Genomic DNA, 57027 nt, shown 5'->3' on the forward strand with positions numbered 1-57027 from the left:
ACCCATTACATCACATTTGTTGGTGCGCCCGATTGTGAGTACGGCGTCCCGCAGGAGGTGGAGGATTATATCAAAGAGCGGGCTCCCGATGTCCAGACCAACCGTATGATGGCCCGCACGGCGGAGGAATTGGCGGCTATCGCCAACGACCGGGCAGAACGTGGCAACCCTTACGCCTGAACTTATCGCTCAATGATGATGGTGACTGGCCCGTCGTTGTGGATTTCCACAAGCATGTGAGCCTGGAAGATCCCTGTTGCTACCTGGATGCCAGCGGCTTGCAGGAACTTCACAAACTCTTTGATCAAAGGATCGGCGACCTCTGGTGGAGCGGCCTGGCTGAAACTGGGGCGGCGACCCTTACGCGCGTCTCCATAAAGGGTGAATTGTGAGACCACGAGTGCCGCGCCGCCGATGTCTTGAAGTGAGCGATCGAAGTGACTTTTGCCCTGAGGGTCCGGGAAGATGCGCAGGTTGGCGATCTTATTGGCCATCCATAGGGCTGTGGCCGTATCATCCCCTGCTGCAATGCCGAGCAAGACGACGACGCCTCGACCGATAGCCCCAACAACGCGCCCATCCACTGTAACCTGGGCCTGGGTTACTCGCTGGACGACTGCCCGCATGCGCACCTCTTTGTCAGTTTGCTAATCGCGTTCAAAACATTATAATGGTATCGCGGTGGTGAAGTGCGAACCCGAGGTTGGGAGACGGCGGTGTTCAAACTACTGTTAACCTGGGATGTGAAACCCGGACAGGAACAAGAATACATTAAATTCCTGACGCAAGAACTAGCACCTAAAGTCATTGCACTGGGTCTGCAACTCACTGATGCCTGGTATAACATGTACGGTGATGGTCCGCAAGTAATGGCTGGTGGCATTACCGAAGATCTGGCCGCTATGCAGGAAATCCTCTCCAATCCGGAATGGGAAGAACTGGAAGCCAAACTTCTAACATTTGTGGACAATTACCGGCGCCGCGTGGTAGAAACTACCGGTGGTTTTCAGCTCTAACTAAAAGTACACTCCTCTCCTTAGTTTCGTGCAGGGAGAAGGGGGCAGCCTGCTACTCTGCTGCCCCCTTCTCGGGTTTAGTTGTTTCGCTTTCCGCAGGTGAATCCCCCTTTTCGCTGTCTGAGACCCCTTTGGGTTCGTGTCGGGTCGAGGAAAGTGAGGGGCTTTGGCGGTAGTCTGTGGTGTAAAACCCTGAACCTTTGAAAATGATGCCCACCGGCTGAATGAGACGATGTACTGGTCCGGCGCATTCTGGGCATGTTTTTAAGGGCTCCTCTTTTATACTTTGCCATCGTTCAAACCGGATACCGCAAGTCTCACATTGATACTCGTAAATCGGCATCGCACATCACCTCACATTGCACATCAGATTGGACATAAGAAGTGACATTCGCAGTGAGCGGATGTCACTTCGCAAAAATTTTAACACAATTCGTGTTAGTTGGCAAGTGAACTTGTTATGCGCGGTACGCTATTGTGGACGACTGTGCCTAACAGGGTCTCCGTTCGCCCTGCACCTCTTTACCAACGCCCGGCTTAGGCAGGCCCACTCGTCGAGGGATAAATCTTCAGCCCGATGGGTGGGGTTGATCCCACAATTGTTCAGGAGTTTCACCACCTGCTCCGTCGTTAGGCCGAGCCCCCGGGCCAGCGAGTTGCGCAGTTGCTTTCTTCGCTGGCCGAATCCTGCACGTACTATATCGAAAAAGATCCCAGGTTCAGGCACGTCATAAGGTGGGGTTTCGTAGAGATCCAGGCGTACTAAAGCCGAATCTACCTCTGGAGGCGGGTAAAAGGAATGTCGGGAGATGTGCGCTATGATTTTGGGTCGGGCGTAAAACTGCACGCTCACAGCCAATAGACTCATATCGCCAGGCTTGGCGATGATGCGCTCAGCCACCTCGCGTTGTAGCATCACCACCATGCGTGTCGGTTTCTGTTCTGATTCGAGAAAATGACGCAGGGTGGGTGAGGTAATGTAATAGGGGAGATTGGCAACCACTTTGTAGTAGGGTGGCGACTCTGGTGCCAGGAGGGCTACAGGGGAGATGCTCAGGACATCGGCGTGAACGAGTTTGACATTCGTTAAGTCGGAGAGGCGGTGTTCCAGAATGGGAATGAGCCTCCGATCCACTTCTACTGCCACTACGCGTCTCGCTCGTTCTGCCAGTGCTCGTGTGAGCACACCAAAACCAGCGCCTACCTCGATAATGGTATCGTCGGGCGAGATCTCCGCAGCAGCCAGAATCCGTGGCAAGAGCCTTTCATCGCGCAAGAAATTTTGGCCTAATGCCTTATCGGGTCTGAATCCGAATTCAGTGAACAGGGCTCGGAGGCTCTTGCTAAGACCTCCCACGCGCGCGCTCCTGTGGATAGTCTGGCAGAATGTACGGGATCTCGTTTGGTGGCGGGACAGGTTCCAATAGGTACACGTCTACCCAGCGATACCAGAGTTTGAGGTTTTGTTCATCATAACACAAGTCAATGCGCCTGCCTTTGATTGCACCACCAGTATCGGCTGCTGTGCCGAAGCCATAGCCCGGCACATACATTTTTGTGCGCAACCGGATGACTGTCGGATCTACGGCGATGACGCCCTGCCTAGCCTGCCAACCCAATCGCGTGATGCCATAGGCGGGGTGATCAGGGGACTTACCCGAAGTGGCGGCTGTGTACGAGGTTGCTAAGACGCGGAGATGTCGCCAGTAGCGTATAGTACCAGCCGGTGTTTGTAGATCGCGTAGGACAATTTTCGTGCCGTAAGCGATGATGCGCGGGGTTGGAGGCACCTCCACCCATTCTTCTTCCTGTACTCGTGCGGTTTCCACGCCGTCTGCGTAGGTGATGCGGATGCGGCGTTTCTTTACGCCCTCTGCTCCTGGCTGGTCCACCCGACGCTGATCGAGTTCTAGGTTAGGGTCTGGTTTCCATACCGTTTGGTAAGCGATAGGTTCCGCTTCCACGATCCAGTCTTCCATCACCCGCGTCACACGGATAGTCATGTCATTGGTTACTTCAGTGTCGAGACTGACATCGGTGTAATCCTTGCCTCTCAGGGTAACACCTTCTTCTTGCAGCACGTCACTGACAGTGCTGTCCAAGGTGCGGGTACGGATTTCTCGTCCATCCACGAGGATGGACACGGGCTTGGACCTTTTGATGTAAACGCGCAAATCCGCCGTGAGAGGTGTTTCTGGTCCCGGGTTGATTTGATCGCCCAAATAAAGGGGCACTTTCTGTTCAAGCAAGGCTTCGCCTACTGAGCGGGCTGTGCTGAGGACGGTCGTTGGCAAGCCCTCATCGATGATTGTGATGGGCACAGCGCGCTGTATGGCGATGCGCACTGGCGGCGGGCTGGTGGCTACGGGGGTGCCTCGCGAGCCACGAGTAGCAACAGTTCTCGTCGTCCGTGCGAGAGTCTCGTTGCCAAGCGCAGTGCTAAGTTCGGTGGCCTGACCATTGAGGAGAACCCGATCGCGAGAGTTCAGCGGTATGTCTAACTCTCTCAGTAACTCACCGACTGTTCGGCTATGCGTCCGGTGCTGGATGCAGTCGCCGTCGGTCTCTACTGTGACTGGCAAAGCCAGGCGAATGTGGATCGTGGCACCAGGGCGAACAGAGGCCCCCAAGGGAGGATACACCAAATCCACCGGCGCAACCTCAATCCCTATCTCGCGCAGGACGGCTCCTACAGTGGTCTGATGCGTCCGCACGGTGATAGGCTGCTCATCGAGGAAGATGGTAACCCGGTGGCTGCCCGCTACGTAGTTTCGTATCAGCGCCATGGATATTGCAAGGATGAGCAGCAAAGTTAGGAACCCTGAGTTTAACCGGGTCTTTTGGTAGATCGCACTGTTGTGTTGTCGGAGTGCCTGGGTATCGGTTACCAAATAGGCCTCTCGTTATTCATGTCGTTCTGATACATAATGTGCTGCTGCTTCGCCTGCCACATAGCCGGTCGAAAAGGCTGCCTGGAGATTATAGCCCCCGGTATCAGCGTCTATGTCTATCACCTCACCGCAGAAAAACAACCCTTCTACCAGGCGCGAAGCCATGGTACGTGGATCAATTTCCCTCGTGTCCACGCCCCCTGCTGTGACAATGGCTTCGGCGATGGGTCGGGTGCCCACCACTTTCAGGCGGAAATCCTTAAGCAGACGGTGCAATCGTGCGCGCTCTTCAGCAGTTATTTGGTTCCCCGGCTTGTCCTCGGGTATGCGCGTCAGATCAACGAAGATATCCACCATCTTGCCGGGCAGCAAATCCCGGAGGAGATTATGATATCGTCGTTTACCGTTACGTTCCAAGCCGCGTCGCAGTCGCTCGTCCAATTCTTCATCATCCAGCGCTGGTTTCAGGTCTATAGACAGTTCCGCTTTTCCCCGGCTTAAAGACTCATTTGCTCGCTTGCTCAGCGTCAAGATAATAGGGCCCGAAACGCCGAAATGGGTGAAAAGCATCTCGCCGAATTCGCTGGCCAACGGAGTGCCGTCCAGTAGCAAGGTAGCACGAACATGGCGCAGACTTAATCCCTGCAATTTCGGCGCAATATCGTCCTCAGTTTCCAGGGGCACCAACGCAGGGCGGATGGGTACAATGTGATGTCCGACCGACCCTGCCAGCCGATAACCATCACCCGTGGAGCCGGTCGCCGGATAAGAGGCGCCGCCAGTAGCGATAACGACCGCCTTCCCTCGGATACATTCACTCCTCGCCATCACGCCACAGAGTCGTCCGTCTTCGATGAGCAGCCGATCTACACGGCTTTTGTAACGAATTTGCACCCCGTTTTCCCGGACGTACTGCGCCAGCACATCGGCTACCTGGTGGGCATCGTTCGAGGCAGGGAAAACCCGCCCGCCACGTTCGGTAACGGTGGGCACGCCACGCCGTTCGAAAAAGGTAACCAAGTCACGAGGAGTGAACCGGGAAAGTGCACCGTACAGGAAACGGCCATTCGGGCCAAAATGAGAGACGAAGTTGTCAATGTCAGTATCGTTGGTCAGATTGCAGCGGCCTTTTCCAGTAAGGCGGAGCTTGTTCCCCAGACGAGCCATCTTTTCCAGGAGAACTGTGTCGGCACCACACTCTGCGGCTCGTCCAGCGGCTATCATTCCCGAGGCTCCGCCGCCAACAACGATCACTCGTCTCAAGTTTGTCCCCCACGCCAAGCAAAAAGACGCGAGTTGTGTATAGCCCACACCCCGCGTTTTGCCGTTCGATGGTCGTGCACCCCCTGTCGTTTCGGACCCACCGGCTTGCTCAGGTCAGCCTGCTCCAACCAGGCGCCCCTGCGGCACCCGAAGATGACCACTTACCGCTGCTTCCTCCCGGACCTGACGGGGTTTGTGGGTCTCCGCCGCGCAGGACCCAGTTTTCATCGCCACTTGACCCGAACAGTCCCAGCAAATCACGACCCTCGAGAGGGAATTCGACCCCGCTATAGCGGATTGCGGGTACAGGGCACCGCTAGCTCCCCGTCTAGCACGACCAGTGAAATGTTACCGGAGGAGGGAACTTTTGTCAAACCCACTCGGATTGCGCTGTGAAACGATCATCGGTGATAACGTCATTTAGGAACAGGCTACCGCCTCTTCAACGTGGTTGCTGTGGAGAGTCATCCGCCAGGGAATGGGCGTTCGCCGATTCGATCCACAGGAGCAAACATCTTGTGCGCTTTTGTAACAAACAGGTGAGTTTTGACAGAGCAAGGGCGATAACATATACTGTGGCCCCAGGAACAGAATACAAGTGGGCAAATGAACTATGCAAGGCTTCGAAGGAGACGTTATGGCTTTTCCAAGATCGAGTGGCATTTTGCTTCACCCAACCTCGCTCCCAGGACGGTTCGGCATAGGAGATTTGGGGCCTGAGGCTTATCGCTTTGTGGATTTCCTGGTCGAGGCCTATCAGCAATTGTGGCAGGTACTGCCCTTAGGTCCAACGGGGTACGGAGATTCACCCTATCAGTGCTTTTCCGCTTTCGCTGGTAATCCCCTACTCGTCAGCCCAGAGATGCTAGTCGAGGATGGCTTGCTCTCTCCATCTGATTTGGATGCTGCACCCTCGTTCCCCGAGGACGAAGTAGATTACGGCCTAGTTATCGAATTCAAGACGTCTCTTCTGAGGAAGTCTTTTGAGAAGTTCGAAACCCAAGCCCCTCAGGTTCTGAAGGAGGATTTCAGCACCTTTTGCCAGCAGAATAGTTTCTGGCTTGAGGACTTTACCCTCTTCATGTCTCTCAAGGATGCACATGGTGGGGCTGCTTGGGTCACTTGGGCTTCGGACATTGCTTCTCGCCAACCAGAGGCCGTGAGTCGCTGGACCCAACACCTTGCCGATTCTATCCGCGCTCACAAATACTTCCAGTGGCTGTTCTTCAGGCAGTGGTGGGCCCTCAAAAAGTACGCAAATGAACGCGGCGTCCGGATCATTGGTGATGTCCCGATCTTTGTGGCCCATGATAGTGCCGATGTTTGGGCGCATCCTGAATTGTTCTACTTGGACGAACAAGGCAACCCCACAGTAGTAGCCGGTGTTCCGCCAGATTATTTCAGTGCTACCGGGCAATTGTGGGGCAACCCACTCTATCGTTGGGATGTGATGGCCCAGGATGGATATGCCTGGTGGATCGAACGTGTGCGAGCCACGCTTTCCGTAGTGGATATCATCCGATTAGACCATTTCCGTGGCTTTGAGGCCTATTGGGAGGTGCCGGGCACGGAAGACACTGCTATTCATGGCCGCTGGGTGAAAGGGCCTGGGGCAGCGCTTTTTGAGGCAATCCAAAAGTCGCTTGGCCAGTTGCCAATCATCGCTGAGGATCTGGGCGTGATCACGCCGCCGGTGGTGGCCCTGCGAGAGAGATTTGGCTTCCCGGGGATGAAAATTCTCCAGTTCGCATTCGCTACGGGTGTGGCCAAAATGGATAAGCCTTACTCATACCCTCGCAACTGCGTGGTTTACACTGGCACACATGACAACGACACGGCAATAGGTTGGTTCACTGGTTCTAGTACTCCTGAGGAAAGAGAAAACGCCTTGAAATACCTGGGCACCGATGGTCGTGAATTCCATTGGGACCTCATTCGCCTGGCATTGAGTTCCGTCGCCGATGTGGCGATCATTCCGTTGCAGGATGTGCTGGGTCTGGGTACAGAGGCGCGAATGAACTACCCCAGCCGTGCTAGCGGTAACTGGCGGTGGCGTTTTCGCCACCAGATGCTGACAGATGAAATTAGGCACCGATTAAAGGAAATGACGGAGATATACGGTCGGGCGCCGGCTGCAGGAAAAGAATCCCTCCCAGCGCAAGGTATCAGCTGAGACCCCTCGTACCGTCTTCGTCTTGTTTGAGAAAGCATGCCCGATTTTTGTCCCAGGGCCAAGGCCCGATCCTTTGGCCCACTCTCTGGGTGATTACATATCGCTCCGCCCTGAAGATGCTGGCTCTCGTGGTCCAGGTGCAAGCGCCGGTCTTGTTTGACCATTGCCTTCTTCTCCGCTAAAATACTTCCACTATTTCAACTCAGATGTGAGTCTCATGTTCGATAATCTTTCACGCAGACTGCAAGATATTTTGCGCAATCTCTCCCGAAAGGGCCGATTAACCGAAGCCGATGTGGACGCGGTTCTTCGCGAGGTGCGGCTTGCCCTTTTGGAGGCCGACGTCAATTTCAGGGTGGTCAAAGAATTCGTCGCCCGTGTCCGCGAAAGAGCCATCGGTGCTGATATATTGCATAGTCTTACTCCCGCCCAACAGGTGGTCAAGATCGTCCATGAGGAGATGGTAAGCATGTTGGGTGCACCAGGCAGGCTCAACCTCTCCGGTCGACCGCCCCACGTGGTCATGCTTGTGGGTTTGCAGGGCTCGGGCAAGACTACCACTGCGGCCAAATTGGCTCTTGCCTTGCGTAAGTCGGGACAGCGACCGCTGCTTGTAGCTGCCGATCCACGTCGTCCTGCTGCGGTTACACAACTTCAAGTGTTAGGGCAGGTCCTTGATATCCCAGTGCATACAGAGAGTGTGGAGATAGACCCGGCCGAGACTTGTGCCAGGGCGGTAGAGCACGCCCGACAGTCAGCCCATAGCGTTGTCCTCTTGGACACTGGTGGGCGACTGCATATTGATGACGCGCTGATGGAAGAACTCGTGCGTATCAAGCAGCGCGTCTCGCCCGTGGAAGTAGTACTGGTTGCGGATGCCATGACTGGCCAAGATGCAGTGCGAGTAGCGGATGATTTCAACAAGCGTGTGGGCCTGACGGGCCTTATTCTCACGAAAGTGGATGGGGATGCCCGTGGTGGTGCGGCCCTCTCCATGCGCGCGGTCACCGGCGTGCCCATCAAATACTTAGGAGTGGGCGAGAAGACCGATGCGCTGGAACCTTTCCAACCTGACCGACTGGCCTCGCGCATCTTAGGCATGGGGGACATGCTTACACTCATTGAACGCGCCGAGGCTGCCTTCGATGAGGAACAGGCCCGCAGATTGCAGGAGAAACTCGCCACCGCCGATTTCGACTTGGAGGACTTCCGCGAGCAACTGCGCCAAGTCAAGCAGATGGGGCCGCTGCACCAAGTTTTGGAGATGATCCCAGGCTTTACCCAAATGAGCCGTGAGTTGCCCCAACATGTGACAGACCAGCAAATGAGACGCATCGAGGCCATCATCAACTCTATGACGCCAGAGGAGCGGAGAAATCCACGCATCATAGGAGGCAGTCGAAAGAAGCGCATTGCCCGGGGTAGTGGCACCACGATACAGGATGTAAACCAATTGCTGGGGCAGTTTCGCCAAATGCAACGCTTGATGAAGCAGATTCGCGACGGTCGCAGCCGCGGCTTTCTATCCCTATTCAGATGAGTTCAGTGAGTAATACATCCACCATCATGGTTTGCATTTACTACTCCATCTATTTTGAGGAGGTACGCTAACTTGTTAAAGATCCGTCTGAGAAGAACGGGACTCAAGAAACAGCCTAGTTACCGCATAGTTGTGGCAGATTCGCGGTCTCCACGTGATGGAAGATTCTTGGAGATCGTCGGCCATTACAATCCGCGTACTGAGCCACCGTCTTTCGACCTGGATGCCGAGCGCATCCGGTACTGGCTCTCTCAAGGGGCCCAACCCACCGATACAGTAGCCCGCCTTCTGGACAAGGAGGGACTACTGACTCGGAAGCAAAAGATGGCTGCTCCTAAAGCCGCAAAGGCCGATAACGTACCGACGGAGGGCGAGAAGGAGCCTTCGTGATGGAAGAGGATCGCATGAGGGCCCTCATCGAGTATATAGCCCGCTCTCTGGTTGACTACCCTGACGCCGTCCATGTGGAGCGGATATCCGGTACCCACACTACTATCTACGAACTGCGCGTTGCTCCGGAGGACATGGGCCGCGTGATTGGCAAGCAAGGCCGAGTGGTGAACGCCATGCGTACGCTGGTGCGTGTGGCTGGCTCGCGTGAAGGGAAGCGCGCGACGCTTGAAGTCGTCTAGGTTCGACGCTACAGGACTAGCATGATGTCGCATGGCGGGTCGGGTTGTTCCTGAATATTTGGTCATCGGCCGAGTAGTGGCTCCCTGGGGGAGGAGCGGCGAGATCAAAGTGGCCCTGGAGACCGACTTTCCTCACCGTTTTGCGCTGCTTCGCGAGGTGTTCGTTGGCCCAGACCGAACACCCCGGGCATTGCTTTCCAGCCGCCTACACCAAGGTCACGTCATTCTTCGATTGGCTGGCTGCGACGATCGCAATGCCGCAGAGGGATTGCGAGGTCTAGAGATACTGATCCCCATTTCGCAGGCCATGCCGTTGGAGGAGGGGCAATACTATCTGCACCAGATATTCGATTTGCATGTGTACGACGAATCTGAGTGCTATCTAGGCCAAGTTATGGAGATATTGGTGACCGGCAGCAACGACGTCTATGTGGTGCGAGATGGCGAGCGAGAACTCCTTATACCCGCCCTTGCTGACGTGATTCTCCGTGTGGATCTGGAACAAGGCCGCATGATTGTCCGTCTGCCGAAAGGGTTGGACGAACTGTGAACGAGAACACCCGCTACTGGGTGGGCTTCAATATCGTGCCTGGTATCGGCCCTGTCAAAGTCCGTGCTTTGGTAGAGCACTTCGGCAGCGTGAAAGCAGCCTGGCATGCTGATAGTGCTGCACTGCAGGGCAGCGGGCTTGACCGACGCGCTCTGGAAAACTTTCTTGCTGCCCGCTCTAGCATTTCATTAGACGAGGAAATGGAGCGCATCCGCGAGCAGGGGGTGACCATCATCACATGGGATGACCCAGATTATCCACGCCTTTTGCGCGAGATTTACGCCCCACCACCGGTGCTTTACGTGAAGGGCTCGCTGACCCCCGCCGACGAATACGCTGTCGCGATTGTCGGTACGCGGCGTGCCACGCACTACGGCCGAGAGGTCACATCTCGCCTGGCAGGCGGCTTGGCTGCCAACGGAGTTACTGTGGTTAGCGGTCTGGCGCGCGGGATCGATGCCATAGCCCACCGTGCCGCTCTGGACGCTGGTGGACGAACGATCGCCATCTTAGGTTGCGGGATAGACATCGTCTACCCACCCGAACACGCTCGCCTCGCACAGGAGATTATCGCCAACGGCGCACTGATTACTGATTACCCGTTGGGCACAAAGCCCGATGCAGGTAACTTTCCCGCTCGCAACCGCATTATCAGTGGACTATGTCTGGGCACCCTCGTCACTGAAGCGGATGAGCAAAGTGGAGCCCTGATTACTGCGCGCTACGCCTTAGAACAGGGACGCGAAGTCTTTGCCGTGCCGGGCAGCATCCTGACAAGAAGCAGTGCGGGCACCAACCGCCTGATACAGGCTGGCGAAGCCAAGTTGGTTCACGATGTACAGGATATCCTGGAAGAACTTAACCTCACTATGATCGTAGAGCAGACTGAAGTGCGTGAAATAGCGCCCAGCAGCGAAAAGGAAGCGCGTTTGCTCCAGCACCTTTCTGACGAGCCAGTCCACATCGATGATTTGGGTCGCGTTAGTGGGCTACCGATTGTGGAAGTGAGCAGCACCTTAGCATTGATGGAACTCAAAGGTCTGGTGCGCCGTGTCAGTGGGATGAACTATGTTCTGGCACGCGAAAGTCGCGTGGATTATGTGATTGATTGAGACGCTGGGGATTTTCAATGGTGCAGAACGAAAGTTTGTATGCTGCAGTCCTGGCGGGTGGCGGAGGCACTAGGCTATGGCCCCGTAGCCGGCAACGATTGCCGAAACATCTGCTTAGCCTGGTGGGTGAGATGCCTCTGTTGAATCAGACCCTCGAGCGCATCCGGCCGCTCGTTGCACCAGAACGCACGTTTGTAGTCACGGTAGCAGACCATGCGGATCTGGTGCGTGAGCAAGTCAGCACTCTACCATCCCAGAATATCATCGTTGAACCCGAAGGACACGGTACTGCGCCCTGCATTGGGTTGGCTGCGTTGCACATCCACCGCCGCAATCCAGAGGCAACGATGATCTCGCTCCATGCAGACCATACAATTGCCGACGCAGAGAATTTCCGCCGCATCCTAACGGCTACTATCCCCATCGCCCAACAAGGATATTTGGTTACCCTCGGCATCAAGCCCAGTTATCCAGAGACAGGCTACGGTTATATTCAGCAGGGGGAACACATCGCGAATGTAGATGGGCATCCGATTTACAGGGTAGAACGCTTTACTGAAAAGCCACGTCTGGAGATTGCCCGCGAATTCTTACGTCGAGGCAATTATTACTGGAATAGCGGCATCTTCGTCTGGAAAGTTTCGACCATTTTGGAACAGATGAGTCTTCTCTTACCCGATCTTTACGCGCAGTTAATGGAGATCCAGGCCGTGTTAGGCACTCCGCAAGAGGACGACGTCTTGCGCTCTACCTGGCAAAAAGTGCGCGATATGACTATTGACGTGGGAATTATGGAGCGGGCCGCGGATGTGGCTGTCATCCCTGCTGCCATTCAATGGAACGATGTAGGGAGTTGGTCGTCTTTAGCAGAACTCTTGCCAAACGACGCGCAGGGCAACGTCATTCAGGGTGAACATATCGGGTTGGACACTGAGAACTGCTTGATCTACGGCAGTGAGCGGTTAATTGCTACCATAGGTTTGCATAATCTGATCATCGTAGATGCCGGCGACGTCCTTCTCATCTGCCCGAAAGAGCGGGCGCAGGACGTAAAAAGGATTGTGGACCAGTTGAAGGCAACTGGGAAAGAGGAGTATCTCTGAATCATAGCCGGCAATCAGCGGCTCCAGACAAGTGTTTGTTGCTGGCCCGGTATCTTGGAGTTGATACGCTTGCGCGCTGAGATTCTCACGATTGGCACGGAATTACTACTTGGGGAAATTGTGGATACCAATGCCGCCTACATCGCGAAGCACCTGGCGGACATTGGCATAGATCATTACTACACTGTTACTGTAGGTGACAATGAGGATCGTATCAGCGCTGCTTTGTGCGATGCGCTGGCCCGCGCCGATGTGGTTATTGCTACCGGAGGCCTGGGCCCGACGGTAGATGACGTTACCCGCCAGGCTGTAGCCCGGGCCGTAAACCGTCCGTTAGTATTGCACCCCGAATTACTCACGCAGATTGAGGCCAGGTTTCGTTCCCTTGGCGTCACCATGACCGAGAACAATCGCCGCCAGGCCTATATTCCCCAAGGGGCCATCGTGATCGAAAATCCGGTGGGCACTGCCCCAGCCTTCATTGTCGAGCAGGATGAGAAGTCCATTGTTGTTCTCCCCGGCGTGCCTCATGAGATGCGCTATCTGCTGGAAACCCATGTGCTACCGCATCTGCAGGCGAAGATGGGTGAATCAATGGTCATTCTCACCCGCGTGTTACACACCGCTGGCCTTGGCGAAAGCCAAGTGGACATGCTCATCCAGGATCTCGAAGAGGGCACCAACCCTACTGTCGGTCTTTCCGCCCACCCCGGTCAGACGGATATACGTATTACGGCCAAGGCACCAGACCGAGCGGCGGCACAGGCACTCATAGCGCCAATAGAAGCACAAGTGCGAGAACGACTGGGCGTTGCAATTTATGGCGCGGATGGAGAGCGACTGGAAGACGTCATAATAAGGCTGCTTCAAAAGCAGCGGCAGACACTCGTAGTTGTGGAGAGTGTATCTGGCGGAATGGTAGCAAGCCGCCTTTCCTGTGTCGCGGGAGCGAAGGGATTTTTCCTCGGTGGGCTGGTAATGCCTGATCTGGCATCTGCCTTGCGCCAATTAGGGATTCCCAACTCCAGTGAGGGGGAATGCGGTGTGGCCGCACATCTGGTTGCGAGAGCGCGTGAGGCTTACAAAGCAGATTGGGCTCTTGCTGTGCTGGAAAATGGGGATGAGGGCAGTGTGTGTTTGGCATTGGCAACCGTCGTGGAAACCAGCCACCGCCTGCTGAGGCGTCGAGACGAGCCAGAGATTACAAAATTGTGGTTGGCCAACGTGGCACTGGACTTTCTTCGCCGGAGACTGTTAAAAGATCACCTGTAAGGATGCCCTTTCATCCACCCTCTCCCTGCTAAACAAATTACACATCGCGTGTATTCATTCGGTTGGCGGACGGGTTTTCAAACCCGCACCCGTCAATGGCAGGACGATGATCTTATCTTTATCAAGCAGTGAATTCAACTGCGATAGCGCAGCGAAGGGTGCCGCCGATGTAGGTTCGATGTACAAGCCCATGTGGGCCAATGCCCTTCGCGCCGCAAGGATGTGATCGTCGTCCACAGTGACAAACGTGCCACTCGTTTCACGTACGACGCGCAGGATTGCTGCCCCATGCACTGGTTGGACGATACGTATGCCCTCGGCTACGGTCTCGCCTGGCTGAATAGCGGGTGCCTCAGAGAGGCCATTATGGTAGGCCAGGTAAAGCGGGGCACATGCTGTGGCCTGAACACCGATGAATCGCGGTAATCGGTGAATTAGACCCGCCTCGCGCAAGGCGAGGAAGCCTTGGTACGTTCCTAGAAGCAGCGTTCCGTGGCCGACCGGAAAGACGATGCTATCCGGCACATTTCCCTCTAACTGTTCCCAGAGTTCGTAGGCGAAGGTGCGCATGCCGAAAAGCGCCAGCGGGTTATAATAGTGGCTAGCATAGTATGCGCCTTTTGCAGCCGCTTGTTGGGCAGCGCGAGCAGCATTCTCTCGTGGACCGGGCACGCGAACGAGCCTGGCCCCGTAAATCTCGATCTGCGCAGTCTTCGCTGGTGAGGTGTAGGCTGGGACGTAGATATGTGCCTCTATGCCAGCCCGGCCTGCGTAGGCAGCTAATGCCGCCCCGGCGTTACCAGACGAATCCTCGACTACAAGCCGAACTCCCATCGCGTTTAGCACTGTCACCAGCACTGATGCCCCGCGGTCTTTAAATGAGCCAGTGGGATTCACAAACTCTAGTTTGCAGTAGTACTCACGATTCCCCCAGGGAACCGTTATCAGCGGTGTGAGACCCTCGCCCAACGTCACCGGATTGGATCTGGGGGGCAGGGGCAATGAGGCTCGATAACGCCATAGCCCCCACGTTTCCCTTTCGATTTGGGCAGCGTCGAAGGCGGGAGCACCCTCGAGGTCAAAAAGGCCACCGCAGGTGCAGACCCACATGCGGGTGCAGAAGTCATATGTTTTGTGGCAACGAGTGCAACGGAAAGTGGTAGTCACTGGTGCATCTCCGATCCGATCTATCTGTTTCGACGTGCTGCCTGGTGTGTATCAACACGCTCCAGCCGAATCTGATGGCCGCCAGGTTCCCGTTGCTCGGCAGTGTAGCACAGGCATACTATGATGTCAACTCACCAATACGGTTACAGCGCCGTTTCGGCTGCGGCGTGATGAACATTCGATCGCCTTGCCCAGATCAGGATGGTGATGGAATCAGTCAGAGGGTTTGACAAATTCCAGTAGCAACTTATAATATTAACTAAAGTGAATAGAAACTTTTGGCTCTGGCGAATCCCCATTGGGGGAACGGGGGAACCGGTTTTGGTGGGGTGAACTCGCCTCGGCGAGCAGGAGCGTCTTCCCTTCGAACCCGTCAGCTAACCTCGTAGCCTGTGGAAGATAGGGCTGTACAAGCGGTCAACGACGTCTTTCAGAAAAGCACATGCTTTGTGGGCAGTCCAATGACCGTTTTTTCTTGCTTGAGGTACCATGCCGGGCCCAAAGGCCCGGTTTTCTATTTCTTTGGGAAGTGAAGTGCCCTCGAGCGGCAACTGGAGGCCATGATGAAGGGAGTTATTTTGGCTGCAGGTTTTGGCGCCCGATTGGATCCCTTAACACGAGATCGTCCTAAGCCCCTCGTTCCCCTATTGGAACGCCCTTTGATCGATTACACGATCGAGGCCTTTGTTCAATGCGGTTTTACTGAACTCGGGGTTATTCTGAGTCATAACGGGAGGGTGCTGCAACACTATCTGGGAGATGGCAGTCGATACGGCTTAGCGATCCACTGCCTGCACAACCATCTTTATCCCCGAGGCAATGCCACCTCTATTCTGGCTGCACGTGACTTCGTCGGTCAGGAACCCTTTGTCGTCTCTATGAGCGACCATTTAATCTCACCACAAATCTTATCAACGCTTCTTTCTCATATTCATATTGCTGACCACAGCGTATTATGCGTGGATTTCGAGGCCAAGGCCGCGCCGTTGCTCAACGACGCCACCAAAGTCTGGTTAGCCCGAGATGGTTACGTCGTGCGCATAGGTAAGGGGTTGAAACGCTGGCATGCTGTTGACGTGGGTGTATTTCTATTCCAGCCCCGTATCCTGGACCACATTGTTGAGATGCTACATCACTGCGACGGACCCTACACCATCACCCGTGCGGTGCGAAGGATGATCGCCCACGGCGATCGCCTGGGCACCTGCGATGTTTCAGGTCATTTCTGGTTAGATATAGATACGTGGGAAGATCTGATTTATGCCCGAAAGGTCCTGCGGATTGGATTGTCACGGCTGGATTTGCAGGCCTCGGAATTGAGCGAGGAAGGCATCTATGCAAACCGTTATTTTGGCCAATCGGCATAGCGATGAGGCCATCTTAGCCTTGCGGCCCGTGTGCGGTGTGCCGCTCATTCGTCGCCACCTCCAAGTCTTACGGACAACAGAGTGGCGGGATATCATGGTGGTCGTTTCCTCAGGAGACGAGGAGGCGATCAGAGAATCCATTGGCGATCCTGTGTCGCTGGGCGTGCGCGTGGTGTATCTCCAAGCACCACGAGGAGAACTCCCCACTCGACAACTCCTCGAGGGTACATGCGGTGACATCCTGATACTCGAAGGTCATTACGTGATCGAGGACATGTTGCTCACCGCACTGGTGACGAGTGGGGTCCCAGCCTTCCTCTGTGATAGCCAGCCCGAAGGATATGCTCCCCTAGTAGTGGGTGTGCAGAGGGGGAGGGCAGTGATGATCGGGGCTGCGTCTGATGTGCATGCTTGCGCCTATGTTGGTGCGGTTTTCCTGCCCAGGCCCTTCCTGCTAAAACTTGGTGCTATCGGCGAAAGCCTGGCCTGGCCAGCGGGACTATTAGGTCACGTTCCTCTCAGAGCCCTTGATGTCCGGCAGTTACACCTTTACAATGCGGAGGTTCGTAGGCATGCAGAGCCTATCTGGTGGGCAGTGGAGAGTGACGCTGACGCAACACAATGCAAGTATGCCCTAGTGATGGGAGCACAAAAGCACACGCTGGATGTGTTAGCGTGGTACTTAAATCGTCCACTGGAGAACTGGCTCATCATGCGCATCGCGAACTGGCCCATCACACCTAACCAGGTGACGGTATTAACAGACCTGCTCGCCTTCTTGGTCACGGCCCTCTTCCTGACGGGACAATTGTGGCTGGCCTCTCTACTCACCTTTGCGGTGAATATCTTAGATGGCGTGGATGGCAAACTGGCTCGGGTAAAGGCAATGGCTACGAAGTTAGGGCAACTGGAACACTCGTTCGACCTCCTTTATGAGCAATCCTGGTACATCGCTTTCACCTGGGCAGTGTTTAACCGCAGTCAACAGATCATCGTATTGGCAATTGGTTTTGTCATAGTCCTTTTCGATGCCTTTGCCCGTCATGTGTCCATGCAATTTCGCCAAGTGATGGGCATTCCTCTGGCAGACTACGCGCCCTTCGATCAACGTTTCCGCCGCTTCGACGGTCGCCGGAATATCTACACCATTTACATCCTGGTGGGGGTGATCCTCAATAGGCCCTTTTATGCTCTGCTGGCAATGGCCCTGCACGCATTCGTCACGGGTGTAGTTTACGTTTGGCGCGCCGTACTACATCTCCGGGCCGCAGATCGCGGTGTTGGTGGCAAGGCACCCTAGTCAGGCGAAATTTGCTAAACTACCGCCTCATAGACGGCCAGCGTCTCAGTGGCTGTCTTCGCCCAACTGAACTGTGCTGCCCGAGCCAGTGCTCTGACTGCCAGTTCTGCACGGAGTTGCGGGTTTGCACACAATGCGCCGAGAGCTTCGGCCAATTGGGCAGCCGATGTGGAATTCACCAAGAGACCTCCATCCCCGATGACCTCGGGCAGCGATGAGGAGTCCGATGCTATGACCGGCGTCCCGCAAGCCATTGCCTCTAATGGGGGGAGCCCAAAGCCCTCATAGAGGGAGGGGAAAACGAAGCACCACGCTGCTGTATAAAGGGCGGGCTTGTCTTCTTCTGACACCCACCCGATGAATCGCACCTGCCCATCGATCCCCAGGTCCTTGGCCAGCGGCCGGGGGTCGAGCGCCATGGCGCTCCCGCGTTCTGGCAATCGCCCGGCAATGACCAGGGGTGGGGCGTCGGCCAACTGTGAGTAGGATCGCAACAATATGTTCACGTTTTTGCGCGGATCGAAGCCGCCGAGGTAAAGGATGTACACATCTGGCAAGCCATAGCGAACACGGACATCCTCAAGGATCGCCTTATCCTTAACAGGACGGTAACGTTTACCTGCTGCCAGATAGACCACCCGCACTCTTTCAGAATCTATGCCCAAGGCACGCACGATGTCGCGCTTGGACGCCTCGGAGTCAGTGAGCACCATCTGTGCCTGGTGAGCAGCGGCAGAAACCAGGCGCATGTACATCCGAACCAGAGGTGAACCCCGGTACTCAGGCAAGATCAGAGGAATAACGTCGTGGATGGTGACCACGGTGGGTACAGTGGGCCGCAATGGTGGAGCAAAGTAGGGCACGTGGGCTACATCCACAGCCAGATGGCGGCATTCTCGAGGATAGGACACCTGCTCGAACCACACTTTCTCCAGGTTGCGGCCGCGACGTCCCTCTGGGGGTGATAGGCAAAGGTACCCGTGCTCAGATGAGATCTGCCGTAAGGCGCACAGGAGTTCGGCCGTATATTGTCCGCTGCCAGTGCCCTCTTGGCCTAGGAAGAAGGCATTGATTCCCACGCGCACCGTGGCTATGCTCCTGCTGCCCGCAGTTCAGCAGCCCATTGTTCTGGCAACTCGTCAGTGGAGAAAACCCCTGCGCCCGACTCTGAGGAGGCGCGATATTTCAATTTGTCCGCTGTGCGGTGTAGGGTGTAAAACTCAATGTGGAAGTGATAATATGGGTAGCGTTTGCCATCACTGGGACGCTGGTGCATTACCATCATATAAGGCAGCGGGAAGCCATACAGGGCATCGAAACGGCACACCGTATCTTTGAGGAGGGCAGCCAGGTCCCAGCACTCGTCATCTCCCAACTCCGCGATGGAGGTCCTGTGAACGCGAGAGACTATGTGCACCTCATGAGGGTAGCGGGCGAAAAAGGGCACAAAGGCGGTGAAGCCAACGTTCTCTCGCACTACGCGTGTTCCTTCCCTTCTCTCGGCCGCGAGGATATCACAGAGCAAGCAGTGCTTAGAGACCCGTTGATGCCGACGACAGGCAGCGAGTTCGCGTTCGAGTACCGGTGGGATGAAGGGGAAGGCGTAGATTTGGCCATGAGGGTGAGTCAAGGTCACGCCGATCTCTCGGCCTCGGTTTTCGAATATCTGAACATATTGGACGTAGGGCAGCGCTCCTAGTTCGAGCCAGCGATCGGCCCAAACAGCGATCAGTTTCCGGATGTGCTCGACAGGCAATTCACCCAGGCTACCTTCGTGTTGCGATGTGTACAGCACCACTTCGCACACACCTTGAGCCGGACGCACTGGACACAGTTCTGAACCCTCCACCGCAGGCTCCGGAGGGTGGCGTTGGAAAGTGGGGAACCGGTTTTCGAACACGGCGATCTCATAATCTCCCGCAGGGATTTCAGTTGCGGTACTCCCAGCCCGCGTCGGACATAGGGGGCAGTAATCCTGGGGAGGAAGGAAAGTGCGCTCCTGACGGTGAGTCGCCGTGACTACCCATTCCTCAAGCAGTGGATTCCATCGCAGTTCGGACATCAGTAACTCAAAGTTGCGTTTTGAAAAATTCAATGGTGCGCTGGAGACCAGTGGCCAGGTCTGTCTCAGGAACCCAGCCGAGGAGTTCTCTGGCGCGGTGAACGGTGAGATAGGTCTTATACACCTCGCCTGGTTTTGGTGGACCGTGCACTTCGCCAAGTCTGTACTGTGTTGCTTCGGCCAGACGGGCGAAGATCTCGTTGATGGAAGTGCCGATGCCAGTGCCGATGTTCACCATCTGCCCATCGCCCTTGTCCAGCGCCAATACGTTTGCGCGGGCCACGTCACCAACGTAGACGAAATCGCGTTCCTGAGTGCCGTCGCCATTGATGACCGCCTGCTTGCCCGTGAGCATCTGCATGATGAAGATGGCTACGACACCAGCCTCGCCGTAAGGGTCCTGTCGCGGGCCGTAGACGTTGCCGTAGCGGAGCGATACGAACCGAAGCCCGTAATGGGTGTGGTAGAGTTCTAGGTAGTGTTCCACGTGGTGCTTACTGGCACCGTAAAAGTCCAGTGGCTGGACTGGATGCACTTCATCAGCAGGGAGGTACTGGGGATTCCCATAGATTGCCCCGCCTGTGGAAGCGTAAATGAACTTGGACACTTCGTACCGGCGGCAAAGTTCCAAAAGGTGCAGTGACCCGAGCACGTTCACATCGGCGTAGAGGATAGGCTCCTCCATGGACTCTCGAACGCTGGCTAGTGCGGCATGATGGTTTACATAATCTGGGCGCTCGGCGGCGAAAACCGCCGCTAACCGCGGATCTCGGATGTCCATCTCGTAGAACTGTGCCTCTGGGTTCACGTTGGCTTTCTTCCCGGTGTGAAGGTTATCTACCACCACTACCTTATGTCCTTCTTCGATGTAGGCATCGACTACGTGGGAGCCGATGAACCCCGCACCGCCAGTCACCAGTATCTTCATGACTTCTCCTTTTTCGATGGAATGGCGTTTTCCTGACAGGTCTCATCACCCTCTGGCTGTGTGGGTAGAAAACGGTAGTAGATCAGGTAACGCCCATCGTCTTTAATGATGCGCTTTTTCTCCATACGCCAGGCAGGACATCGAATGGCATCTGCTTTTGGCATAGTCTTACAACCCCCGACGGCGGAAGATAGACCAAAGAAGCCATAGGGCCAGTATCCCTGCCACTATGAAACTGATTTGGGCAATGGGAAGAGGCCAACCCAAGAGGGGCAACCGCCATACAGCCGCCTGTGCTCCGCCCAATAGAATGAGTGACGAGCCCACAATCAATGCGGCCACGATGATGCTGAAAGATAGCCGGTTGGCGATGGTGTCCAGACGAGCCAACAACTCTTCCAATCGGCGCATGTCTACGCCCAAGGTCATATTGCCTTGCTCCAATTGTTCAGAGAGAATTTCGATGCGCTGCGGCAACACCTGCACCAGTTCGTCCAGTTCCTGAAGCGTTTGCAGCGCGCGTGTCCCGGCACGGCGGAGGGAGAGCCGTTGGGCCATGAATTCCGTGACGAAGGGCTCCGCTTGTTTCACCAAAATAAAGCCCGGGTCCAGGCTGAGGGCCAGACCTTCCAGGACGAGCACCATGCGCGCCAAAAGTGCTAGGTCACTGGGGAGATGAACACGGTTGCGGAACGCCACAGTGAGCACGTCCTCCAGGAATCGCCCGATGGGCATCTCTTCGAGAGGGACGCCGTAGTAACGGAAGAGGAGGCGCTGCACGTCGCGTCGGAGGCTAGAAAGATCGGTGGGTTGCGTCGCGCCTAGGCGCAGCACAGTGCGGACAACGCGGTCAGGATTTTGCTCCAACAGGCCGAGGAACAGATTCCCCAGGCTCTCCTTCGTATCGGCGGTCAGGTGGCCCATCATGCCGAAGTCCACGAAACCGATTCGGTCGCCGCAGACCATGATGTTAGCGGGGTGGGGGTCGGCATGGAAGAAACCGTCCACAAACACTTGCTTGAGATATACCTCCACCACCGTCTCTGCAATAGCGGGGAGGTCATAACCCAACTCTGCCAGTCTCGCCGGGTCGGTCAGTTTCACTCCCTCTAGGTACTCCATCGTGATGATGTCGCGGGTGGTGTATTCCCATACTACGGCGGGGACAATTACCCGTTCATCGCCGGACAGGTTAGCGCGAAGGCGTTCAGCGTTTCGCGCTTCGTTGGTGTAATCCATCTCCTCGCGCAGGGTCTGGCCAAACTCTTCGACCAGCCCGACCAAATTGTACTCTCGTACCATGGCAGAGCGGTTGCTGAGGAAACGAACCTGCCGCATGAGGAGATCGAGATCCGCTTCCACGACCTGTCGGATGCCAGGGCGAATGACCTTTACTATCACCTCGCGACCATCCTTCAATTGGGCACGGTGAGCCTGGCCGATGGAGGCTGCTGCAATAGGGTCGCCCTCGAAGCGAGTGAAAATCTCGTCCATTGGGCTCCTCAACTCGGACTCGATGGCAGCGATGATCTGTTCGGTCGGGACAGGTGGGGCGGCGTCGAGCAATTTGGCGAGTTCCTGGATGTATTCAGGGGGCAAGAGATCCGGACGCGTGCTCAGAATCTGCCCTAATTTTATGAATGTGGGGCCGAGTTCCTCGATGGTGCGGCGCACGCGCTGGGGGATGGTCATAGCCTCCACTGCCGCGTCCTGACTGGACCGCCAGGGCAGGATGAATCGTGAGAGCCCTAGTTGCTCGACGAGGAAGCCCAGCCCATTTCGCAACAGGATCTCGGTTACGTGGCGCAGACGCAATATCTCCTGGTATGGCTGTCCGAACAGAAGCCGACCGACCATCGCTTTCTCCCTCAGGATGGCCCTATTATACTATAGTTTGGGGCTGTTGTCAGGCCACTGTTCGGGATGGCGTATGTGCCCACAAATAGAAGTGCACCGGAGTGATCTGGCGAGTTGTCATTCCGGTGCACTTATGTTATACTATGATTGAGTCTGATGCCCCTGTAGCTCAGAGGATAGAGCGGTGGCCTCCGGAGCCATGTGCGGGCGTTCGAGTCGCCCCAGGGGCGCTTATTATAAAAGCCTGGGCTCACCAGGCCAACGAGGCACGGCCACGGGTGCGGGGACACTATCACGGTAGTGGCTGTAGGTGTCTTAGTGCTTGTCGGACTTGGTTTGTGAGTCGGTGTGGCTGTGAGTGTATGGGTTGATGTGTACGTAGGCGTGTGTCGGGAGGTCTACGATGAATCGACCCTGTTTGATTCTGGTTCGCGTCGTTGTCCTCGTCACCATTGCAGCTGGTATGTCTTCTGCCTGTTTCGAGAGGCCGCTTGCACCCATAGGCGCCGAGTCGCTGGCAACCCCGAGCTCCACTAGCACGTGGCCCGCAACTCGCGTGCCAACTTCCACACGTACTCCAACATTTACAGCGACGGCCACCCAGCTCCCAGAGACGACCTATGTGGTACAAGCTGGCGATACACTCAGCGACATTGCCAAGAGGTTCGGGACATCGGTCGATGCTCTTGCGGCAGCCAACGATATCGCTAACGTGAGTTTAATATACGTCGGGCAGAAGCTGCTGCTTCTGCCACCCAGTCCTGCGACAGCCACTGCATGGTGGCAGGCTATGGCGACAGCGACACAGGTTGCCCAGGCTACTGCCGATGCAAGTCGGTTTGCGGTGCCGACTAGCGAGCCAGCCTCGGTAGCTCCCGCGGCGGCGCAGCCCCCCACAGCGGCGCAACCTCCCCTTGCCATCTGGGAGGACTTGCTGCAAATACTGCTGCAAGGGCAAGCCGTGTGGAGACAGTTGCATTGCTCAGTGGAAGACCTGTCACAAACCGCCCGGATGCGCATGCTGGGGGTGTGGACGCTAGAGTGCGTGGGAGCTTGGCCTATTGCAGAGAATGGTGCATGCGGGCGGTTTGACGCATCGCTTACGGTGCAGGCCAACTGGTTAGGGAGTAGACCACTGGCATGAGTGCCTTGTGCCAAGTCGCTGAGCGGAGTTTTTTGATTAGCGCCTTAGTAAACTAGAGAATAGGCTGTAGAAAGGAGAAATTCCAATGAAAAAGGCTTTGCTCTTGATCTTTATTCTTGTTCTGATGGCCTGTGCTAGAACACACCCTGCGCCTACGGCGACGCCGCAACCCACTTCGACTGCCACATCCACACCCATGCCCCCGTCTGCCTCAGATTTAGAGCCACTCCTTGTCCAGGCGGGCGACCTCCCGCCGGGACTCTCAGGTTCTCAAGTAAGCGACATTATACCGGAACCGTTTGACCAAGTTTCTCCACCAATATCAGTAATTTGCCAACAATTTGAGAGAAATGGCAGAAACGCTGGAAGAGTTGTGGTTCTTTTATACGAGTCTGAATCTAAAGCCAAAGAAGTATACGAATGGTGGACAATACGCCCGGGCGACGGTAGGCCGAACATGCTAAAAGAGACAAGAGTTGGAGAACAAGCAGCCTGGGATTGTCCTGAAAAATATTGGATAACCCAATATTGTAGGATAGCATTTCTTCGTTGCCATATGGTAGTAGATATTTTTATCCTGGGAGGAGAAGAAGGCGGCAGGATGGTATTTGCAAAGCAAGATGAGTTGTTGGCATATGCCAAGCGATTAGACAATAGACTTAGACCTATAGTCTGCTGGTGAAATGATTGCCTAGCCGTCTGGGCGAAATTCTCTCTTAATCTCTAGAAACACAGCAAGGGATTCGACAATAAACAATCGGTCAAGTCAAGCGAAAAAGACTGCAACAGTAGTGGTTAGTAGATAAATAGGGCCATATATTGGTATAGGTTGCTCAGAGGATAGAGCGGTGGCCCTCCATAATATCCCAAATGAACAACACCCGCTCGCCCGATGGCAGTGGGTGTAGTGGTTCCTGCAGCCCTTAGCCACAGTACGGCGTGATGGATTTGAGCAGCTGGGAAACCCATTCCCAAACGGACCAATAAACAATGCCCCCGAGAGGACTCGAACCTCCACGCCCTACGGGCACAGGCCCTCAACCTGCTGTGTATGCCAATTCCACCACGGGGGCACTGAACACCTCGATTATACTGTGAATTTCCCCTCTTGTCAATTGCACGGAATCCTCGTAGAATAAATCTGCGCGACGAAATCAATGCGCGTAGGAGGGCCTCGTGAAAATCGTTCTGGATGCTATGGGTAGCGATCGGCACCCGGTGCCCGATGTGGAGGGAGGAGTAGCAGCGGCGCGGGAGTACGGTGCGGAGATCATCTTCGTGGGGCAGCAAGAGGTCGTCGCACCTGAAGTGGCAAAACACGATACTTCTGGCCTGAAGATCTCCCTCGTTCACGCCAGCCAGGTCATCGAAATGACCGATGAGCCGGCAATGGCGGCGCGAACCAAGAAGGATAGTTCTATGGCCGTCGGCATGCGACTAGTCCAGCAAGGTGAAGCGGATGCGTTCGTTACCTGTGGTAACTCGGGCGGTGCATTGGCAGCGGCTCTCTTCTACCTGGGCCGGCTGAAAGGCGTCAAACGCCCCGCTCTGGCCAGTGTTTTCCCCACTGTCGCCGGTCCCGCCTTCCTCCTCGACCTGGGCGCGAACACCGATTGCAAGCCCGAGTACCTCCTGCAATTCGGCGTCATGGGCAGCGCCTATGCAGAGAGGGTACTGGGGATCGCCAACCCGCGCGTGGCCATCGTCTCCACAGGCGAAGAGGAGGGCAAAGGCAGCACCCTGGCCAAGGAAGCGTACAAACTGCTCAAAGCGAGTCAACTCAACTTCATTGGCAATGCGGAAGGGAAAGATATTCCTGCCGGCTTCGCCGACGTGATTGTCACCGATGGTTTTACCGGCAATGTGATCGTGAAACTATCAGAGGGTGTAGCAAGCCTCATCCTCACCGTCTTGGAGCGGGAGATCAAGGCGCGTCCGTTGGCGGTACTGGGTGCTCTCCTGGCTCGAAATGCGTTCCGCGCCGTGAAGCGTGCTCTAGATTACAGTGAGTATGGGGGCGGCCCCTTGTTGGGCGTGAATGGCGTGGTCATTGTTGGCCATGGGCGCTCCAACGCCAAAGCGGTGAAGAACGCCGTGCGTGTGGCGATGCAGTCTGTCCAGGCCAATTTGATCGGGCACATTCGGTCCGTCATCGAGGCCAGCCTCACATTAAGCGGCGAGGAAGATCCGCAGCCCGTGCCGTAAACTATCAGATGTCCTTTGGAGTCGAGACAAATGCGCGTCATCGTGAATGAAAAGTTAGTACAAAACCGTGCCGAATGGGGCAAGCGCCTCACCTTTCTTGGCTTGGGCCTCCTCCTTGCCTCAGTAGTTGCTTCCTTCCGCCCCCAACAGGTGCTTCCGGCTTATCTCCTGATGGTCATAGGCTTTATTACAGTGAACGCGGGCGCCTTCCTAGGCAGCAAATGGGTGAAGGAACCCCGCGTGGACCAGGTCCTGGCCAAGGCATTGAAGGGATTAGATAACAAGTATGCCCTCTACAGTTACTACCTGCCCGCCGAACACGTCCTCCTATCCCCAAGCGGCCTTACCGTGCTGCGTGCCAAGCCACAGGAAGGTCAGATTACCTGTCGGGGTGAGCGATGGCACCGCAAATTCAACGTTCGACGCCTGCTGAGCCGCATGGTGGAAGAGGGGTTGGGCAACCCCGCCAAAGAAGTGCGTGCGGATGTAGCAAAGATGAAAGCATACTTGCAGAAGGCGCTGCCTGATGTCGAAGTGCCGGTGGACGGAGTGATTGTGTTCACCAATAGCGAGGCGGAGTTACACTTGGAGTCCCCGACTGAGCCCGTGGTGAGGTTGCCCGAACTTAGGAACTACCTGCGCCAAACGGCAAAAGCCGCGCCAGACTTGCCCGGCAAAGCGCTCCGTCAAGTAACCGATGCCCTCGACGCCCTCGCATCTTAAGCGACGCGAGGGCCTAGCCCTCAGCGCGATATTGCTCCTCGCCTTCGCCCTCCGCGTGTACTTGCTTGGCAATGCAAACCTGTGGTGGGACGAGGGGCTGGCAGTCTGGGCGGCACGTAAGAGCCTGGCTGGCATGACCCTCTGGACAGCGGGCGATGTGCATCCTCCACTCTATTTTTGGTCTTTATGGGTCATGATACGCCTTGCCGGCCCGACGGAATTCGCTGCCCGCTTCATCTCAGCCGTCTACGGTGTGCTTACTATTGCTGCTATCTACCCTCTAGGCAAGATTCTGGGTGGGCAGAAAGTCGGATTGCTTACCGCCTTTCTCTTGACCATCTCTCGTTTCCACGTATGGTGGTCGCAAGAGATGCGCATGTATATACTGGCGACGCTGTTTGCCGCGCTCTCCCTGTACACTCTGATCCGCTGGATACGATCCGTCGGTTGGCTCGGTGATTCGGAACACCGTGGCCAGCCAACTCGTGAGGTGCTTTTCTACATCACAGCCAGCGTCGCAGGACTGTACACTCTATACCTTTTCGTCATCGTCCTCTTCGTGGAGAATATCTTCGCCTTGGCTGTGTATGCTCATGTGGACCGCGCTCGGCGTACCCGGTTTCTACTGCATTGGCTCCTTCTGCAGGCCACCGTTGTGCTCCTATTCGTGCCTTGGCTGGCCCTGGCTTTGGGGCGGATGGCGTCCTGGTCAGTGGCGACGGAGTTCGATTTCGGCGTTTTCCTGCAACTCTACGCCACGTTGTTGGTGTTGGGTATCTCCACGTATGTGGAGCGATATACCCTGTTCGTGGTACCAGTTCTCCTGATTGCAATGGCAGGGCTGGCCCTGATGTGGCGAAGAGACTTGAGACGAGAGGAACTAGGGATTTCACTCCCGCCGCGCCTGGGGGCTATCTTACTTGGGCTGCCGCTGGCCATACCACCCCTCGTGGTTTATGTCCTCACCCGACCACGGGGCCTGTTCTATGCGCCGAGGGTGGAAGCGCGCTATCTACTCCTCTTCGCCCCGGCGTTCTACATACTGGTGGCGCGGGCAGTTGTACTCCTCTGGCGTATGCGGAGGATAGTGGGACTGGTGACGTTGGCCGTCGTACTTGCGTTGATGCTTTGGACATTGCCCGGCCACTATGAGGGTCGCTATTTGCGTGACGAGTTGCAGACCATGGTGCGATGTATCGCCGCCTACGCCGAGGAAGGTGACGCTGTCCTGCTCGTCTCCGGTAGCCGTTTCCCAATCTTCCTCTATTACTACGAACGGCTCCCGAAGGACATCCCTCGACTGCCTGTCTATGAGGTACCCCGAACTGCACTCACAGTGACGTCCGATAATGTGGCACAGGAACTAGCGCCGATCGCCGCAGCGCACCGCCGAATCTGGCTGGCAAGCGTGAATGCCGCACTCGATGATCCCGATGGGCTTGTCGCCAAGTGGCTGGGAGAGCGGTGTGCGATCGCATTGCACCTCCATTTCGCTCACAACGCCTTGACGCTATATAATATAGATGGAGCCCTGCCACGGCTTTCCGGTACCTTACAGCCATTACACCCGCTGGGTGTAGAGTTCGGCCCAGACTTGCGTTTGTTGGGGTACGATCTGGTCACATCCGAATTTCGCAGTGGGGACACCATTCGATTGGTATTGTATTGGACTGGCAATACGGAACGCCCGGTGCGTGTTACCGTAGTCGATGATAAAGGGCGTGTGCTAGAGGCGCAAGAAGCAAGCCTGCACCAGATGGTAGGTGCGCAGCGACAGCAGTTTGACTTTGAGGTGTTCGCCGCCACGCCGCCGGGTGCTTATCATTTCGAGGTGGATGTGTTAGACGGGGAGGGCGCGCCAGTTCGGGAGCCCCTTCACGTTGGAGAATTTCACATCACTCATACGAAAGCAGTGCTGTTCAAAGGGGCTGTGGCGCACGCCGCGTCTGCCAATCTGGGTGATGAAATCGAGTTTCTCGGCTATGATCTGCATACTGTTAGCGGGAAAGCGTTGACAGCATGGATGCCGGGTGAGCAAATTGTGCTCGACCTCTACTGGCGTGCAACCACCAAGACCCGAACGCGTTACACCGTCTTCACCCATCTACTGGGGACCGCCCATAACCCAGCCACTCAGGGGCCTGTCTGGGGACAACATGACAGCCAGCCCGCGAACGAGGGCTACCCGACACACCAGTGGTTTGTGGGAGAGACGGTGATGGATCGCCACATTCTGATCATTGATCCTCACGCGCCTCCTGGTGACTATCAGATCGAGGTGGGGATGTACGTTTTGGAGACAGGGGCACGGCTGCCTGTTCTCGACGCAGATGGAAATGTGATGGACGATCGCGTAGTACTGGATACGCCCGTGCACGTCGGCATGCCATAAGAGAACCGGGGGTACTAAAATGACCACATTTATTGGTCAAAAATTTGAGGAATTATTAGAAGGGCTCTTTTCTTCCAAAGTGCGAATTAAATTGCTGACCCTGTTTCTCTCAGAACCAGGGCAGCGGTATTATAGCCGTGAGTTGGCACGTGCTATAGGCGGGCGTCAGAACGCAGTATGGCGTGAATTGAGGAATTTGGAGAACCTGGGGCTTCTGCGTAGCGAAGCGGAAGGCAATTTACAATACTATTTGGTCAATACGGGATTTCCGTTGTTCGCAGAATTGCGGAATCTGGTGCTGAAAGCGGCTGGGATAGCGGTAAAGCCAGTAATACGTGCTCCGCTGAGGCTCGATAAGGTAGCACGCCACGAGTATATTGGTCCTCGACCCTCGGAGCGCCCGGCTGTTTACTCTCCCATTGTGACTATTGGCGAAACCGATTGACCCGCAAGCGCGGTCCACACTTCATGATTGGGCTCAGCCGAGTTCCCTCACTCCATCTGTTGCCATACAGACGTAAATACTTGCTTCTATGCCGGTTACTTCCCGGTAAGTCGCGGCTACGCGGCGGCGAAATGCCTCCACTGCCTCCGCCGCCACCAGGTTCACGGTACACCCACCGAATCCCGCACCGGTCATCCGCGCTCCGTACACGCCTTCCACTGCCCGCGCCGCTGCGACCATTACATCCAACTCTTTGCAACTGACTTCGTAGTCATCGCGTAGGCTCTCATGAGATTCGTTTATGAGAGCACCGGCGGTCTGCACGTCCCCTCGCTCTAATGCCTCCATGGCCCGCAACACTCGCTCGTTCTCGGAGATGACGTGGCGACATCGCCGACGTATTGGTTCGGGCAATCCCCTCTCCTTTTCCTGGAATGTCCTCAAGGAGACATCTCGCAAAGCGCGGACGCCGAGTAATTGTGCGCCTTGCTCACATTCCGCCCGCCGGGTATTGTAGGCTGAACTCACCAGATCTCGTGATACATGAGTGTCGCACACTGCAATGGCGACACCTTCCGGCAGCGGTACGTGGCGGAAATGCAGATCACGGCAGTCAATGAACAGGGCGTGGTCTCGTTGCCCTAACGATGCCACGAATTGGTCCATAATGCCACAGCGCATTCCTACAAACTCGTTTTCGGCTTGCTGGCACAGACGTGCTCGCTCCGGCCCGGTCAATGAGAATCCGCTTAGCCGCTCGAAGATATACGCAGCCACAGTTTCTATGGCGGCAGAAGAACTCAGTCCTGCGCCGATGGGTACGTCCCCAACAATGACTGCGTCCATCCCGCGCAGTGGGTAGCCTGCCTTTTGTAACACCCACGCGATGCCACGCACGTAGTTGCTCCAGGAGGCCTGAGAGTCGCGGGTAATCTCGTGGAGCGAGAACTCGGCTTCTTGGCCGAAATTCACTGACCACAAACGCACCTGCTGATCATCCCGTGGCACGGCTGCCATTACCACAGCGCGGTCAATGGCCATGGGCAGCACGTAGCCATCATTGTAATCAGTGTGCTCGCCAATTAGGTTGACACGACCCGGCGCGGCAGCGACCAAGGTCGCCGCTGTGCCATAGACGCGGTTCAGTTCCTGGCGAGCAGTGATGGCTAAGATGTCGAGGTTGCTCACCTGATCCCCTCCACGTGGGGCCAAAAGCCCATTTCGCGCAATATCTGTACTACCTCCGCTATCTTTCTGGGCTCGATCAACACCTCGGTGGGCGATATCGTCGCCCCCAGAAGTCGGGCCAGGCGGGGCATGGCTCGCAAGTCGCGCATTACCCCAGCGTCGCGGGTTTGCAGAATGGCCGCTTGCCGGACAGTAACTTGTCTGAACCCCTCCCCCCATCCATGGACAGCCACATCCACGCTGGGAGGAACCGCGCCGCCACTGGCTCTTCTGAGAAAACCCAGTATCTGCCTTGTTGTGATGCCTTCGCTCATCGCCTTCCATACAGACTGGCGGGATAACAGGTAACGATGTGCTGCTCCCTCACACCCCACCCAATCGGCGAAACGTTCCAGGCGGTAGCGATCGACGAATGTGGTGCCTGGCGACGCAGTGATGGTAAAATCCTCGCCGATAGTCAAAGGCACTGATTGGACGACCTCCTCCGTTTCTGGAACCAGGCCTAGCCAGGCCGCTCCTCGCGGTGTCAATCGAAAACACTCTGGTCGCTCGTTGTTTTCGGACTGTCTACCCAATGCCACGGCCCCCAGCCAGAACAATGGTTTGCTCAGGTAGTAGCGGATGAGCGCTCCCTCAACCCGGTCCCAGTTGCTGAAACCCCTGAGGTATTGCCCGCTCTCGGCATCGCGGATGTACCATGACTCGTAATCGCCATCGGGCCGCAGGAAGTCTGGGTCCGCCGCCTTGATTGCAGCCACAAAGGAGGCGGTGGAAACCCACTGATCCATTGGGCATCGTGCCAGGTGCTTCAGAAACCTTTCACGTGTACCCAGAGGATCATTACTCCACCCAGTCTCTTCGCAGTAGATGCTTTTTACTTGCCAGAGATCATTCCAGGTCGGATCCGTGCGCCAGATCTCAAATAGGTCGTGAAGCCGCATGGTTGGTTCGCTTTCGAGCCATTCGATAGCCCGGCGACTGGGTCTCAGGAAACCATCCTGCACCTTCAGTAACCCGCCCTGACGGCAGAGGTGCTGGGCAAAAATCAAGCGCTCGGGTTCTTGATTGGTGAGACGGGCTTTTAGGCGTGTCACAGCCTCGCGAAAAAGGAGGTGACGGCGCGCTCGCACATCCTCACGCCGAGTGTAGGCCAGCATAGCAAATATATCCTCAGCCAAGGCATCGTTGTTCAAATCAAATTGCTTTGGCTGTTGTACTGTTTCAATCAAAAACGGCGTCTCCGGCAGTTCCATTCGCGGCAGTAGTGTTGCAATTTCAGGGGGAATGAAAAAAATCTCACCACGATACTCGCCCACTGTGCCGTATCCTCGGTACACCAGTCCCAGATAGCACAGTCGCTCCAATGGATTGGCTGGATTCTCCCATGGACGCACCCATTCCATTCGCCCAGGCCCCATCCGTCGCACCGTGCCATATTTGCGCGTGAGCAGGTAGGACTTGATGACGCCGCCCGAAGCCAAGATTTCCTCCAAGGCGGCACGCTCCGGCTGTCCCAGGGATTCGACCATAACGGACATCTGCTGGGGCGTAGTCATCCTGGAAGCGAGCAGGGCCACACGCTCAGCGCTCGTCTCGTCTGTGAAAGTTAGCCCCCATCCGGCGGCGATGGCATCGAGCATTACTGTCGGATATCCGGCCAGACAACTCTCAAGGTCTTTCATCATGAAATATCGCTAAGCCTGCCTTCGCGGCCGATACTGAATCGCCTCCGCGATGTGCTGCGTCTGAATGGTCTCCACACCCTCCAGGTCGGCGATGGTCCGCGCCAGCTCGAGGCTTGCCCTGAGCGCAGCGAAAGAATGCAGTGGAAGACACGCTCGTCCCAGTTACGATTGTAGAACATCCCTTCAGGGACATGGCGGCATGCAGCCATGCAGAGCGGGACCTAAGGGCAGGTTCTTGCCGGCTGCGCTCAGCGGGCAGTGCTCGCGCACCTCGGCGGGGCCCCCATGTCCGCGTTGCACTGCAGAGTCAGAGCTGCTGTCAGTATCATCCCCATGCACCAAGGAATTCTACCTGGTTCCTCATTTCCTCCGCCGATTTTGTGGCGACTAGCTTCAGCAACCGACGCATTTGCTCGCCAACGGAGTACCGTTGCTGGCGCGCGAGGATGATCCCTGCATGGGTCTTGCCTTGAGCCAGATAGCTCATATGAAGCCGGTAGAAGTCTGCCACGTTAAGCGTATACAGCACGCGCCCCTGGGCAGTTGCATAATCGAGGTGTTCCTCGTCAGCGCGCTCAATCATCCCTTCCTCGAGAGCTGTGGTGATATCCACGCCACGTGCTCGAAGCGCACGCACTAACGCACGATCCATAGAATCCTCATCCATGTAGAGGCGAATCATTATCGGGTGCTACCTTTGGCCTGAATGTACTGCCGCTCTAATGCCTCTGCCTCATTTTCCTCAGTTGCCAGATCTGCTTCAATTTCATCCCGATTAGCATGGTAATAGGCCAGGGCCGCGTACACCTGTGCCAAAGTCACGTGTCCGATCCGGTCTGCAATCTCCTCTGGGCTGATTCCTTGTTTGTACCACCATGCAATGCGTCGCACTGTAACGCCCGTACCGGCGATGTAGGGCCGAGCACCACGCATTTTAGGCGATCGCACGATTAAGGTTCCTATATCGGTAATTGTGCTCATACTCTCTCTTGACTCCTCTATCTTCAACCTATCTCCACTTTCATATTTTACCACGACCGGACTCGTCTGCGTAAATCATCTGTTCAGTGACGATCCGGGCCCAGTGCTAGCCATAGCAGAGACACCGATCATGTTTGCCTTCGCGGCCGGTACTGAATCGCCTCCGCAATGTGCTGCGTCTGAATGGTCTCCACACCCTCCAGGTCGGCGATAGTGCGCGCGAGTTTGAGGATGCGGTGGAAAGCCCGCGCGCTCATCCCCAACTGTTGCATCGCGGCGCGCAGGAGTTGCCGTCCCGTCTCTTCCATCACGCAATACTCCCGCACATCCGCCGGCCCCATATCGGCGTTAGTCAGCAATCGCGTTCCGGCAAAACGCTGCCGTTGTATCTCCCTCGCCCGCTCCACTCTCTCGCGCACCGCAGAAGAAGGCTCCCCCAAGCGGTCGTCGGTCAACTTGTCGTACTCCACGCGGGGTACCTCCACGTGGATGTCAATGCGGTCGAGGAGGGGCCCAGAGATACGCTTCTGGTAGCGGTTGATTTCGGCGAAGGAGCAGGTGCACTCCTTCACCGGGTCACCGAAGTAGCCGCAGGGGCAAGGGTTCATCGCTGCGACGAGCATGAAATTCGCCGGGAAGGTCAGCGTGCCTGTGGAGCGGCTGATGGTAACTACTTTGTCCTCCAGGGGTTGCCGCATCACCTCGAGCACCCGTTGGCCGAACTCTGGGAACTCGTCGAGGAAGAGGACGCCGCGGTGAGCCAGCGAGATCTCGCCTGGCCGGGGCCAATGGCCTCCGCCCACTAAGCCCGCGTGACTGATAGTATGGTGAGGTGCGCGGAAGGGACGCTGGGTAATGAAAGGTCTATCTGCGGGGAGGAGGCCGGAGATAGAATATATCTTGGTGACTTCTAGTGCCTCGTCAAAGGTCATACTGGGCAGGATAGAGGGGAGGGCGCGGGCCAGGAGTGTCTTGCCCGCGCCCGGGGGACCAATCATGAGGACACAGTGGGCCCCGGCTGCTGCCACTTCCAGCGCCCGTTTGACGTGTTCTTGGCCCTTCACGTCCTGAAATTGCACTGGACAACTCGTCCCCACCAATTCCGACAGGTCAATGTCAGAGTGATGTGGCTGTAGAGCCCGGAGGCCGTTGAAGTGAACTACGAGGGAGGCCAAATTGGGAACAGGGATGACCTCCATGTCCTGCACGAGGGCTGCCTCAGGTGCATCCGGCTCAGGGACGTAGACTCTGCGGATGCCGTATTCGCGGGCGACAGCCACCATGGGTAAGATGCCGTCGGTGTGTCGAAGCGTGCCATCTAGGGAGAGTTCGCCAACAAAGAGGGAGCCGCTGACGTCGGCTGTGATTTGGCCGGAAGCAATCAGGATACCGACAGCAATGGGAAGATCGTAGGCGGGGCCTTCCTTGCGCAGGTCAGCGGGGGCCAGGTTCACAATGATGCGTCGGTTTGGGAAAATGCAGCCGGAGTTTTTGATCGCCGAACGGACACGCTCTTTTGATTCCTGGATTGCAGTATCGGGGAGGCCAACAATGACCGGCCCAGGCAGCCCGTGACCGAAATCTACCTCTACCTGCACCAGAGCCCCATCGAGCCCAGTGATCGCACAACTGGTGACCCTGGCGAGCATGTTTCCCTCCTAAATGGCCCTGCCCTGTGTGGCCAAGTGTAGCACCGCTAATATTCGATAGGCCGAAGAGGCGAATGGAAAAAGGAGCCCTTACGAGATGGCTGGGATCGCTTAATGGGCGCTGTGCTGGGGCGCGGTGAGCATGTAGCCAAACCCACGTACCGATTGTAGATAAGCACCGTTTTCCTCATGCCATCCGAACCTTCGGCGGAGGAGATAGATTTGGTTCTTCAACAACTCCCGGGCCTCGCTCTCGCTGCCCTGATAACCCCACACTTCGCGGACCAGTTCGCGGTAATCCACCACCCGTTCGGCATTCAAGGCCAAATAACTGAGCAGGCGGAACTGTACAGGTGGCAGGGGAACTTTCCGCTGTTGAAATGTTACTTCTTTGCGAGCCAGATCAATGGAGAGATCGCCGAGATGGATCTTCAGACTGCCTGGGATATTGAATGCCCCCTCCAGACGGAATACGATAGCCTCGATGCGCTGTAATTCGCGCTCGGCACGCAACGCGCGATACGGCGACTCGTTGCTGCCAGGGCCGAGGGAGGTCGGCAATATAACCGGGGACCAGTCCCCCTCGCGAAGCCTAGCGATGAGCGACTGACCGCCTATCTCCAGGAATTGCTCCTCAATGACCACAACATCGGGCCATTCCTCGTCTATGAACGCAAGGGCAGCCGTCAAATCAGCGGCAATGTGCGTTTTGATTCCGGCGCGCTCCAAAATGGCACGCATCTTGTCCAGCCATAACAAGTGTGGGCTCACAATAAGCACTTGGATGGGAACCACCCCCTAGTGTTACTATATTTTTAACTGGTCACCCGCAACGAAGTGGCCCCGGCGGGGTTTAACCAAAAGAACTAAGACTATGATACTCCTAAACCAAGCATTGTCAAAAAAACGCTTTACGACCAATCTTATGCCAAACTTCGACCAAAATACGACTTTCTTTTGCATAGATAGCATCGTCTTTTCTGTGTATTGTGATACAATATTATTGACAACGAAAAAGGATTACAACGCATTTACTTTGCGTTGCAACGCCCTTGGCGTTGTATCAAGCAAATGGAGGAAAAGTAGATGAGAGAGAAAGGAGAGTTCGAAGAACCTCCTGGTAGTAACAAGCCGTCCCAATCCGCGCGTTCGCGCCGGGCTTGGGTCTGGCGTGACGTCCCCGACGCACAGTGGAACGATTGGCGGTGGCAAATGCGCCACCGCATCACGGAACTTGAACAACTCAAGATGGTGATCCGGATGACACCCGAGGAGGAAGAGGGGGTGCGTGCTGCCCTTCGCCGCTTGCGAATGTCCATCACGCCGTATTTTGCGTCTTTGATGGATCCGGAGGACCCAGAGTGCCCTATCCGTCGGCAAGTGGTCCCCACAGCGAAGGAACTCGAGTTCAGCGAGGCCGATATGAGCGACCCGCTGAGCGAAGACGCACAGTCGCCAGTCCCAGGGCTGGTGCACCGCTATCCTGACCGGGTGTTAATTTTGGTCACCGATCAGTGTGCGTCTTACTGCCGGCACTGCACGCGACGTCGCCTGGTGGGAGTGAAGACAGAGCGAATGCGGACTGAGCAAATGGACCGCGTCATCGCCTATGTGGCCGGTCACGCCGAAGTACGCGATGTGCTCATCTCCGGGGGCGACCCGTTTATCCTGAGCGAGGACGTGCTGGAATACCTGTTGCGCGGGCTGCGTCGCATCCCCCATGTGGAAATCATCCGCTTGGGGACGCGCACTCCGGTTTTCCTGCCACAGCGCATCACGCCCGAACTCGTGGGCATGCTGCGAAAATATCATCCGCTGTGGGTCAACATCCATTTCAACCATTCTAAGGAGATCACACCAGAAACAGCCGAAGCATGTGCCCGGCTGGCGGATGCAGGCATCCCCTTGGGCAGTCAGACTGTGCTCTTGCGCGGCATCAACGATTGCCCGCATATCATCAAGGACCTGATGCACAATCTGTTGAAAATTCGCGTGCGGCCTTACTACCTGTACCAGTGCGACTTGTCACAGGGGATCGCACACTTCCGCACCTCGGTCAGCAAAGGCATTGACATTATCGAGCACTTGCGCGGTCATACCAGTGGCTTGGCTGTCCCGACGTTCGTTCTGGATGCGCCCGGGGGCGCCGGCAAGGTCCCCATTATGCCACAGTACCTGATCTCGATGTCTGACCGAGCTGCTGTGGTCCGCAACTACGAGGGCGCTATCAGTGCCTACCCGCAACCCGAAGGTTACATTAGCCAGTGTCCTGCGAACTGTCGGGAGTGTGTTGGTAGGGTACAGCAGAGGCTTAGCGTGGCCAGCATGCTCGATGGTCAAGCCGTTCTCAAGCGGCCTCAGCCGGATCAGACAGTAGAGCCAAGCAAAACAGAGGTAACCGAGGCAGGTCAGTTGATAGATTTGCCTGCGCTTGCCGCGGGGGTGCCCACATGCGTGCGCTCCACGTAGCACTGCTTTACAACTTGAAGGAGAATGCACCTCATCAGGAAGGTGCGCCGGAAGATGCACTAGCCGAACTCGACTCCGTCGAGACGGTGCAAGCACTCGAGGCAGCGTTGAGGGCCGGAGGGCACAAGGTTACCCCACTGGAGGGTAACCTTGACCTCTATCCGACGTTGTACAGGATGCGCGGTGAGATTGATCTGGCCTTCAACATTTGCGAGGGACACCGTGGGGAGAGCCGAGAATCCCAGGTGCCTGCCATACTGGAGATGCTTGGCATCCCCTACACGGCTTCTAAGGTGCTGGCCAATGCTCTCTCGCTTGACAAGCCTATGGCCAAGCGCATCTTGAGGGCTTGTGGAGTGCCTACACCCCCGTTCCAGATATTCACCTACGGCACCGAAGAACTGGATCCCGCGCTCTCCTTCCCATTGTTTGTGAAGCCAAGCCGCGAGGGCACGGGCATGGGCATCAGCAGTCGCTCCATAGTGGAGGATGAAACATCTCTGCGAGAGCAGGTGGCGTGGGTGATTCGTACCTATCGCCAGCCTGCTCTGGTGGAAACCTATCTGCCAGGCCGTGAATTGACGGTGGGTCTGCTGGGTAATGCGTTATCACCGGGCACACGGCCGTTATCGGATCTCTACGATGCCAACGGTTTCCACATCTTTCCAATCCTGGAAATTGACTTGACGCCGGTGCCTGAATCACAGCGCGGGCTCTACACCAGTTACGTGAAGTCTAAAATGCCTCTGGCACCTAATTATGTCTGTCCGGCCCGCCTGGAGCCTGCATTGGAACGCGAACTGAAACGATTGGCAGTGGCCGCTTTCAACGCCTTGGGGTGCCTGGATGTGTCGCGGGTGGATTTCCGTCTGGACGCCGAAGGCCGGCCCTATGTGCTCGAGATCAACACTCTGCCTGGACTCAACCCAGAGATCAGTGATTTGTGCATCATGGCCCGCGCCGAAGGGATGGCCTATCACATTCTGATAAACGAGATCGTAAATCTGGCTGCTGTGCGCTATGGACTGGATGTAGGCCCGTCTGGTCCTGTTGGCTGCAAGGAGGAAATGTACAGTGAGGCCGGCCGAGCCTAAGCGGGTCGTTGTCCTTTATAACGAAACGGAAGAACTGAACAAGGGCGAGCCGCAGGATCTCATCGCCGACCGAGGTGTCATTGCCTGCGCTCATGCGGTTGCCGAGGCCTTAGAAAGCAAAGGCTTCGGGGTCCGTTTAGTCACAACCTCGCTGGACCTCCTCGCCGACCTGGCCCCATATCCACCCTCTGAATACGTTGTGTTCAACTTGGCGGAGGGGCTAAATGGGCGTTTCTTCGAGGAAGCGCGAGTGGCCTTGACATTAGAGGCTATGGGTTACTGTTTTACTGGTGCCGATGGGTACACATTGGCCACAGCCGCCAACAAAGCGCGAACCAAAACCTTGCTGGAACGAGCAGGTGTCCCAACCCCTCCCTGGCAACTTTTTCGCAGCGCCGATGAAGTGCCTCTGCAGCCAATGTATAACTTGCCTTTCCCCCTCATCGTCAAGCCTGTATCCGAAGATGCCAGCCTTGGCATTGGACCTGACGCTATCGTTTGCGATCTAGAATCGCTGCGTCGCCGCGTAACTTATATCAATACCCGTTACCGTCAAGCAGCGCTGGCCGAATCGTTCATAGATGGGCGAGAGTTCAACGTCTCTTTGTGGGGCAACCCTGTAGAAGCGTTGCCGTTGGCAGAACTCGACTTCAGTGCCTTCCCGAATCCGCTGGAGCGCATTGTCTCGTTCGCGGCGAAGTGGTTGGATGGGTCGTTCGAATACGAGCACACCCCTGTGATTTGCCCCGCCAAAGTGGACCCAAGACTAGGACACACTATTGCGGAAACCGCGCGTGCGGCCTATGAGGCGTTAGGCTGCAAAGGGTATGGGCGGGTGGATATGCGAGTGGCAGGTGGGATGCCCTACGTACTCGAAATCAACCCCAACCCGGATATTTCGCCGGACGCAGGCTTCTTCCGCGCCGCCCGTGCAGGTGGCTATGAGTATGCCGGGATGATCACGCGTATTTTGACTACGGCCCTGCAAGATGAACCTCATCGCCCTGCGTTTGGAACTATACCCCTGGTGTCGCCGCAGCATCATGCCTACGATCACATCCGCTAAACGCGAGGACAGCGATCGCATTCTCTCCATCGCCACAGAGGTGGGAGTCTTCTCACCCACTGAAATCGCCACGGTAGGCGAACTGTTACAGGATTCCCTGACCAAGTCCGATGGCGGCGGATACACATTCCTGGTCTATCGCGACGAGGCGGGACAGGTGCTCGGTTTTACCGTCTATGGCCCGCATCCGCTGACTGCGGGCACCTACGATTTGTACTGGTTGTGTGTGTCCACAAGTGCACAGGGGCATGGGGTTGGGACGGCACTCCTGCGGCGAGTGGAGGAGGATCTTCAGGCCTTGGGTGGTCGATTGCTCATCGCCGAAACGTCCAGCACTCCGGGGTATGGCCCTGCACGGCGTTTTTATGAGCGACATGGCTTCGCCCGTGAAGCGGTGATCCGCGATTTTTATGCCCCCGGTGACAGTCTGGTTATTTACACAAAGCACATCCAATGAATTCAGTTCTAGTGCGATCATTTGGGAGGGGCTGCCTGATATGGAGCAGCCCCTTTGTGTTGCCTTAGATAACCAGGGTTAGAGTTTGGCGGAAGTTCCAAATAGGAGTATAATTTATGTAATCACGAGAAAAGAAACGCCTCAGTGCGTTTTTGAAAGTTTTCGCTGGAGGAGTAGTGGCGATGGAAAGAGAGACAGGGACCTGGACTGTTAAAACTGGGTTAGCACAAATGCTGAAGGGCGGGGTGATCATGGATGTGGTAACGCCTGAACACGCCCGCATTGCTGAGGATGCCGGAGCCTGCGCGGTCATGGCGTTAGAACGCGTTCCAGCCGACATCCGTGCCCATGGTGGTGTGGCTCGGATGAGTGACCCCGAGTTGATCCTGCAAATCATGGACGCGGTGACCATCCCGGTAATGGCGAAGTGTCGCATTGGACACTTTGTTGAGGCCCAGGTACTGGAAGCGTTGGGTGTGGACTTCATTGACGAAAGCGAAGTGCTCACCCCGGCTGACGAAGAGCACCACATTAACAAGCATTTGTTCAAAGTGCCTTTCGTCTGCGGATGCCGTAACCTTGGCGAAGCATTACGGCGAATCGGCGAAGGCGCGGCCATGATCCGTACCAAAGGCGAAGCCGGCACAGGCAATGTAGTGGAAGCCGTGCGCCATGCCCGAGCCGTCTTGGGCGAGATCCGGCGCTTGCAGGGCATGGCCCCTGAGGAACTGATGGCTGCGGCCAAGGAGATGGGTGCACCATACGACCTAGTAGTGCAGGTGGCGAAGGAGGGCAAATTGCCGGTCGTGAACTTCGCCGCGGGAGGCATCGCCACGCCTGCTGATGCTGCTCTGATGATGCAATTGGGGATGGACGGTGTTTTCGTTGGCTCCGGCATTTTCAAGTCGGCAAACCCGGCACGGCGGGCCCGCGCGATCGTGGAGGCCGTTACCCATTACAATGATCCCGCTATCATCGCCGAGGTTTCCAAAGGGCTGGGAGAGGCTATGCCCGGGCTGGAAATCTCGGCCATACCGGAACCAGAGCGGCTTGCAGTGCGTGGCTGGTAGCCAAGTACTATTTTAAAGGGGATAAGAATTGACTACCATTGGTGTGCTCGCCCTTCAGGGGGCCTTTGTGGAACACGAAAAAATGTTGCGCCGATTGGGAGTGGAAACGCGACAGGTGCGGCTCCCGGCGCAACTAAGGGGGCTGGATGGCCTAATTATCCCTGGTGGAGAGAGTACCACTATTGGCCGGCTTGCCACAACCTATGACTTGATCGACCCGCTACGCCATTTGGCAGAAGAAGGTTTTCCCGTGTGGGGCACGTGCGCGGGTATGATCTTACTCGCTCGGGACATCGGTCGTCGCCAGCCGCTTATTGGCGTAATGGATATGCGAGTGGAACGAAACGCTTTCGGGCGACAGGTTGACAGTTTTGAAACCGACTTGGTTGTCCCTGCGCTGGACAGCGTGGCAAGTGCAGCGGAAAGAGGGCTTCCTTTCCACGCCATCTTTATCCGCGCGCCCTCCATCCTAAGCGTGGGGAAGGATGTACAAATCCTGGCGGCCCTGGACGATAATATGATCGTCGCGGCGCAACAGGGAAACCTGCTGGCAACGGCCTTTCATCCCGAACTAGGCGACGATTCGCGTTTCCACCGCTACTTTCTTCGCCTGGTGGAGTGCCGAAAATAGCAGAATCTGATGGGGTGGGTGATTTGATTCGCGCATTTGGGCTGCGTGACTGCCTACTAATCTGGCACTTGGAGCGACAAGGCACTGCTCTGGATCTCAGAAGTGCTTTGCTAGGACGGCGTTCACCGCTGCATGCCGCCATTAGTGCTTTGTTGACTCACAGCGTAAACAGCATCTACACTGGTGTATTGGATGAGGTAGAGGGTGGGCAACATTTTTCCGGTGTCGTGCAGGTTGCCCTACGGCGTGACTTGCCCGAGTGGGACATTGTCTTCCTGGCCCCATCGTTACAGTATTCGGCTGAGGCAGAGAAGATATGGTATCGCCTACTCTTGCATGTGGCCAGAGCCGCGGGAGAACGAGGAGTGCAGCGCGTTTACGCCAAGTTGGTGGAGGACGGCAGGGCTGAGGCAATCTTTCGGAAAGCCGGTTACGTGGTCTATGCGACTGAGAGCGTGTTTTGGCACCCTGGCCCCATCTGCGCCGAGGCTACAGAGCCCTTGTTGCAACCTCGGCGGGCTGCAGATGAATGGGGGATGCAGCAACTCTATCGTCGTACTACGCCGCACATAGTGCAGCAGGCAGAGGAATTTGCATCCCGCGACGGGGGTTTTTCTCTTACTGGTCTGCCCTGGCACACAAGGGACAGGCACTACGTTTACGAACAAAACGGGGAGATCGTGAGCATGCTTTCCCTCGCTAGCACGGGCACCGGGCATTGGTTTCGGTTGACCGTCAGCCCCGAGGTAGCCCATTTAACCGATCGCCTCGTGGGCGATGCCCTGGCTGTCATTGCCGGACTTGGGAGCAGGCCAGTGTACTGCGCGGTGCGAACTTACGATAGCGGTATCCAAGGCCCTTTGCAAGAGCGAGGATTCCGTTTTCTTGCCGATCAGATCTTGATGGTAAAACATGCCGTTGTCCCGGTGCGTGAGCCGGCACGCGTGCTTGCGCCGGGTCTGGACCAACGAACAGGCGTGGTCCCCACTGCAACAGTGCTGCACACCCACGAACAGCAACGGGCCGGCGTGCCACGATGAAGAGTTGTGCCGAATAGTGAACTTACAACGGAGGAGTTTTCGAGAAGCAAATGCAACTTGAGATTACCGATGATCTGGATGCCTTAGTTAAAGTACTTCCGCCAGAGATCGCCGCGGCACTCATTGCGGCGAACAGGGCGGAAGATCTACTCGAGGTGGTGTTGGATCTTGGCCGGGTTCCAGAAGCCCGATTTATTGACAAGGAACTGGCCCTGGGTGAAAAAGAGGTGACACAGGCGGAGATCGACTACGTCGTTTCGCGTATCGGCGATTTCGGGGACGATAATCGCGCTGGCATTGCGCGCACATTGCACCGCATCTCGGCTATTCGCAACCGCGCAGGCCGTATCGTGGGGCTTACTTGTCGCGTGGGTCGCGCTGTCTATGGAACCATTGACATCATTCGCGATATTGTCGAGTCAGGCAAGAGCATCATGCTCCTAGGTCGCCCTGGTGTGGGCAAAACAACGATGCTGCGCGAGGTCGCCCGTGTCTTAGCAGAGAAGAAGCGGGTGATCATAGTGGATACATCCAACGAAATCGGTGGCGACGGTGATATCCCACATCCCGCTATCGGCCGGGCGCGGCGGATGCAAGTGCCTACGCCTGCCTTGCAACATGCGGTTATGATAGAGGCAGTCGAGAACCACATGCCCGAGGTTATCGTCATTGACGAGATTGGGACAGAGTTAGAGGCCGCAGCGGCGCGTACCATCGCTGAGCGCGGCGTGCAGTTAGTGGGCACTGCCCACGGCAATACCCTCGACAACCTGATGATGAATCCGACCCTGTGCGATTTAGTGGGCGGAATCCAAACCGTCACATTGAGCGATGAAGAAGCCCGGCGCCGAGGGACACAGAAATCGGTGTTGGAGCGCAAGGCTCCCCCCACTTTCGATGTGGTCGTGGAAATACAGGACTGGCAACATGTGGCAGTGCGCCATGACGTAGCAGCGGCAGTGGACGCCATTTTGCGCGGGCGCGTCCTGCCTCCAGAGATACGCTACCGTGATGTGAACGGTGAAATCCATATCGAGAAGGCTCCTGTGTCGGCTGCTGTTTCGGGGCGTGAAATGCCCCCATCTGTAACGAGAAAACCAATCGAGCCTGGAAAGCCGGTACGTATCTACCCTTACGGAATCAGCCAGAGCCGGCTGCGCCAGGCCAGCAAGAACCTCAACTTGCCGACCATCATAGTAGACGAACTGAGTCAAGCCGACGCGTTTATGACTCTTAAGAGCTATTATCGCAAACGCCCGCAGATCATCAGCGATGCCGAGCGGCGAGGACTGCCAATTTACGTGTTGCGTAGCAATACAATCACCCAGATGCAAGACTACCTGGCCGATATCTTTGGCGTGGACTCGGAGGTTGACCCAGTCTCCGCAGCCATGAATGAGACCCGGGAAGCAATTGATAGGATATTGAGTGGGGCCCGTAGCTCAGTGGATCTGTCGCCGCAATCGGCCTACGTGCGAAGGCTCCAACATGAAATGGCACGCGAGGCCAATTTGCTCTCCCACAGCAAGGGCAAGGAACCACACCGCCGGGTGCGTATTTACCAAAACAACGGTTAGCATGTTTATCACGTTTGAGGGGCCAGACGGCAGCGGCAAAACCACTCAGATAAAAGCCTTATACAGGCACCTTCGCCGCCGGGGATTCAGGACTATTCTAACCCGCGAGCCGGGTGGGACGAGCATAGGCGACCAGATACGCGCAGTACTCCACGATGTGAAAAACACCGACATGCAACCAAACACCGAGATCTTGCTTTACTCCGCCTCTCGCGCTCAGTTGGTTGGCCAAGTCATTAGACCGGCGCTGGAACGGGGCGATATTGTGCTTTGTGACCGCTATGCGGAATCCACTTTGGCCTATCAGGGCTATGGACACGGCCTGGATCTGAACGTGCTACGCATCATCACCCATTTCGCTACCGGCGGCCTGCGACCGGATCTCATCGTCTACTTGGACATCAGCGCTGAGGAGGGTCTGCGCCGTAAACTGGCTGCATTTGAGGCAGGGAAAGGCGAACTAAATCGCATGGATCAACACGAACTGGATTTCCATCGCCGGGTGCGAGAAGGCTATCTAAAGATGGCGACTGCCGAGCCGGATCGATGGTTGGTAGTGGACGCCTCCCAACCTATACAGGCTGTGCAACGGGTTATACGTGAGAAGGTGGACGCCTTCTTGAGCGGGATAAAGTCAGGTGCGGGGGTTAGAGTGTAGTGGGCGAGAGGAGGCTCTGAAGATGAAACTGATTGTGAGTATTGTGCATAGTGATGATGCAGATGGGCTCATAGCCGCCTTACAAAAATGCGGCTACCGCTCCACGAAAATCAGCACTACTGGCGGATTCCTGCGCGAAGGCAATGCCACTATCCTGATTGGGGTGGACGACGCAGCCGTAGAACCAGTGTTGGGCATTATCAAGGAGAGTTGCCACACCCGCACCCAACTCGTGAACCCCCTGCCCCCGGTTATGGAGCCAGGTGAACTATACATACCCAGCCCCATCGAAGTGCAGGTGGGCGGGGCAACTGTTTTCGTACTGGATATTGAGCGGTGGGAGAAGTTCTAAAACTCGGGAGCGGGTTCGCCTCCCAACCCTGGCATTTCAGACTCTATTTCCTCCGGCGACTGTCCAGCTTCCAGGCGTTCTACCACTTCGTTGAATTCGTCGCCGAGATCTTCGCCCATTTCCGCACTCATGTGCTTCATAAAACGGGCCAGACTCCGAGGGTCATTCTCATCCAAGTCGGTCAGCACGCTGGAATCAGCCAGCGACTCCAGACGGCTCTCCTCGGATCTGAGTGTGGCGACGCGAGAAACCAAACGGGTCAAGTGCCTTCCACCGCAGTGGGGGCAACGTGGTTCTGTGATTTCGGAGAAACTGCGCCAGAAGATGGATACCCGTCGCCGACAGTCGTTACAGCGATACTCGTAGATAGGCACTTGGCACCTCAAACATGAGACAAAGTGCAAAAGAAACCTTAGGGGTATTGTCCTCGGCTACGTAAGAGAGCCTGGAAAAAATTATAGCCGATTTAGTCCACTATATCAAATCGTTAGCAAGCCGATGGGGGATCGTGCATGCGCAGCATAGAACTGGTACACGTTGGCTACGGGGGTATTATCGCAGCCAATCGCGTCTTGGCCGTTCTCAGCCCGGATTCTGCTCCTGTGAAACGCATCATCCGGAACGCCAAAGAAAACGGCATGGCCATTGACATGACCTACGGGCGACGCACTAAGGCTGTCATCGTCCTGGATAGTGGCCACATTGCCCTGGCGGCGCTGCAACCAGAAACGATTGCCGGGCGTCTCCAAGGCTCTCAGGAGAAGGTCTTCAGAGCACCACTTCAGTCCCAGGACGATGAAAGCCTCGGAGAGGAATAAGCATGTCCTGCGAGAAACCAACGCCAGCAGTGGTTGACTTGCGACCTTATGTGGAACGGCCTAATCCGCTCCTGATTGTGCTCTCCGGCCCTTCGGGGGTGGGAAAAGATGCAGTGATCAAGCGGATGAAAGAACTTGGCTATCCATTCCATTTTGTGGTCACCGCCACCACCCGCCCACGAAGGCCACATGAGCGAGACGGTGTGGACTACCATTTCCTTACCAAAGAAGAGTTCGACTCGTTGCTTGAGCGGGGTGAACTTATCGAACACGCTGTTGTTTACGGTAACTACATGGGCGTCCCCAAGCAGGAAATCCGGGAGGGTTTGGATAGTGGCCAGGACGTGGTTATGCGCGTCGATGTGCAGGGGGCTGCAACTATCCGCAGATTGGTGCCCGAGGCTGTCTTCATCTTTCTTATTGCTCCCTCTGAGGAAGCGCTCTTTGCCCGACTTCGATCCCGCAAGACGGAATCACCAGAGGCACTGCAGTTGCGGCTCGCCCTGGCGCGTGAAGAGATGAAACGCTTGTACGAATTCGATTACGTGGTGGTCAATCGAGATGGGGCGTTGGATGCCACGGTGGAAAAAATAATGGCCATTATCACCGCCGAGAAATGCCGAGTGCGTCAGCGGGTAGTGGCACTTTAGAACGGCCAAGGAGGATGTATGTCTTCCCAAAATCCCAATCGTGTTCGCCATTCGGTCATCGCTGGGTCTTGGTATCCTGGCAATGAGCGCGCATTGCGCCAGACGATCGAGCGCTACATACAGGCAGTGCCTCCAACAAAACTGGAGGGGGATCTCATCGGCCTGATTGCCCCTCATGCAGGTTATATGTATTCTGGACAAGTCGCTGCCTACGCCTATAAAGCCCTCGAAAATTTGCATTTCGAACGCGTCGTTATTATCTCGCCTATGCACCGCCTCTACGCCGGCCCCTTCGTAACGACAGACCAGGATTACTATGAGACTCCGCTAGGCTTAGTGAAAGTGGATAGGGAGATGGTAACGCTCATTGACCAGGCCATCGGGGTCCGCCGAGTGGGTGAGGATGACGAGCATTCCCTGGAAATTCAGCTCCCGTTCCTCCAGTACATGCTAGGCGATTTCATGCTGACCCCGTTGATGATGGGTGAGCAGGATTACGAACATTGTCGAGTTCTCGGTGACGCAGTGGGCAAAATCTTCACTGCGAAGAATACGCTTTTGGTTGCCAGCACAGATCTCTCTCATTTCCACAACTATGACACAGCAGTCCGGATGGATAAAATAGTGCTGGACCAGATCGCAAAATACGATCCAGAAGGTTTGGCCAAAGTGTTGGCAATGGGCCAAGCAGAAGCCTGTGGCGGTGGTCCAGTCATTGCTGTGATGATTGCAGCTCGGCACTTAGGAGCCAATCACGCGCAGATCTTAAAGTACGCCAACTCTGGCGATGTAACAGGGGACCGCAGTGGTGTTGTGGGTTACGGGGCTGGTGTGCTTTACCGGATGCTGGCGTCATAGACTGCGAGAATGCCTGAGAAAGCCTAAGGCGCTTACGGATGGTTGATAACAGGCTATACGCTGAAGTTGTAGTCCACACCCCGTTGGGGCGTCGCGTGGTCCGCTCTGCGCCTGTCCCTCAAGCCGAGGATACAGATAACTTACCTCCACCAGCCTCTTTTCATTACTCTATCCCAGATGCCCTTCGGAATGAAATTCTGGTTGGGCACCTCGTTTGGGTGCCATTTGGTTCCCGTCAACTGCAGGGTGTAGTGTTGTCGCTCTCCGACACGTCTCCTGTAGCCGAAACGCGCGATATTTTAGCCCTCCTGGATCCTCAACCTGTTCTCACCCCGTACCAGATCGCCTTGGCGCGTTGGATCAGCGAGTATTACATGGCTCCACTACACTTAGCGATTTGGAACATGCTACCACCGGGCATTGGCTATCGTGAGAGCGTGATATTAACCTTAGCAGAAAGCGTGCCAGACCCAACCCGGCTTTCGCCTATGCAGCAGAAGGTTGTAGATCTCCTGCGTTCACGCGGCTCGCTGAACACGCGTCAACTCAGCCGGTTTCTGCGCGATGAGGATTGGCGCAGTGCTGTGGAAGGATTGGTCCGTCAAGGTGTCCTTCGCAGATCGCGAGAAATCCAGGGTCCACGCGCTAGGCCGCGGCAAGAAGAAGTAATACGTCTGACAGCAGCGGGTCGGGATTTTTCTCTAGATGATTTGCGAGGGGCGAAACAGCGTGTCCTGCTCGACTACCTGCAAGGCCGAATGCAGGGTGATTGGGTCCCGGTGGCAGCAGTGCTTACTGAGACTGGCACAACTCGCGCTCAACTGCGTGGTCTGTTGGAGCGGGGGTTGATCGAGTGGCGATCACAGGAGGTGCGTGCTGCCTTGCAGGTGGGCTGCGAGTTCGCCCCCACCGCCCCGCCCCGCTTCACCCCTGAGCAGGAGATGGCCTGGCGGGAGATCGCTGGGGCACTGGAAGCACAGAGACATCGGGTCTTCCTTCTCCATGGAGTCACCGGCAGTGGCAAGACGGAAATTTACCTTCGTGCTGTGGGAGAAGTGTTGGCTAGGGGGTTAGGAGCCATCGTCCTGGTGCCTGAGATTGCGTTGACTCCCCAGACTATCCGGCGCTTCACAGCCCGTTTTCCCGGCCATGTAGCGACTTTGCACAGCAATTTGACCGTTCACGAGCGTTACAGCCAGTGGTTGCGGGTACGTAGTGGAGAGGCCAGCGTTGTGGTGGGCTCAAGATCAGCGGTCTTCGCACCAGTCGCCAATCTCGGTCTCATTGTGGTGGATGAGGAACATGAATGGTCTTATAAGCAAGACCAGACTCCATACTATCACGCCCGCGATGTCGCCATCCAACTTGGCAGGATAGCCAATGTTCCAGTCATTCTCGGGAGCGCCACACCCGACGTAGGATCTTATTACCGCGCTGTGCAGGGTGAATACACCCTGCTCGAATTACCACAGCGCATACTGGGACATCGCCGCCAACTGGAAAAGCAGGCTGACCAGCGCCATATCTCGGCTCCTTTTCCTGAACGGATTGGAGGAGATGATGAGGGTATTCGCTATATGGAGTTGCCGCCAGTTTTGGTAGTGGACTTGCGCCAAGAACTTCGTGCGGGGAACCGCGGTATCTTCAGCCGAGCGTTGCAGAAGGCCATGAGCGAAGCCCTGAGTGCGGGCGAGCAGGTCATTCTCTTCCTCAACCGCCGGGGGGCCGCTACCTTCGTTATGTGTCGGGACTGTGGTCACGTGCTACGTTGCCCTCGCTGCAACGTTTCCCTCACTTATCATGGCGAGGGCCATAATCTCATCTGCCATCACTGCAATTACCGGCTGCCGATGCCCGATGCTTGTCCGCAGTGTATGAGCGCGCGGATCAAGTTCTTTGGCATAGGGACGCAGAAGGTGCAAGAGGTAACAGAAGCAACTTTTCCAGGAGTGCGGACCTTACGCTGGGATCGGGACGTGACCGGAGCGGCAGGCTCTCATGAGCGCATCCTCGAAAAGTTCATCAACCATGAGGCCGACGTACTCATCGGCACACAGATGATTGCCAAGGGGTTGGATTTGCCGCTGGTTACGTTAGTTGGTGTGGTTAGTGCCGATACTGCCCTCCATCTACCTGATTTCCGCGCCATTGAACGCACATTTCAGATTCTCACCCAGGTTGCTGGGCGTGCTGGGCGTAGTGTATTGGGCGGCAAAGTGATCATCCAAACGTATAACCCGCAACATTACTGTATCCAGGCCGCAAGTCGCCATGACTATAAAGCCTTTTACCAACAGGAGATGGCGTGCCGCCGCGAACTATGGTATCCTCCTTTCAGTCAACTAGTGAGGCTTGTCTATGTGCATCGTAGCGCCAGAGCCTGCCGCGAGGAGGCCAAGCGGATGCATCGCATTTTGCTCCACAAAATCAAGCGCCTGGGGTTGCCGGAGACGGATCTGGTTGGCCCTGCGCCCTGTTTCCTGACCCGATTGCGTGGCCGCTATCGCTGGCAGATCGTGGTATGCAGCAAAGATCCCCACGCGCTCTTGTCTGGTGTACCACTGCCTCTGGGCTGGCGTGTGGACGTCGACCCGGTGAGCCTGCTATGACGGAGAGCACGCAACCGCGCTTCGTGGCTGATGCCATGTTAGGCACCCTTGCCAAATGGCTCCGCATTCTCGGTTACGATACACTTTACGATCCTCGCGCGGATGACAATGAACTGGTACGTCTGGCTCGGGCAGAGGATCGACTGCTCCTGACCCGGGATGTAAGCCTAGCCCGGCGACGCGGCGTGCGTACCCTCTTCATTACCAGCGAAGATCTGGAAGACCAACTCCGCCAAGTCTGCAGAGAGGCGCGTCTCAACACCAATAGCCCTTTCTCTCGTTGTCCTGTTTGCAACACACCCCTTGAAGATGTGCCACGAGGCGAAGCATGGGGGCAAGTGCCGCCCTATGTTTTTCAATCGCATGAGCGCTTTGCCCTATGTCCGCAATGCAATCAATTCTATTGGCAGGGCACCCATTGGGATAATATGCGTGCCCGCTTGCGCCGCCTAGAGGATTTCGGTTGAATTTGTCCACCTATTAATGGTATAATATTTTTGGTACGAATATCCGGAAGAGCACATTGCAAGGAGGGCGAACGCTGGATTCAGAACAACTGGCCAGGCTGATTGTGGATGCAATTGCGAGCAAACTCGGCTCGGATATCCTGCTACTGGACATCCGCGACATTTCGATCATTGCTGACTACTTCGTCATCTGTTCCGGTGAATCTGAGCGACAGCTCCACGCTATTTTCGAAGAACTCTGTTACGGCTTAGAGGACCGGGAGGGGATTTCTGTGTTGAGCACGGAGGGGACTGAATCCTCGGGATGGATTTTGATGGACTACGGTGCAGTGATCGTGCATATTTTCTCGCCTGAACGCCGCCGTTATTACAATTTGGAACGCTTGTGGCGCGATGGAAAAACCGTAGTCCGCCTACAATAAGCCCATTATATCCACAAGCCCCACAATGAAAAGTGTGGGGCTCCATAGTACTCATCTATTCGAATATCCAGCGGTCGTTGGCCCTAGACCAAGTATATATCTCTTCTGACGAGAAGAACAGCCCGATTTCGAAGGCTGCTGTCTCAGGCCCGTCGGACCCGTGTACGATATTGCGCCCGATTTCCAGGCCGAAGTCGGCACGAATGGTGCCCGGTGTGGCTTCGGCTGGATTAGTTGCTCCCATGGTGCGCCGGACGATCTCGATGGCATCATTACCCTCTACCACCATCACCACAATAGGGCTGGAGGTAATGTAATTCAGGAGACCCTCGTAAAAGGGTTTACCTTTGTGCACGCCGTAGAGTCGACTGGCTAGTTCTCGGCTGAGATGCAGCATTTTGAGGGCCACGATTTTCAGGCCACGCCGCTCCAGCCGCTTTACCACCTCTCCGATAAGGCCGCGCTGTACACCATCAGGTTTGACAATCACCAATGTTCGTTCCATACGGTCTCCTGATCTATCTCCATGGGACATAATTTGAGGAGGGTGCGGGTGCGAAATGCCCCAGCCCGTTTCCTTCCGTGGTGATACTCAATCTACTCGCGCCTGTAACCACCGATAGAGATCGAGTGCCCGCTGCAGTTGCCCAGCCCGTGCATAAACATCGGCCAGCAGCTCTTTCACTTCCAGATCCTCGGGATGTGCCTCGGATAGCGCCTCTAGATCGGCAATGACTGCATCCATTTGGCCTGAGGTAGGATAAGCCACGCTCCTATATTCGGCCAGGGCGTCGGATAACCGACCTTCATCACGGTAGAAGCGAGCCAAGGCCAATCTAGTCTCGTTGTCCTTGGGATTCTCCTGGAGTTTCAACAGGTAGATATCTGCCAGTGAGGGTGGGGCTTCCTCTTCAATAGGCTCAGTGATCATTGGTGTAACGGCCTCCATTTTATCCTTGGGCTCTTCAACAACTGGCTCAGCGGCAGTGACTTCGGTCAAGGGGAGTTCTGGGCCTGGGGTCGGGGGTGCCGCCGCTTCGGCCTGGATCCCAAGAGGTGGAGATGGTTGGGGCACTGGTTCTTTCCACTCCAGCCGCGGGATCTCAATCTCGGTAAGGGGAAGCGGTGATTGTTTGCCAAACAGGGCATTTGCCATGCGGTTCTCCGGATCCAGGGGGTGGGCCCGTGCCAACACCGCCTGCGCGGCCGTGAATTCGCCCTTGCTGTGTAGGATCTCGCCTAAAATAAGCAATGCTTTCAGGCAAAGAGGGTGCTTCTCCAAAATGTCCCGGCATAAATCCGCTGCCCGTTCCCGTGCGTTGTCACGCCATAATGCTTCAGCCAACATCACTTGTAGATCCAAGCGGTCGGGCTCTTGTTCAACGAGATCCTGGAGTTCCCTCAGTGCGGATTGGTATTGCTCGCTCAGCATATACCGCCTGGCCAGTGCAGCCCGGTTCAATTTTATCTTTGGGGGAGCCTGTCCATCGCGCTGCTCCAGCAGGCGGCGAAGTTCGTCCCGGATTTCTGGTGTGTTAGGAGCCAGTTCGAAAGCCCGCTCCATCTGGGAGACTGCTTCATGAATATCGCCTTGCGCTTCGTAACTATGGGCAAGTCCTACGTAAGCAAAAGCGTATTCTGGATCACTGAGGAGCAGGCGGCGGAAGATCTCTGTGGCGGCTCGGAAATCTCTGGCCTGAAGATAGGCTTCGCCCATCACGCGATAGGTCTCAATGTGCTTGGGGTAGCGTTGGAGGATGTGGCGGCAGATCGCAATGGCTTGGGCGTGCGCACCAGTCCGCGCCAATTCGCGGGCTTCATTGCAGTAAGAGTGCAGTGGTACCCTGGGCATTGGCCGCTCCTTTTTTCTTATGACTTGCAAAGACATCAAGGGCTATGATCCGGCAATGCAGGCCGCATTCGAACACTTCTATTATGCATTGATTTCAGCGAGATGTCAACACTACGCCACCCTGTCCTTCGAATCGCAGAACCGTTTTTGGATTACCCCCGGATGGCTGAGATCTTACCGATGGTTGCGATGCACTATGGTCGCGGAATTGGAATATCGAACCCTCACCAATGCCCCTGAGCCCATACTTGCACCGAAGCCAATAAGCGTATATAATAATTGGAGAACCGAAAAACACTTCACTGGCGAGGGTATCTGATTTTTACACGCATCTCTCCTGGCTTATGCTCATCATTTCTTCTGCTGGTCTGCGAGGGAGAAGGTAAAGATGGCACTGGAGTTGAAACCCGGCATGAGAGTGAAGGTCAAACCAGGGAGGCCTTTTGCGGGCCGCGAAGCCGAGATCCTGGAAATAGGGGCCTCCAGGATCACAGTGAGATTATTGCCAGATGGGATGGAAGTCCGCATGCTACTCTACGACGTGGAAGCAGTGGAAGCATTAGAGAAAAAGTCGCAGTAGCCACAAGCATCATTCCACAATTCCGGGCAGTTTTGTTGCATCTGGGCAACCGGCCTGGTTTCTTAATGCCTCAATGATAGGCTGGTTTGCCCCAGGAAATGCAAATGCCTCTAACTCTTCCACCCGAATCCATTTCCACTCCGCGCACCCGATACATTGGGGTGTGCCGCTGAGATACTGACAATGGAATGCATCTAACGTGATGGAAAAGTGAGTGTATGCATGCTTTGTAGTTAGAAGGTGCTGCCTCACTATTACTTCGATGCCCAGTTCCTCCCGCACCTCGCGTGATAGTGCCTCTTCGGGCGTCTCACCAGGTTCCAATTTGCCGCCTGGAAATTCCCACAAACTCCCTAATAACCCCTTGGGTGGGCGGCGATCAATCAATATCTGGTCACCTTTCCAGATCACGCCGGCCACAATATCATAGTGGGGCAGTTTCCTGCGTTTACGGCGTAGTGGCACTTCACCCTGCATATTCATTGCTCGTGCACGACAAATGTCAGCCAATGGGCACCCTTCGCAGCGCGGGGTAGTCGGCGAGCAGATCATGGCACCTAGATCCATAAGTGCCTGGTTGAAGTCACCCGCTCTTCCCAGTGGCAAAAGGGACTGGGCTAATGTAGTCAATCGCCTTTGCGTTGCCGGAAGCGCAGTGTCCTCTTGGATGAGGAACACTCGACATAACACCCGTCTCGCATTCCCATCCACAGCAGATACGTTCTGGCCAAAAGCGATGCTAAGTATGGACCCAGCGATATAACCGCCAATGCCCGGCAAAGCGATCCACGTCTCCCGGTCTGCTGGAAATTGCCCGTCATACTCGGCGACGAGTTGCTGTGCCGCTAAGTGTAAATTCCGCGCTCGGGCATAGTATCCCAGTCCTTCCCAGTATTTCAAGACATCATCCAACGACGCGCTGGCGAGAGCGTGCACATCCGGGAAACGAGCCAGGAAGCGTTTGTAGTAGGGGATAACGGTCCTCACCTTCGTTTGCGTCAGCATGACTTCGGCTAACCATATGTGGTAGGGATCACGGGTATGCCGCCAAGGAAGATCTCGGGAATGGGTCTCATACCACGCCAGAAGCCTGGCTGCGAAATCGTCATTCATTTTGGATTCCTTGCGTGTCCTGGCTTTGCCACCAGCAATGGGCATCTGTGCAAAGGCTTCGGGCCAGGGTTTGTGAAACCATCAACTTGCCCGCAGACGCTTCTTCAGGGCTGTGATGTTGTCCACAGGACTGGGATGTACGCCGTATAACATTGCCAGATAGTAACTCACGTAATCACCGAAATAGATCGTAGAGAGGATTTGAGCCAATATGCTCTTGCCTCGTGCTTTGAGGGAGACACATGGCACCCCGAATTCCGCTAGCATTTCTTGAGTGACCTGAAGACGAACTTGATTCCTGGGGGAGAACAGGTCGGAGGCGAACCCGATCACGATGAATTTATCCTGCACCCAATCCGGCCCTCTATACCCAGCCACCGAGTTATGATTAAGTTCTGGGATCACTTCGAAGAAACTCCACGATTTCGCATTTTCATTCAGTTGGCCTTTCCAGCGCCGTGCGGCAGCAGTCAGGTGTTCCGCCCCGTAGATAATCGGCACTCGTCCATGTAATTTCAGAGCCAGTTGTTTGGCGGGGTTCGCAGCCGTAGGCACACTCGCATCGATCTTGCTTTGTAGCGCCTCCATCTCCGCCACTGCATCCGCGAAGTCAGTACCGGGGTCAGGGATCAACTCGGACTTATGCAGGATGCTCAATAGCGGGATGACGAAGTAGCCCAAAGCCGCGCGCGGTTGGGAAACGTATCGGATGGGCCACAGTGGAATGCCCAGGTCTACGGCCCGCTTCGATAAAGCGCCTCCTCCTGAGATCACTGCCACCATGGATTGGCGGGCCAGAGCATCTTCGAATGCACATAAAGTCTCCTCAGTATCTCCAGAGTAACTGCAGGCGATGGCTAGTGTTTGCTGATCTACGAAGGCCGGTAGGGTGTAATCGCGGTTGACGAGCACGGGCACGGGGCAGCAGTTGCGCACGGCATCGCTCAGGACGGAACCGCCTATGGCAGAGCCACCCATACCCAAGACTACTACGTCCTTAGGATAGCGGTAGCGTGGGGGCAGGGCGAATTCTGCACTGTACGCCCAGGCATCCCGACATTGCTGGGGTAATTCGCGGATGCAGCGTAGCATATCCTCGGGATCCAGGCGGCGGAAAGCATCGGCATCATCTAAATCGGTGACCATCTCTCACTCCCTCCCACGACCGTGTTTTTCTATCAGACCCATTTCCAATGCCATCCGGTAGATGCGCTGACGAGGCCAACCGGAAAGGGAAGCAACCTCTTTTGCCACCGTGAGCGCAGACTCACCGTGAATAAGAAGACCCGCGATCGCCTGGCGCACTCCCTCCTCGGTCCATTTCTCTCCCTCTGGTGCACCGGCAATGACGAATGTGAATTCTCCCCTGGGAGCCTCGTTCTGAAAATGCGCGATATGGCTGCTCACCGGACCCCGCCGAACCTCCTCGTGAATTTTGGTGAGTTCGCGGCCCACCGCCATGGTGCGGTCACCGAGCACAGTTAACACATCGGTCAGGCTGTCCAACAGACGGTGGGGAGCCTCAAAGGCCACTAAGGTATAGGGTTCATAGCGCACGGAGGCAAGTAAGCGCTGCCGATCAACGCGTTTACGAGGCAGGAAACCCAGGTAGATAAAGCGGTCGGCTGGAAGACCGGAGACGGCGAGGGCAGTGATCAGCGCAGAAGGGCCAGGGACGGGGACCACTGGGAAGCCGCTATCCAGAGCAGCGCGTATTAAACGGTAGCCTGGGTCGGATATGCCGGGCATCCCTGCCTCGGAGACCAAGGCCAGATTCTTATCGGCCAGTGCATGTATGATCTCATCCAGTCGACGCAATTCATTATGCTCGAAGAAACTCAACATGGGCGTGTGGATGTCGTACCGCGCCAATAACTTGGCAGTGGTTCGAGTATCCTCGGCGACGATCAGGTCTGCTTCACGCAAAACGCGCAATGCACGCAAAGTGATGTCTTCCAGATTACCGATGGGTGTGGCTACCACAAACAAAGTCCCCATGCTTTCTCCTGGCGCGGACGTGGCTTACGCCATCTATCCTGGCGTGCCATCGAGGCTCGCGGTGAGAATTATAATAGAGGGCATCTTTCCAGCCAAGTGGCAAGTGGAGCCTATCAAGAAGCGCAGCCAGGTTGGGGATGAGGTCACGGTATACCCCCTGCACAAGCGCCTGCGTCGCTTGTTGCTCACCTGGATCAGCAGTATAATTTGTAAAAGTCTGGGAGGAGCCACATGCGTTTGCTCAGGGAGCGGATTGAGAGCGAAGGCAAGAATCTCGGACAAGGTATCCTGAAAGTAGACAGTTTCATCAACCATCAGGTGGACGCCAGCCTGATGATGCACGCCGGGCGTGAGATAGCCCTGCGCTTTCGGACAGCGAGGGTAACAAAGGTGCTAACGGCGGAGATCTCTGGCATTGCCCCGGCCTTTACCACGGCCTTGGCACTGAATGTGCCCCTTGTTTACGCCCGTAAAAGTAAGCCCATTACTATGCCGGCCGAGGTCTATGAGGAGAGTGCCCCCTCACACACAAAAGGCGTTTTTGTCAGACTTATGGTTTCTCCTGAAGTACTTGGCTCGGGTGACCGCGTGCTCATCGTAG

At 56.0% G+C, this 57027-nt stretch carries 60 protein-coding genes, 2 tRNA genes and 1 other RNA gene (2 of these 63 running past the window's edge); 37 read left to right on the plus strand and 26 right to left on the minus strand.

What is annotated here, in order from left to right:
• Positions 1-180, plus strand: the final stretch of a protein-coding gene (locus H5T64_07650; protein MBC7264222.1) for an N-acetylmuramoyl-L-alanine amidase. The gene continues 1554 nt to the left of window position 1, outside the view; the window shows 180 of its 1734 coding nt (coding positions 1555-1734); the start codon falls outside the window, past its left edge; the stop codon is at positions 178-180.
• 2 nt (positions 181-182) lie between these two features.
• Here the strand turns inward: H5T64_07650 and H5T64_07655 are convergent, their stop codons facing one another.
• Positions 183-626 carry a D-tyrosyl-tRNA(Tyr) deacylase gene (locus tag H5T64_07655; GenBank protein ID MBC7264223.1) on the minus strand — a complete coding sequence of 148 codons (444 nt, stop codon included), beginning with the start codon at positions 624-626 and terminating at the stop codon, positions 183-185.
• 90 nt (positions 627-716) lie between these two features.
• Between H5T64_07655 and H5T64_07660 the strand changes: the two genes are divergently transcribed.
• On the plus strand, positions 717-1016 hold the full coding sequence (locus tag H5T64_07660; GenBank protein MBC7264224.1) for a hypothetical protein: 300 nt from the start codon (positions 717-719) through the stop codon (positions 1014-1016).
• Between the two features lie 52 nt (positions 1017-1068).
• Here the strand turns inward: H5T64_07660 and H5T64_07665 are convergent, their stop codons facing one another.
• The 5 genes from H5T64_07665 to ffs all read right to left on the minus strand — a co-directional run bounded on the left by H5T64_07665 (position 1069) and on the right by ffs (position 5507).
• Positions 1069-1359, minus strand: a complete 291-nt coding sequence (locus H5T64_07665) for a zinc ribbon domain-containing protein (GenBank protein MBC7264225.1) — start codon at positions 1357-1359, stop codon at positions 1069-1071.
• Between the two features lie 129 nt (positions 1360-1488).
• A complete protein-coding gene (gene rsmA, locus H5T64_07670) occupies positions 1489-2373 on the minus strand; it encodes a ribosomal RNA small subunit methyltransferase A (protein MBC7264226.1) in 885 nt (294 codons plus the stop codon).
• Positions 2360-3907, minus strand: a complete 1548-nt coding sequence (locus H5T64_07675) for a DUF348 domain-containing protein (protein ID MBC7264227.1) — start codon at positions 3905-3907, stop codon at positions 2360-2362. The genes rsmA and H5T64_07675 overlap by 14 nt, the downstream gene beginning before the upstream one ends.
• Positions 3908-3919: 12 nt before the next feature.
• A complete protein-coding gene (locus H5T64_07680; protein ID MBC7264228.1) occupies positions 3920-5170 on the minus strand; it encodes an NAD(P)/FAD-dependent oxidoreductase in 1251 nt (416 codons plus the stop codon).
• A gap of 72 nt (positions 5171-5242) precedes the next feature.
• Positions 5243-5507: signal recognition particle sRNA large type (gene ffs / locus H5T64_07685), an RNA gene on the minus strand.
• A 300-nt stretch (positions 5508-5807) separates the two neighbouring features.
• Here ffs and malQ point away from each other — a divergent pair.
• The 8 genes from malQ (at position 5808) to H5T64_07725 (ending at position 13552) form a co-directional block, all read left to right on the plus strand.
• Positions 5808-7343, plus strand: a complete 1536-nt coding sequence (gene malQ / locus H5T64_07690) for a 4-alpha-glucanotransferase (protein MBC7264229.1) — start codon at positions 5808-5810, stop codon at positions 7341-7343.
• A gap of 217 nt (positions 7344-7560) precedes the next feature.
• Positions 7561-8883 (plus strand): signal recognition particle protein, encoded by a 1323-nt coding sequence (ffh, locus tag H5T64_07695; GenBank protein ID MBC7264230.1) that lies wholly within the window; start codon positions 7561-7563, stop codon positions 8881-8883.
• Positions 8884-8955: 72 nt separating this feature from the next.
• Entirely contained in the window at positions 8956-9273 is a 318-nt protein-coding gene (rpsP, locus tag H5T64_07700; GenBank protein MBC7264231.1) for a 30S ribosomal protein S16, read from the plus strand.
• Positions 9274-9287: 14 nt separating this feature from the next.
• Entirely contained in the window at positions 9288-9515 is a 228-nt protein-coding gene (locus H5T64_07705) for a KH domain-containing protein (protein ID MBC7264232.1), read from the plus strand.
• 31 nt (positions 9516-9546) lie between these two features.
• Positions 9547-10065 carry a 16S rRNA processing protein RimM gene (rimM, locus tag H5T64_07710; GenBank protein MBC7264233.1) on the plus strand — a complete coding sequence of 173 codons (519 nt, stop codon included), beginning with the start codon at positions 9547-9549 and terminating at the stop codon, positions 10063-10065.
• On the plus strand, positions 10062-11177 hold the full coding sequence (gene dprA / locus H5T64_07715; protein ID MBC7264234.1) for a DNA-protecting protein DprA: 1116 nt from the start codon (positions 10062-10064) through the stop codon (positions 11175-11177). Before rimM ends, dprA begins: the two co-directional genes overlap by 4 nt.
• A 17-nt stretch (positions 11178-11194) precedes the next feature.
• Entirely contained in the window at positions 11195-12280 is a 1086-nt protein-coding gene (locus H5T64_07720) for an NTP transferase domain-containing protein (protein ID MBC7264235.1), read from the plus strand.
• A 69-nt stretch (positions 12281-12349) separates the two neighbouring features.
• Positions 12350-13552 (plus strand): CinA family nicotinamide mononucleotide deamidase-related protein, encoded by a 1203-nt coding sequence (locus H5T64_07725; GenBank protein ID MBC7264236.1) that lies wholly within the window; start codon positions 12350-12352, stop codon positions 13550-13552.
• Positions 13553-13606: 54 nt separating this feature from the next.
• Here the strand turns inward: H5T64_07725 and H5T64_07730 are convergent, their stop codons facing one another.
• On the minus strand, positions 13607-14719 hold the full coding sequence (locus H5T64_07730; GenBank protein ID MBC7264237.1) for a threonine synthase: 1113 nt from the start codon (positions 14717-14719) through the stop codon (positions 13607-13609).
• Positions 14720-15279: 560 nt separating this feature from the next.
• Here H5T64_07730 and H5T64_07735 point away from each other — a divergent pair.
• Both H5T64_07735 and H5T64_07740 read left to right on the plus strand, forming a co-directional pair.
• Positions 15280-16086 carry an NTP transferase domain-containing protein gene (locus tag H5T64_07735; protein ID MBC7264238.1) on the plus strand — a complete coding sequence of 269 codons (807 nt, stop codon included), beginning with the start codon at positions 15280-15282 and terminating at the stop codon, positions 16084-16086.
• Entirely contained in the window at positions 16055-17386 is a 1332-nt protein-coding gene (locus H5T64_07740) for a CDP-alcohol phosphatidyltransferase family protein (GenBank protein ID MBC7264239.1), read from the plus strand. Before H5T64_07735 ends, H5T64_07740 begins: the two co-directional genes overlap by 32 nt.
• A 14-nt stretch (positions 17387-17400) precedes the next feature.
• On the opposite strand, the gene H5T64_07745 is transcribed toward H5T64_07740, so the two are convergent.
• Genes H5T64_07745 through H5T64_07765 form a run of 5 tightly spaced genes read right to left on the minus strand, consistent with a single transcriptional unit; the run spans position 17401 to position 22233 of the window.
• Positions 17401-18471, minus strand: coding sequence for a glycosyltransferase family 4 protein (locus H5T64_07745; protein MBC7264240.1), 1071 nt, complete (start codon positions 18469-18471; stop codon positions 17401-17403).
• A 5-nt stretch (positions 18472-18476) separates the two neighbouring features.
• On the minus strand, positions 18477-19448 hold the full coding sequence (galT, locus tag H5T64_07750; GenBank protein MBC7264241.1) for a galactose-1-phosphate uridylyltransferase: 972 nt from the start codon (positions 19446-19448) through the stop codon (positions 18477-18479).
• Between the two features lie 7 nt (positions 19449-19455).
• On the minus strand, positions 19456-20376 hold the full coding sequence (locus H5T64_07755) for an NAD-dependent epimerase/dehydratase family protein (protein ID MBC7264242.1): 921 nt from the start codon (positions 20374-20376) through the stop codon (positions 19456-19458).
• Positions 20373-20540 carry a hypothetical protein gene (locus H5T64_07760; protein MBC7264243.1) on the minus strand — a complete coding sequence of 56 codons (168 nt, stop codon included), beginning with the start codon at positions 20538-20540 and terminating at the stop codon, positions 20373-20375. Before H5T64_07760 ends, H5T64_07755 begins: the two co-directional genes overlap by 4 nt.
• A gap of 4 nt (positions 20541-20544) precedes the next feature.
• Entirely contained in the window at positions 20545-22233 is a 1689-nt protein-coding gene (locus H5T64_07765) for an AarF/ABC1/UbiB kinase family protein (GenBank protein MBC7264244.1), read from the minus strand.
• A 158-nt stretch (positions 22234-22391) separates the two neighbouring features.
• Between H5T64_07765 and H5T64_07770 the strand changes: the two genes are divergently transcribed.
• The 3 genes from H5T64_07770 to H5T64_07780 all read left to right on the plus strand — a co-directional run bounded on the left by H5T64_07770 (position 22392) and on the right by H5T64_07780 (position 24059).
• A tRNA-Arg gene (locus H5T64_07770) sits at positions 22392-22463 on the plus strand.
• 173 nt (positions 22464-22636) lie between these two features.
• Entirely contained in the window at positions 22637-23377 is a 741-nt protein-coding gene (locus H5T64_07775) for a LysM peptidoglycan-binding domain-containing protein (GenBank protein ID MBC7264245.1), read from the plus strand.
• A gap of 85 nt (positions 23378-23462) precedes the next feature.
• Positions 23463-24059: a hypothetical protein gene (locus H5T64_07780; protein MBC7264246.1), complete on the plus strand. Its 597-nt coding sequence runs from the start codon at positions 23463-23465 to the stop codon at positions 24057-24059.
• Positions 24060-24368: 309 nt separating this feature from the next.
• On the opposite strand, the gene H5T64_07785 is transcribed toward H5T64_07780, so the two are convergent.
• A tRNA-Leu gene (locus H5T64_07785) sits at positions 24369-24450 on the minus strand.
• A gap of 103 nt (positions 24451-24553) precedes the next feature.
• Here H5T64_07785 and plsX point away from each other — a divergent pair.
• Genes plsX through H5T64_07805 form a run of 4 tightly spaced genes read left to right on the plus strand, consistent with a single transcriptional unit; the run spans position 24554 to position 29142 of the window.
• Positions 24554-25582: a phosphate acyltransferase PlsX gene (gene plsX, locus H5T64_07790; protein ID MBC7264247.1), complete on the plus strand. Its 1029-nt coding sequence runs from the start codon at positions 24554-24556 to the stop codon at positions 25580-25582.
• 30 nt (positions 25583-25612) lie between these two features.
• Entirely contained in the window at positions 25613-26305 is a 693-nt protein-coding gene (locus H5T64_07795; GenBank protein ID MBC7264248.1) for an NERD domain-containing protein, read from the plus strand.
• Positions 26280-28697, plus strand: coding sequence for a glycosyltransferase family 39 protein (locus H5T64_07800; protein MBC7264249.1), 2418 nt, complete (start codon positions 26280-26282; stop codon positions 28695-28697). The genes H5T64_07795 and H5T64_07800 overlap by 26 nt, the downstream gene beginning before the upstream one ends.
• Before the next feature lie 19 nt (positions 28698-28716).
• Entirely contained in the window at positions 28717-29142 is a 426-nt protein-coding gene (locus tag H5T64_07805) for a winged helix-turn-helix transcriptional regulator (protein MBC7264250.1), read from the plus strand.
• A 33-nt stretch (positions 29143-29175) separates the two neighbouring features.
• On the opposite strand, the gene H5T64_07810 is transcribed toward H5T64_07805, so the two are convergent.
• From H5T64_07810 to H5T64_07840, 7 genes are all read right to left on the minus strand, one after another.
• Positions 29176-30315: a galactokinase gene (locus H5T64_07810; GenBank protein MBC7264251.1), complete on the minus strand. Its 1140-nt coding sequence runs from the start codon at positions 30313-30315 to the stop codon at positions 29176-29178.
• An 11-nt stretch (positions 30316-30326) separates the two neighbouring features.
• Positions 30327-32015 carry a helicase-associated domain-containing protein gene (locus H5T64_07815; GenBank protein MBC7264252.1) on the minus strand — a complete coding sequence of 563 codons (1689 nt, stop codon included), beginning with the start codon at positions 32013-32015 and terminating at the stop codon, positions 30327-30329.
• Between the two features lie 9 nt (positions 32016-32024).
• Entirely contained in the window at positions 32025-32177 is a 153-nt protein-coding gene (locus H5T64_07820; protein MBC7264253.1) for a hypothetical protein, read from the minus strand.
• A 163-nt stretch (positions 32178-32340) separates the two neighbouring features.
• Positions 32341-32697 carry a DUF5615 family PIN-like protein gene (locus H5T64_07825; GenBank protein ID MBC7264254.1) on the minus strand — a complete coding sequence of 119 codons (357 nt, stop codon included), beginning with the start codon at positions 32695-32697 and terminating at the stop codon, positions 32341-32343.
• Positions 32697-32996, minus strand: a complete 300-nt coding sequence (locus H5T64_07830) for a DUF433 domain-containing protein (GenBank protein ID MBC7264255.1) — start codon at positions 32994-32996, stop codon at positions 32697-32699. The genes H5T64_07825 and H5T64_07830 overlap by 1 nt, the downstream gene beginning before the upstream one ends.
• A 128-nt stretch (positions 32997-33124) precedes the next feature.
• Positions 33125-34645, minus strand: a complete 1521-nt coding sequence (locus tag H5T64_07835) for a YifB family Mg chelatase-like AAA ATPase (protein ID MBC7264256.1) — start codon at positions 34643-34645, stop codon at positions 33125-33127.
• Positions 34646-34756: 111 nt separating this feature from the next.
• Positions 34757-35425, minus strand: a complete 669-nt coding sequence (locus H5T64_07840) for a response regulator transcription factor (GenBank protein ID MBC7264257.1) — start codon at positions 35423-35425, stop codon at positions 34757-34759.
• Between the two features lie 306 nt (positions 35426-35731).
• Between H5T64_07840 and ablA the strand changes: the two genes are divergently transcribed.
• The 10 genes from ablA to H5T64_07890 all read left to right on the plus strand — a co-directional run bounded on the left by ablA (position 35732) and on the right by H5T64_07890 (position 45059).
• A complete protein-coding gene (ablA, locus tag H5T64_07845) occupies positions 35732-37114 on the plus strand; it encodes a lysine 2,3-aminomutase (protein ID MBC7264258.1) in 1383 nt (460 codons plus the stop codon).
• The gene (locus H5T64_07850; GenBank protein MBC7264259.1) at positions 37096-38208 is read left to right on the plus strand and encodes a hypothetical protein; all 1113 of its coding nucleotides are present in this window, start codon (positions 37096-37098) and stop codon (positions 38206-38208) included. Before ablA ends, H5T64_07850 begins: the two co-directional genes overlap by 19 nt.
• Complete coding sequence (locus tag H5T64_07855; protein ID MBC7264260.1) at positions 38189-39274, plus strand: ATP-grasp domain-containing protein; 1086 nt, start codon at positions 38189-38191, stop codon at positions 39272-39274. The genes H5T64_07850 and H5T64_07855 overlap by 20 nt, the downstream gene beginning before the upstream one ends.
• Positions 39252-39731, plus strand: a complete 480-nt coding sequence (locus H5T64_07860) for a GNAT family N-acetyltransferase (GenBank protein MBC7264261.1) — start codon at positions 39252-39254, stop codon at positions 39729-39731. Before H5T64_07855 ends, H5T64_07860 begins: the two co-directional genes overlap by 23 nt.
• A gap of 182 nt (positions 39732-39913) precedes the next feature.
• Positions 39914-40801 carry a pyridoxal 5'-phosphate synthase lyase subunit PdxS gene (gene pdxS / locus H5T64_07865; GenBank protein ID MBC7264262.1) on the plus strand — a complete coding sequence of 296 codons (888 nt, stop codon included), beginning with the start codon at positions 39914-39916 and terminating at the stop codon, positions 40799-40801.
• Positions 40802-40829: 28 nt separating this feature from the next.
• A complete protein-coding gene (pdxT, locus tag H5T64_07870; protein ID MBC7264263.1) occupies positions 40830-41432 on the plus strand; it encodes a pyridoxal 5'-phosphate synthase glutaminase subunit PdxT in 603 nt (200 codons plus the stop codon).
• A gap of 14 nt (positions 41433-41446) precedes the next feature.
• A complete protein-coding gene (locus H5T64_07875; protein ID MBC7264264.1) occupies positions 41447-42472 on the plus strand; it encodes a hypothetical protein in 1026 nt (341 codons plus the stop codon).
• Positions 42473-42522: 50 nt separating this feature from the next.
• The gene (locus tag H5T64_07880) at positions 42523-44049 is read left to right on the plus strand and encodes an AAA family ATPase (GenBank protein ID MBC7264265.1); all 1527 of its coding nucleotides are present in this window, start codon (positions 42523-42525) and stop codon (positions 44047-44049) included.
• A gap of 1 nt (position 44050) precedes the next feature.
• Complete coding sequence (locus H5T64_07885; GenBank protein MBC7264266.1) at positions 44051-44707, plus strand: dTMP kinase; 657 nt, start codon at positions 44051-44053, stop codon at positions 44705-44707.
• 22 nt (positions 44708-44729) lie between these two features.
• The gene (locus H5T64_07890; protein ID MBC7264267.1) at positions 44730-45059 is read left to right on the plus strand and encodes a cyclic-di-AMP receptor; all 330 of its coding nucleotides are present in this window, start codon (positions 44730-44732) and stop codon (positions 45057-45059) included.
• Here the strand turns inward: H5T64_07890 and H5T64_07895 are convergent.
• On the minus strand, positions 45056-45433 hold the full coding sequence (locus H5T64_07895) for a zinc ribbon domain-containing protein (GenBank protein ID MBC7264268.1): 378 nt from the start codon (positions 45431-45433) through the stop codon (positions 45056-45058). The two genes, H5T64_07890 and H5T64_07895, sit on opposite strands and share 4 nt — an antisense overlap.
• A 138-nt stretch (positions 45434-45571) precedes the next feature.
• On the opposite strand from H5T64_07895, the gene H5T64_07900 reads away from it, so the two are divergent.
• From H5T64_07900 to rsfS, 6 genes are read left to right on the plus strand one after another with little or no spacing between them, the layout of a single operon-like run.
• A complete protein-coding gene (locus H5T64_07900; protein ID MBC7264269.1) occupies positions 45572-45877 on the plus strand; it encodes a DUF370 domain-containing protein in 306 nt (101 codons plus the stop codon).
• 2 nt (positions 45878-45879) lie between these two features.
• Entirely contained in the window at positions 45880-46527 is a 648-nt protein-coding gene (locus tag H5T64_07905; GenBank protein ID MBC7264270.1) for a guanylate kinase, read from the plus strand.
• Positions 46528-46545: 18 nt separating this feature from the next.
• Positions 46546-47385, plus strand: coding sequence for an AmmeMemoRadiSam system protein B (gene amrB / locus H5T64_07910; GenBank protein MBC7264271.1), 840 nt, complete (start codon positions 46546-46548; stop codon positions 47383-47385).
• Positions 47386-47423: 38 nt separating this feature from the next.
• The gene (gene priA / locus H5T64_07915) at positions 47424-49994 is read left to right on the plus strand and encodes a primosomal protein N' (protein ID MBC7264272.1); all 2571 of its coding nucleotides are present in this window, start codon (positions 47424-47426) and stop codon (positions 49992-49994) included.
• Positions 49991-50461, plus strand: coding sequence for a Mut7-C RNAse domain-containing protein (locus tag H5T64_07920; protein MBC7264273.1), 471 nt, complete (start codon positions 49991-49993; stop codon positions 50459-50461). Before priA ends, H5T64_07920 begins: the two co-directional genes overlap by 4 nt.
• 56 nt (positions 50462-50517) lie before the next feature.
• Positions 50518-50883 carry a ribosome silencing factor gene (gene rsfS / locus H5T64_07925; protein MBC7264274.1) on the plus strand — a complete coding sequence of 122 codons (366 nt, stop codon included), beginning with the start codon at positions 50518-50520 and terminating at the stop codon, positions 50881-50883.
• A 55-nt stretch (positions 50884-50938) separates the two neighbouring features.
• Here rsfS and ndk read toward each other — a convergent pair whose 3' ends face one another.
• Positions 50939-51388 (minus strand): nucleoside-diphosphate kinase, encoded by a 450-nt coding sequence (gene ndk / locus H5T64_07930; protein MBC7264275.1) that lies wholly within the window; start codon positions 51386-51388, stop codon positions 50939-50941.
• An 87-nt stretch (positions 51389-51475) separates the two neighbouring features.
• On the minus strand, positions 51476-52735 hold the full coding sequence (locus tag H5T64_07935) for a tetratricopeptide repeat protein (GenBank protein MBC7264276.1): 1260 nt from the start codon (positions 52733-52735) through the stop codon (positions 51476-51478).
• 388 nt (positions 52736-53123) lie between these two features.
• Here H5T64_07935 and H5T64_07940 point away from each other — a divergent pair, with 388 nt between their 5' ends.
• Positions 53124-53315: a hypothetical protein gene (locus H5T64_07940; protein MBC7264277.1), complete on the plus strand. Its 192-nt coding sequence runs from the start codon at positions 53124-53126 to the stop codon at positions 53313-53315.
• 9 nt (positions 53316-53324) lie between these two features.
• Here H5T64_07940 and mutY read toward each other — a convergent pair whose 3' ends face one another.
• The 3 genes from mutY to rsmI form a co-directional block, all read right to left on the minus strand.
• Positions 53325-54428 (minus strand): A/G-specific adenine glycosylase, encoded by a 1104-nt coding sequence (mutY, locus tag H5T64_07945; protein MBC7264278.1) that lies wholly within the window; start codon positions 54426-54428, stop codon positions 53325-53327.
• 81 nt (positions 54429-54509) lie between these two features.
• The gene (locus H5T64_07950; protein MBC7264279.1) at positions 54510-55574 is read right to left on the minus strand and encodes a bifunctional phosphoglucose/phosphomannose isomerase; all 1065 of its coding nucleotides are present in this window, start codon (positions 55572-55574) and stop codon (positions 54510-54512) included.
• Positions 55575-55577: 3 nt separating this feature from the next.
• Positions 55578-56426 carry a 16S rRNA (cytidine(1402)-2'-O)-methyltransferase gene (rsmI, locus tag H5T64_07955; GenBank protein MBC7264280.1) on the minus strand — a complete coding sequence of 283 codons (849 nt, stop codon included), beginning with the start codon at positions 56424-56426 and terminating at the stop codon, positions 55578-55580.
• A 231-nt stretch (positions 56427-56657) separates the two neighbouring features.
• Here rsmI and H5T64_07960 point away from each other — a divergent pair, with 231 nt between their 5' ends.
• On the plus strand, positions 56658-57027 hold the 5' portion of the coding sequence (locus tag H5T64_07960) for a xanthine phosphoribosyltransferase (GenBank protein ID MBC7264281.1). 212 nt of this gene lie beyond the right edge of the window; 370 of the gene's 582 nt are visible here — the first part of the coding sequence; the start codon lies at positions 56658-56660; its stop codon lies off the right edge, out of view.

This window comes from Chloroflexota bacterium (assembly GCA_014360825.1).
GTDB lineage: Bacteria > Chloroflexota > Anaerolineae > UBA2200 > JACIWT01 > JACIWT01.

Excerpts from the sequence above, each read along its gene's own strand:
- H5T64_07780 (MBC7264246.1), top strand. The coding sequence starts at position 23,463 with ATGAAAAAGGCTTTGCTCTTGATCTTTATTCTTGTTCTGATGGCCTGT.
- H5T64_07665 (MBC7264225.1), bottom strand. The coding sequence starts at position 1,359 with ATGCCGATTTACGAGTATCAATGTGAGACTTGCGGTATCCGGTTTGAA.
- H5T64_07920 (MBC7264273.1), top strand. The coding sequence starts at position 49,991 with ATGACGGAGAGCACGCAACCGCGCTTCGTGGCTGATGCCATGTTAGGC.
- H5T64_07775 (MBC7264245.1), top strand. The coding sequence starts at position 22,637 with ATGAATCGACCCTGTTTGATTCTGGTTCGCGTCGTTGTCCTCGTCACC.
- rimM (MBC7264233.1), top strand. The coding sequence starts at position 9,547 with ATGGCGGGTCGGGTTGTTCCTGAATATTTGGTCATCGGCCGAGTAGTG.
- H5T64_07765 (MBC7264244.1), bottom strand. The coding sequence starts at position 22,233 with ATGGTCGGTCGGCTTCTGTTCGGACAGCCATACCAGGAGATATTGCGT.
- galT (MBC7264241.1), bottom strand. The coding sequence starts at position 19,448 with ATGTCCGAACTGCGATGGAATCCACTGCTTGAGGAATGGGTAGTCACG.
- H5T64_07705 (MBC7264232.1), top strand. The coding sequence starts at position 9,288 with ATGAGGGCCCTCATCGAGTATATAGCCCGCTCTCTGGTTGACTACCCT.
- H5T64_07825 (MBC7264254.1), bottom strand. The coding sequence starts at position 32,697 with ATGATTCGCCTCTACATGGATGAGGATTCTATGGATCGTGCGTTAGTG.
- H5T64_07860 (MBC7264261.1), top strand. The coding sequence starts at position 39,252 with ATGCCTACGATCACATCCGCTAAACGCGAGGACAGCGATCGCATTCTC.
- H5T64_07755 (MBC7264242.1), bottom strand. The coding sequence starts at position 20,376 with ATGAAGATACTGGTGACTGGCGGTGCGGGGTTCATCGGCTCCCACGTA.
- malQ (MBC7264229.1), top strand. The coding sequence starts at position 5,808 with ATGGCTTTTCCAAGATCGAGTGGCATTTTGCTTCACCCAACCTCGCTC.
- ablA (MBC7264258.1), top strand. The coding sequence starts at position 35,732 with ATGAGAGAGAAAGGAGAGTTCGAAGAACCTCCTGGTAGTAACAAGCCG.
- H5T64_07940 (MBC7264277.1), top strand. The coding sequence starts at position 53,124 with ATGGCACTGGAGTTGAAACCCGGCATGAGAGTGAAGGTCAAACCAGGG.
- H5T64_07815 (MBC7264252.1), bottom strand. The coding sequence starts at position 32,015 with ATGATGAAAGACCTTGAGAGTTGTCTGGCCGGATATCCGACAGTAATG.
- H5T64_07800 (MBC7264249.1), top strand. The coding sequence starts at position 26,280 with ATGCCCTCGACGCCCTCGCATCTTAAGCGACGCGAGGGCCTAGCCCTC.
- H5T64_07835 (MBC7264256.1), bottom strand. The coding sequence starts at position 34,645 with ATGCTCGCCAGGGTCACCAGTTGTGCGATCACTGGGCTCGATGGGGCT.
- pdxS (MBC7264262.1), top strand. The coding sequence starts at position 39,914 with ATGGAAAGAGAGACAGGGACCTGGACTGTTAAAACTGGGTTAGCACAA.
- H5T64_07830 (MBC7264255.1), bottom strand. The coding sequence starts at position 32,996 with ATGAGCACAATTACCGATATAGGAACCTTAATCGTGCGATCGCCTAAA.
- H5T64_07740 (MBC7264239.1), top strand. The coding sequence starts at position 16,055 with ATGCAAACCGTTATTTTGGCCAATCGGCATAGCGATGAGGCCATCTTA.
- H5T64_07795 (MBC7264248.1), top strand. The coding sequence starts at position 25,613 with ATGCGCGTCATCGTGAATGAAAAGTTAGTACAAAACCGTGCCGAATGG.
- H5T64_07760 (MBC7264243.1), bottom strand. The coding sequence starts at position 20,540 with ATGCCAAAAGCAGATGCCATTCGATGTCCTGCCTGGCGTATGGAGAAA.
- H5T64_07880 (MBC7264265.1), top strand. The coding sequence starts at position 42,523 with ATGCAACTTGAGATTACCGATGATCTGGATGCCTTAGTTAAAGTACTT.
- mutY (MBC7264278.1), bottom strand. The coding sequence starts at position 54,428 with ATGAATGACGATTTCGCAGCCAGGCTTCTGGCGTGGTATGAGACCCAT.
- priA (MBC7264272.1), top strand. The coding sequence starts at position 47,424 with ATGGTTGATAACAGGCTATACGCTGAAGTTGTAGTCCACACCCCGTTG.
- amrB (MBC7264271.1), top strand. The coding sequence starts at position 46,546 with ATGTCTTCCCAAAATCCCAATCGTGTTCGCCATTCGGTCATCGCTGGG.
- rsmI (MBC7264280.1), bottom strand. The coding sequence starts at position 56,426 with ATGGGGACTTTGTTTGTGGTAGCCACACCCATCGGTAATCTGGAAGAC.
- H5T64_07850 (MBC7264259.1), top strand. The coding sequence starts at position 37,096 with ATGCGTGCGCTCCACGTAGCACTGCTTTACAACTTGAAGGAGAATGCA.
- H5T64_07950 (MBC7264279.1), bottom strand. The coding sequence starts at position 55,574 with ATGGTCACCGATTTAGATGATGCCGATGCTTTCCGCCGCCTGGATCCC.
- H5T64_07885 (MBC7264266.1), top strand. The coding sequence starts at position 44,051 with ATGTTTATCACGTTTGAGGGGCCAGACGGCAGCGGCAAAACCACTCAG.
- H5T64_07805 (MBC7264250.1), top strand. The coding sequence starts at position 28,717 with ATGACCACATTTATTGGTCAAAAATTTGAGGAATTATTAGAAGGGCTC.
- H5T64_07655 (MBC7264223.1), bottom strand. The coding sequence starts at position 626 with ATGCGGGCAGTCGTCCAGCGAGTAACCCAGGCCCAGGTTACAGTGGAT.
- H5T64_07735 (MBC7264238.1), top strand. The coding sequence starts at position 15,280 with ATGATGAAGGGAGTTATTTTGGCTGCAGGTTTTGGCGCCCGATTGGAT.
- ndk (MBC7264275.1), bottom strand. The coding sequence starts at position 51,388 with ATGGAACGAACATTGGTGATTGTCAAACCTGATGGTGTACAGCGCGGC.
- H5T64_07905 (MBC7264270.1), top strand. The coding sequence starts at position 45,880 with ATGTCCTGCGAGAAACCAACGCCAGCAGTGGTTGACTTGCGACCTTAT.
- ffh (MBC7264230.1), top strand. The coding sequence starts at position 7,561 with ATGTTCGATAATCTTTCACGCAGACTGCAAGATATTTTGCGCAATCTC.
- H5T64_07890 (MBC7264267.1), top strand. The coding sequence starts at position 44,730 with ATGAAACTGATTGTGAGTATTGTGCATAGTGATGATGCAGATGGGCTC.
- H5T64_07900 (MBC7264269.1), top strand. The coding sequence starts at position 45,572 with ATGCGCAGCATAGAACTGGTACACGTTGGCTACGGGGGTATTATCGCA.
- H5T64_07720 (MBC7264235.1), top strand. The coding sequence starts at position 11,195 with ATGGTGCAGAACGAAAGTTTGTATGCTGCAGTCCTGGCGGGTGGCGGA.
- H5T64_07935 (MBC7264276.1), bottom strand. The coding sequence starts at position 52,735 with ATGCCCAGGGTACCACTGCACTCTTACTGCAATGAAGCCCGCGAATTG.